47 protein-coding genes and 2 tRNA genes (1 of these 49 cut by a window edge) are annotated in these 57,349 nt (G+C 72.7%); 30 read left to right on the forward strand and 19 right to left on the reverse strand.

Translation table 11 applies throughout. The annotated features are described in order from the left end of the window. Positions 1-131 precede the first annotated feature (131 nt). The 6 genes from ACFYTT_RS19955 to ACFYTT_RS19980 all read right to left on the reverse strand — a co-directional run bounded on the left by ACFYTT_RS19955 (position 132) and on the right by ACFYTT_RS19980 (position 9,503). Positions 132-1,202, reverse strand: coding sequence for a succinate dehydrogenase/fumarate reductase iron-sulfur subunit (locus ACFYTT_RS19955; protein ID WP_387261031.1), 1,071 nt, complete (start codon positions 1,200-1,202; stop codon positions 132-134). A 3-nt stretch (positions 1,203-1,205) separates the two neighbouring features. Continuing rightward, positions 1,206-3,155, reverse strand: a complete 1,950-nt coding sequence (locus ACFYTT_RS19960) for a fumarate reductase/succinate dehydrogenase flavoprotein subunit (protein ID WP_131052710.1) — start codon at positions 3,153-3,155, stop codon at positions 1,206-1,208. 11 nt (positions 3,156-3,166) lie between these two features. Continuing rightward, positions 3,167-3,979 carry a hypothetical protein gene (locus tag ACFYTT_RS19965; protein WP_131052709.1) on the reverse strand — a complete coding sequence of 271 codons (813 nt, stop codon included), beginning with the start codon at positions 3,977-3,979 and terminating at the stop codon, positions 3,167-3,169. Between the two features lie 270 nt (positions 3,980-4,249). Continuing rightward, positions 4,250-5,644, reverse strand: coding sequence for a TldD/PmbA family protein (locus ACFYTT_RS19970; RefSeq protein ID WP_387261034.1), 1,395 nt, complete (start codon positions 5,642-5,644; stop codon positions 4,250-4,252). 129 nt (positions 5,645-5,773) lie between these two features. Beyond that, on the reverse strand, positions 5,774-7,210 hold the full coding sequence (locus ACFYTT_RS19975; protein WP_176095178.1) for a TldD/PmbA family protein: 1,437 nt from the start codon (positions 7,208-7,210) through the stop codon (positions 5,774-5,776). Between the two features lie 145 nt (positions 7,211-7,355). Then, positions 7,356-9,503 (reverse strand): prolyl oligopeptidase family serine peptidase, encoded by a 2,148-nt coding sequence (locus ACFYTT_RS19980; RefSeq protein ID WP_176095177.1) that lies wholly within the window; start codon positions 9,501-9,503, stop codon positions 7,356-7,358. An 86-nt stretch (positions 9,504-9,589) separates the two neighbouring features. Between ACFYTT_RS19980 and mshB the strand changes: the two genes are divergently transcribed. The 3 genes from mshB to ACFYTT_RS19995 all read left to right on the forward strand — a co-directional run bounded on the left by mshB (position 9,590) and on the right by ACFYTT_RS19995 (position 11,511). Next, entirely contained in the window at positions 9,590-10,516 is a 927-nt protein-coding gene (mshB, locus tag ACFYTT_RS19985) for an N-acetyl-1-D-myo-inositol-2-amino-2-deoxy-alpha-D-glucopyranoside deacetylase (protein WP_387261037.1), read from the forward strand. Between the two features lie 14 nt (positions 10,517-10,530). Beyond that, on the forward strand, positions 10,531-10,968 hold the full coding sequence (locus ACFYTT_RS19990) for a hypothetical protein (protein WP_131056371.1): 438 nt from the start codon (positions 10,531-10,533) through the stop codon (positions 10,966-10,968). 78 nt (positions 10,969-11,046) lie between these two features. Then, entirely contained in the window at positions 11,047-11,511 is a 465-nt protein-coding gene (locus ACFYTT_RS19995) for a hypothetical protein (protein WP_131056368.1), read from the forward strand. A gap of 28 nt (positions 11,512-11,539) precedes the next feature. On the opposite strand, the gene ACFYTT_RS20000 is transcribed toward ACFYTT_RS19995, so the two are convergent. Then, positions 11,540-12,514 (reverse strand): GNAT family N-acetyltransferase, encoded by a 975-nt coding sequence (locus ACFYTT_RS20000; protein WP_387261040.1) that lies wholly within the window; start codon positions 12,512-12,514, stop codon positions 11,540-11,542. 79 nt (positions 12,515-12,593) lie between these two features. Here ACFYTT_RS20000 and fdxA point away from each other — a divergent pair, with 79 nt between their 5' ends. Genes fdxA through ACFYTT_RS20025 form a run of 5 tightly spaced genes read left to right on the forward strand, consistent with a single transcriptional unit; the run spans position 12,594 to position 16,368 of the window. Beyond that, positions 12,594-12,920 (forward strand): ferredoxin, encoded by a 327-nt coding sequence (gene fdxA, locus ACFYTT_RS20005; protein WP_030490464.1) that lies wholly within the window; start codon positions 12,594-12,596, stop codon positions 12,918-12,920. Beyond that, positions 12,917-14,026 (forward strand): succinyldiaminopimelate transaminase, encoded by a 1,110-nt coding sequence (dapC, locus tag ACFYTT_RS20010; RefSeq protein WP_387261645.1) that lies wholly within the window; start codon positions 12,917-12,919, stop codon positions 14,024-14,026. The genes fdxA and dapC overlap by 4 nt, the downstream gene beginning before the upstream one ends. Next, a complete protein-coding gene (locus ACFYTT_RS20015) occupies positions 14,026-15,018 on the forward strand; it encodes a prephenate dehydrogenase (RefSeq protein WP_387261043.1) in 993 nt (330 codons plus the stop codon). Before dapC ends, ACFYTT_RS20015 begins: the two co-directional genes overlap by 1 nt. Positions 15,019-15,076: 58 nt before the next feature. Further along, positions 15,077-15,721 carry an SIMPL domain-containing protein gene (locus tag ACFYTT_RS20020; RefSeq protein ID WP_131057043.1) on the forward strand — a complete coding sequence of 215 codons (645 nt, stop codon included), beginning with the start codon at positions 15,077-15,079 and terminating at the stop codon, positions 15,719-15,721. Further along, positions 15,721-16,368 carry a nucleoside/nucleotide kinase family protein gene (locus ACFYTT_RS20025; protein WP_131057041.1) on the forward strand — a complete coding sequence of 216 codons (648 nt, stop codon included), beginning with the start codon at positions 15,721-15,723 and terminating at the stop codon, positions 16,366-16,368. Before ACFYTT_RS20020 ends, ACFYTT_RS20025 begins: the two co-directional genes overlap by 1 nt. Here the strand turns inward: ACFYTT_RS20025 and ACFYTT_RS20030 are convergent. Next, the gene (locus tag ACFYTT_RS20030) at positions 16,345-18,972 is read right to left on the reverse strand and encodes a hypothetical protein (protein ID WP_387261046.1); all 2,628 of its coding nucleotides are present in this window, start codon (positions 18,970-18,972) and stop codon (positions 16,345-16,347) included. The two genes, ACFYTT_RS20025 and ACFYTT_RS20030, sit on opposite strands and share 24 nt — an antisense overlap. A 142-nt stretch (positions 18,973-19,114) precedes the next feature. Next, entirely contained in the window at positions 19,115-19,675 is a 561-nt protein-coding gene (locus ACFYTT_RS20035; RefSeq protein WP_131054901.1) for a sugar O-acetyltransferase, read from the reverse strand. Positions 19,676-19,815: 140 nt separating this feature from the next. Here ACFYTT_RS20035 and ACFYTT_RS20040 point away from each other — a divergent pair, with 140 nt between their 5' ends. Beyond that, positions 19,816-23,142 (forward strand): S8 family serine peptidase, encoded by a 3,327-nt coding sequence (locus ACFYTT_RS20040; RefSeq protein ID WP_387261050.1) that lies wholly within the window; start codon positions 19,816-19,818, stop codon positions 23,140-23,142. A gap of 107 nt (positions 23,143-23,249) precedes the next feature. Here ACFYTT_RS20040 and dapD read toward each other — a convergent pair whose 3' ends face one another. Beyond that, positions 23,250-24,209 (reverse strand): 2,3,4,5-tetrahydropyridine-2,6-dicarboxylate N-succinyltransferase, encoded by a 960-nt coding sequence (gene dapD / locus ACFYTT_RS20045; protein ID WP_357210588.1) that lies wholly within the window; start codon positions 24,207-24,209, stop codon positions 23,250-23,252. Between the two features lie 137 nt (positions 24,210-24,346). Here dapD and dapE point away from each other — a divergent pair, with 137 nt between their 5' ends. Beyond that, positions 24,347-25,420, forward strand: coding sequence for a succinyl-diaminopimelate desuccinylase (gene dapE / locus ACFYTT_RS20050; protein ID WP_131054898.1), 1,074 nt, complete (start codon positions 24,347-24,349; stop codon positions 25,418-25,420). Between the two features lie 106 nt (positions 25,421-25,526). On the opposite strand, the gene ACFYTT_RS20055 is transcribed toward dapE, so the two are convergent. Next, positions 25,527-25,679 (reverse strand): hypothetical protein, encoded by a 153-nt coding sequence (locus tag ACFYTT_RS20055; protein ID WP_162854397.1) that lies wholly within the window; start codon positions 25,677-25,679, stop codon positions 25,527-25,529. A gap of 138 nt (positions 25,680-25,817) precedes the next feature. On the opposite strand from ACFYTT_RS20055, the gene ACFYTT_RS20060 reads away from it, so the two are divergent. The 9 genes from ACFYTT_RS20060 to nudC all read left to right on the forward strand — a co-directional run bounded on the left by ACFYTT_RS20060 (position 25,818) and on the right by nudC (position 39,188). Then, positions 25,818-26,672: a TIGR00730 family Rossman fold protein gene (locus ACFYTT_RS20060; protein WP_131057490.1), complete on the forward strand. Its 855-nt coding sequence runs from the start codon at positions 25,818-25,820 to the stop codon at positions 26,670-26,672. Between the two features lies 1 nt (position 26,673). Continuing rightward, the gene (locus ACFYTT_RS20065; RefSeq protein ID WP_176095170.1) at positions 26,674-27,219 is read left to right on the forward strand and encodes a TIGR00730 family Rossman fold protein; all 546 of its coding nucleotides are present in this window, start codon (positions 26,674-26,676) and stop codon (positions 27,217-27,219) included. A 400-nt stretch (positions 27,220-27,619) separates the two neighbouring features. Then, a complete protein-coding gene (locus tag ACFYTT_RS20070; RefSeq protein WP_387261055.1) occupies positions 27,620-31,213 on the forward strand; it encodes an ATP-dependent helicase in 3,594 nt (1,197 codons plus the stop codon). 25 nt (positions 31,214-31,238) lie between these two features. Beyond that, a complete protein-coding gene (locus tag ACFYTT_RS20075) occupies positions 31,239-34,598 on the forward strand; it encodes an ATP-dependent helicase (RefSeq protein ID WP_387261057.1) in 3,360 nt (1,119 codons plus the stop codon). Positions 34,599-34,818: 220 nt separating this feature from the next. Then, complete coding sequence (locus ACFYTT_RS20080; protein WP_013735772.1) at positions 34,819-35,022, forward strand: cold-shock protein; 204 nt, start codon at positions 34,819-34,821, stop codon at positions 35,020-35,022. 219 nt (positions 35,023-35,241) lie between these two features. Beyond that, entirely contained in the window at positions 35,242-35,430 is a 189-nt protein-coding gene (locus ACFYTT_RS20085) for a hypothetical protein (protein ID WP_131053852.1), read from the forward strand. Between the two features lie 109 nt (positions 35,431-35,539). Next, positions 35,540-36,853, forward strand: a complete 1,314-nt coding sequence (locus tag ACFYTT_RS20090) for a pitrilysin family protein (protein ID WP_131053853.1) — start codon at positions 35,540-35,542, stop codon at positions 36,851-36,853. After that, complete coding sequence (locus ACFYTT_RS20095; protein ID WP_387261061.1) at positions 36,850-38,187, forward strand: M16 family metallopeptidase; 1,338 nt, start codon at positions 36,850-36,852, stop codon at positions 38,185-38,187. The genes ACFYTT_RS20090 and ACFYTT_RS20095 overlap by 4 nt, the downstream gene beginning before the upstream one ends. Before the next feature lie 47 nt (positions 38,188-38,234). Beyond that, on the forward strand, positions 38,235-39,188 hold the full coding sequence (gene nudC, locus ACFYTT_RS20100) for an NAD(+) diphosphatase (protein WP_387261648.1): 954 nt from the start codon (positions 38,235-38,237) through the stop codon (positions 39,186-39,188). Between the two features lie 273 nt (positions 39,189-39,461). Here the strand turns inward: nudC and ACFYTT_RS20105 are convergent, their stop codons facing one another. From ACFYTT_RS20105 to ACFYTT_RS20115, 3 genes are all read right to left on the reverse strand, one after another. Next, positions 39,462-39,734 carry a hypothetical protein gene (locus ACFYTT_RS20105; RefSeq protein WP_131053855.1) on the reverse strand — a complete coding sequence of 91 codons (273 nt, stop codon included), beginning with the start codon at positions 39,732-39,734 and terminating at the stop codon, positions 39,462-39,464. A 211-nt stretch (positions 39,735-39,945) separates the two neighbouring features. Beyond that, complete coding sequence (locus ACFYTT_RS20110) at positions 39,946-40,182, reverse strand: DUF397 domain-containing protein (protein WP_131053856.1); 237 nt, start codon at positions 40,180-40,182, stop codon at positions 39,946-39,948. Between the two features lie 68 nt (positions 40,183-40,250). Further along, entirely contained in the window at positions 40,251-41,231 is a 981-nt protein-coding gene (locus ACFYTT_RS20115) for a helix-turn-helix domain-containing protein (RefSeq protein WP_387261064.1), read from the reverse strand. Positions 41,232-41,454: 223 nt separating this feature from the next. Between ACFYTT_RS20115 and ACFYTT_RS20120 the strand changes: the two genes are divergently transcribed. Beyond that, positions 41,455-42,771 (forward strand): MFS transporter, encoded by a 1,317-nt coding sequence (locus ACFYTT_RS20120; protein ID WP_387261067.1) that lies wholly within the window; start codon positions 41,455-41,457, stop codon positions 42,769-42,771. Positions 42,772-42,827: 56 nt separating this feature from the next. Here ACFYTT_RS20120 and ACFYTT_RS20125 read toward each other — a convergent pair whose 3' ends face one another. After that, positions 42,828-43,070, reverse strand: a complete 243-nt coding sequence (locus ACFYTT_RS20125; RefSeq protein ID WP_176096007.1) for a mycoredoxin — start codon at positions 43,068-43,070, stop codon at positions 42,828-42,830. Between the two features lie 93 nt (positions 43,071-43,163). Between ACFYTT_RS20125 and ACFYTT_RS20130 the strand changes: the two genes are divergently transcribed. The 3 genes from ACFYTT_RS20130 to ACFYTT_RS20140 all read left to right on the forward strand — a co-directional run bounded on the left by ACFYTT_RS20130 (position 43,164) and on the right by ACFYTT_RS20140 (position 46,238). Further along, positions 43,164-45,314, forward strand: a complete 2,151-nt coding sequence (locus ACFYTT_RS20130) for an ATP-dependent DNA helicase UvrD2 (protein WP_387261069.1) — start codon at positions 43,164-43,166, stop codon at positions 45,312-45,314. A gap of 140 nt (positions 45,315-45,454) precedes the next feature. Beyond that, positions 45,455-45,739: a hypothetical protein gene (locus tag ACFYTT_RS20135; RefSeq protein ID WP_131056524.1), complete on the forward strand. Its 285-nt coding sequence runs from the start codon at positions 45,455-45,457 to the stop codon at positions 45,737-45,739. 133 nt (positions 45,740-45,872) lie between these two features. Then, positions 45,873-46,238, forward strand: a complete 366-nt coding sequence (locus tag ACFYTT_RS20140; RefSeq protein WP_131056526.1) for a WhiB family transcriptional regulator — start codon at positions 45,873-45,875, stop codon at positions 46,236-46,238. Positions 46,239-46,547: 309 nt separating this feature from the next. On the opposite strand, the gene ACFYTT_RS20145 is transcribed toward ACFYTT_RS20140, so the two are convergent. From ACFYTT_RS20145 to ACFYTT_RS20155, 3 genes are all read right to left on the reverse strand, one after another. After that, positions 46,548-47,876 (reverse strand): ABC1 kinase family protein, encoded by a 1,329-nt coding sequence (locus ACFYTT_RS20145; protein WP_387261074.1) that lies wholly within the window; start codon positions 47,874-47,876, stop codon positions 46,548-46,550. Between the two features lie 10 nt (positions 47,877-47,886). Next, positions 47,887-48,990, reverse strand: a complete 1,104-nt coding sequence (locus ACFYTT_RS20150; protein WP_387261076.1) for a TOMM precursor leader peptide-binding protein — start codon at positions 48,988-48,990, stop codon at positions 47,887-47,889. A gap of 192 nt (positions 48,991-49,182) precedes the next feature. Continuing rightward, entirely contained in the window at positions 49,183-49,350 is a 168-nt protein-coding gene (locus tag ACFYTT_RS20155; protein WP_012014940.1) for a DUF5679 domain-containing protein, read from the reverse strand. Between the two features lie 533 nt (positions 49,351-49,883). Between ACFYTT_RS20155 and ACFYTT_RS20160 the strand changes: the two genes are divergently transcribed. After that, positions 49,884-50,405, forward strand: a complete 522-nt coding sequence (locus ACFYTT_RS20160; protein WP_387261078.1) for a M48 family metallopeptidase — start codon at positions 49,884-49,886, stop codon at positions 50,403-50,405. Between the two features lie 31 nt (positions 50,406-50,436). Next, a complete protein-coding gene (locus ACFYTT_RS20165; protein WP_176095161.1) occupies positions 50,437-51,057 on the forward strand; it encodes a hypothetical protein in 621 nt (206 codons plus the stop codon). Positions 51,058-51,118: 61 nt separating this feature from the next. Here ACFYTT_RS20165 and ACFYTT_RS20170 read toward each other — a convergent pair whose 3' ends face one another. Then, complete coding sequence (locus ACFYTT_RS20170) at positions 51,119-52,441, reverse strand: zinc-dependent metalloprotease (RefSeq protein ID WP_131055854.1); 1,323 nt, start codon at positions 52,439-52,441, stop codon at positions 51,119-51,121. A gap of 114 nt (positions 52,442-52,555) precedes the next feature. Here ACFYTT_RS20170 and ACFYTT_RS20175 point away from each other — a divergent pair, with 114 nt between their 5' ends. The 5 genes from ACFYTT_RS20175 to ACFYTT_RS20195 all read left to right on the forward strand — a co-directional run. Then, positions 52,556-53,569, forward strand: coding sequence for a PDZ domain-containing protein (locus ACFYTT_RS20175; protein ID WP_131055852.1), 1,014 nt, complete (start codon positions 52,556-52,558; stop codon positions 53,567-53,569). Between the two features lie 189 nt (positions 53,570-53,758). After that, complete coding sequence (locus tag ACFYTT_RS20180; RefSeq protein WP_357210618.1) at positions 53,759-56,758, forward strand: UPF0182 family protein; 3,000 nt, start codon at positions 53,759-53,761, stop codon at positions 56,756-56,758. Between the two features lie 143 nt (positions 56,759-56,901). Next, positions 56,902-56,975, forward strand: a tRNA-Met gene (locus ACFYTT_RS20185). Positions 56,976-57,127: 152 nt separating this feature from the next. After that, positions 57,128-57,201, forward strand: a tRNA-Met gene (locus ACFYTT_RS20190). Positions 57,202-57,346: 145 nt separating this feature from the next. Continuing rightward, positions 57,347-57,349 carry the 5' portion of a hypothetical protein gene (locus ACFYTT_RS20195; RefSeq protein WP_387261082.1) on the forward strand. Its footprint extends 240 nt past the window's final position, so the window shows 3 of its 243 coding nt (coding positions 1-3); the start codon lies at positions 57,347-57,349; its stop codon lies beyond the right edge, outside the window.

Here is a 57,349-nt window from a genome sequence, read left to right on the forward strand (position 1 = left end):
GGGGCGGCGGCGGCGCGGGGCGGCGTCGTGCCCCCCCCGCCTGGGTGGTTGTGGGGCGCGGTGGGGGGGGGGGGGGGGGGGGGGGGGGGGGGGGGGGGGGCCCCCCCCCCCCCCCCCGGTCGAAACGGGTGTCAGTGCTTCGTGTCGTCCTGCTCCGGATGCGCGAAGTTGAGGTGCTCCGGGGGCAGCGGGAAGGTCACGTCGTCGCCGAAGGGCGAGGGGGCCGCCGCCCGGTCGAAGGTGAGCTCCGTCAGCGGCAGCTTGCCGCTCGCGTCGACCGCCGGGGCGGTCGGCCGGGGCACCTCGCGGTGCCAGTTGACGCCCTGCTGGGCCTGCACCTCGGCGTCGGTGTCGTGGGAGCCGCCCGCGTGCGAGTGCACGCCGTGGCCGCTGGCGCTGGAGCGCACGGCGCCCGGGGTGTGTTCGCTGGTCACGCTGGTCTGAGGCACCTGACCCCTCCGGAAGATCTTGCTACCGAGCCATACGAGTGGATCATACCTGCGATCGACGACCCGTTCCTTCATGGGGATGATCCCGTTGTCGGTGATCTTGATGTGCTCGGGGCAGACCTCGGTGCAGCACTTGGTGATGTTGCAGAAGCCGAGACCCTGTTCCGTCTGCGCGTACTCCTTGCGGTCGGTCCTGGTGTCCAGCGGGTGCATGTCCAGCTCGGCGGCCCGGATGAAGTACCTCGGCCCGGAGAACGCCGGCTTGTTCTCGTCGTGGTCACGGATCACGTGGCAGACGTTCTGGCACAGGAAGCACTCGATGCACTTGCGGAACTCCTGCGAGCGCTCCACGTCGACCTGCTGCATCCGGTAGTCGCCGGGGGCCAGGTCGGCCGGGGGTGCGAAGGCCGGGGTCTCGCGCGCCTTCTCGTAGTTGAACGACACGTCGGTGACCAGGTCCCGGATCACCGGGAAGGTGCGCAGCGGCGTCACCGTGACCGTCTCGTTCTCCTCGAACGTCGACATCCGGGCCATGCAGCTGAGCTTCGGCATCCCGTTGATCTCCATCGAACAGGAGCCGCACTTGCCCGCCTTGCAGTTCCACCGGCACGCCAGGTCGGGCGCGTCGGTCGCCTGCAGGCGGTGGAGCACGTCGAGGACCACCTCGCCCTCGTTCACCTCGATGGCGTAGTCCTGCAGGTCACCCCCGTCGGCGTCACCCCGCCAGATCCGGAAGTTGCGCTTCGTACCCATTCCTCAGCTCTCCTTCCCGGCAGCGTCAGCGGCGGCGACGGCGTCGAACTCGGCCAGTTCCTCGTCGGTCAGGTACTTGGCCAGCTCCGCGCGGTCGAAGAGGCCGATCAGTTCGGTCCGCATCTTCGGCAGCGGCTTGCGCTCCAGCCGGACGGTGTCGCCCTCCAGCGAGCAGACCAGGTTGACCCGGCGCCACTGCGGATCCATCGTCGGGTGGTCCTCGCGGGTGTGGCCGCCGCGCGACTCGCGGCGTTCCAACGCCGCCTTGGCGGTGCACTCCGACACGACCAGCATGTTGCGCAGGTCCAGCGCGAGGTGCCAGCCGGGGTTGTAACGCCGGCCGCCGGAGGCGCTGACCTTCGCCACCCGCTCGCGCAGCTCGGCCAGCCGGACCAGCGCGTCCTCCAGTTCGGCCTCCCGCCGGATGATGCCGACCAGGTCGCCCATCACCGCCTGGAGGTCCTGCTGGAGGGTGTACGGGTTCTCGCCGGTGTCCCGGTGCAGCGGGGCCAGCGCGGTCTCCACCGCGTGCTCCACCGCCTCCACGGCCACCCGGGGGCGCCCGCCGAGCTGGTCGAGGTAGGTGGCCGCGTGGCCACCCGCGCGCTTGCCGAAGACCAGCAGGTCGGAGAGGGAGTTGCCGCCCAGCCGGTTCGAGCCGTGCATCCCGCCGGAGACCTCACCGGCGGCGAACAGGCCCCGCACCGATCCGTGCGCGGCACCGCTGTCCGGGTCGACCTCGATGCCGCCCATCACGTAGTGGCAGGTCGGGCCGACCTCCATCGGTTCCTTGGTGATGTCGACGTCGGCCAGTCCCTTGAACTGGTGGTGCATCGACGGCAGGCGGCGACGGATCTCCTCGGCCGGCAGTCGGGAGGCGATGTCCAGGTAGACGCCGCCGGCCGGGGTGCCCCGCCCCTCCTTGACCTCGGTGTTGATCGCCCGGGCCACCTCGTCGCGGGGCAGCAGCTCCGGCGGGCGCCGGTTGTTGTCCGGGTCGGTGTACCAGCGGTCCGCCTCCTCCTCGGTCTCCGCGTACTGCTTGCGGAAGACGTCGGGGACGTAGTCGAACATGAACCGCTTGCCCTCGGAGTTCTTGAGCACGCCGCCGTCACCGCGTACCGACTCGGTGACCAGGATGCCCTTGACCGAGACCGGCCAGACCATGCCGGTGGGGTGGAACTGGAGGAACTCCATGTTGATCAGGGTCGCCCCGGCACGCAGCGCCAGCGCGTGGCCGTCCCCGGTGTACTCCCACGAGTTCGAGGTGACCTTGTAGGAGCGACCGACGCCGCCGGTGGCGAGCACCACGGCGGGCGCCTCGAAGAGGACGAACTCCCCGGACTCCCGGTAGTAGCCGAACGCGCCGGCGACCCGGTCACCGTCGAGCAGCAGTTCGGTGATGGTGGTCTCGGCGAAGACCTTGATCCGGGCGTCGTACGAGCCGTGGTCGCGCTTGTCCTCCTGCTGCAGGGAGACGATCTTTTGCTGGAGGGTGCGGATCAGCTCCAGGCCGGTCCGGTCGCCGACGTGCGCCAACCGGGGGTACTCGTGGCCGCCGAAGTTGCGCTGCGAGATCTTGCCGTCCTTCGTACGGTCGAACAACGCCCCGTACGTCTCCAGCTCCCAGATCCGCTGCGGCGACTCCTTCGCGTGCAGCTCCGCCATCCGGAAGTTGTTCAGGAACTTGCCGCCGCGCATGGTGTCCCGGAAGTGCACCTGCCAGTTGTCCCGGCTGTTCACGTTCCCCATGGCCGCCGCGGCGCCGCCCTCGGCCATCACCGTGTGCGCCTTGCCGAACAGCGACTTGGAGATGATGGCGGTCTTCTTGCCGGCCAGCCGCGCCTCGATCGCCGCGCGCAGGCCGGCGCCGCCGGCCCCGATCACGACGACGTCGTAGTGGTGTCGCTCGATGCGGGTGGTGGTGCTCGGTCCGTGCTGAGGATTGGTCATGTCGGGGGCCCTTAGTTGATGAACCGCAGGTCGGAGATCCACCCGGCGGCGATCGACATGACGTAGAAGTCGGTCAGCGCCAACGTGCCGAGGGTGATCCAGGCGAGCTGCATGTGCCGGACGTTCAGCCAGGAGACGAAGCCCCAGGCCCGGTAGCGGACCGGATGCTTGGAGAAGTTCTTGAGCCGTCCGCCGATGATGTGCCGGCAGGAGTGGCAGGAGATGGTGTACGCCCAGAGCATCACCACGTTGCCGACCAGGATCAGGTTGCCCAGGCCGAAGCCGAAGCCCTCGGGACTGCGGAAGGCGGCGATCGCGTCCCAGGTATTGATCAACGAGATGATCGCGGCGAAGTAGAAGAAGTACCGGTGCGAGTTCTGCACGATCAGCGGGAACCGGGTCTCGCCGCCGTAGCTGGCGTGACCGTCGGGCACCGCGCAGGCCGGCGGCGAGAGCCAGAACGACCGGTAGTACGCCTTGCGGTAGTAGTAGCAGGTGAGCCGGAACAGCAGCAGGAACGGCAGGGTGAACGCGGCGTCCGGGATGATCCACCAGCCCGGCAGGTACTGCCCGAAGTGCGACGCCTCCGGAATGCACCGGTCGGTCACGCAGGGGGAGTAGAACGGGGTCAGGTAGTGGTACTCCTCGACCCAGTACCACCGGTGCATGAAGACCCGGACCGTCGCGTACGTGATCCATGCGCCGAGCCCGATGACGGTGATCAGTGGCGCGAGCCACCAACGGTCCGTACGCAACGTCTTCGCCGCGATGGCGGCACGTGCCCGCGCCCCCCGCGGTTTCGGTTTCGTTGCCGATGATGTCATTCGCGTCGTCTCCCTGACGGGGCCCTGTCACGGGCGGCGGAACACTTCCGGTCGGCAGGCGGACCGGTCATCCCGCGCCCACGTGCCACGTCATGCGCACACCAACGACCGCACCGGGTTTGTCGGCGCAGCTAAGTGACACACGTTACGCCGATCTAGGCGGGCCGTCCGCGCAAGGCAGTGTCCCGTGTGTCCCGAACTTTGGAAAGTCTCTCGCCATGATCAATATGTGAGCGTCCGAAAAAGATCGACAAACGGCCGATGAGCTGGTCAGCCGGACGCCCCGCCGGTGAAGTTCCACGCGGCCAACCGCAGCGACGGCGCCTCCCGCCAGACACCGTCGAAGCGGTCCGGCTGGCGTACCGCCCGGCGACCCACCTCCAGCACCCCGCCCGGCGCCAGCGCCCGGGGGTACGACTCGGTGAAGCGCAGGTCCCGGACCGCGCGGGTGACCCGACCCTCCTCGACCAGCCAGACCCCGTTACGGGTCAGCCCGGTCACCACGAGACTCTTCGGATCGAGCACCCGGGTGTACCAGAGGTCGCTGACCAGCAGGCCACGCCCCATCCGGGAGACCAGGGCCGCGGTGTCGGCGTCCGCCACCGCCCCGGTCGGCGGCACCGTCGCCCCGACCGTCTCCACCGCCTCGGCCCGACCGGACGGGACCAGCCGCAGGTTGCGCGGCATCGGACCGAACGTGGCGCTGCCGGGCGCGGCGTGACCGGTCGAGGTGGTGCCCGACTCGGCGGCGCTACGCCGGTCATGTGCCACCGCCGTGGTGGTGCCCGCGTCCACCAGGGTCACCGTGCCGGTCGGCGTGCCCTCCAGGTCGAACGGCAACCCGCTGGCGCCGAGCGGATCGTCGACGAGTGTCACCGCCGGGTCGAGCTGCGCCGTTCCGGGCTCGGCGAACGACTGCCGCTCGGCGTACCGCTTGCCGTTGAAGCCGTACCAGGCGAGGTTCTGCAACAGGTCCGCCACCGCGGCCGGCTCCAGCACCACCGGGTACCGCCCCGGCGCCAACTCGATCGGGTCCAGGGCCGCCCGCGCCTTCGCGGCGGCCCGTCGCCCGAGAGCGGCGCCGTCGAGGTCGGCCAGCCGGTCGACGCAGTGCCGGGCCATCCCGTCCGCGCCACCGGCCCGGGCGATCCCGTCCATCGCGGCCTCCGCCGTGCGACCCTGCGCCGAGTGTCCGGCCGAGTTGGCGAACGCCACCGACCGGTGGGCGGTGCGGCAGTAGCCGGCCGTCTCCAACCCGTCGGCCGCGTCGACGAAGGCCCGCACCAGATCGGCCCGCTCGTCCGGACCGGCGTCGGCGGTGGCGACGTCCCAGAGCGCCGGTGCCGGCATCGTCGTCGGCGGGGTCAGGCCGGGCCAGCCCCGGTCCGGCGGCGTGAAGCGGGTCGCCGCCACCACCCGCTCCACCAGCGCGCGCAACCCGTCGGTGCTGACCGCGCTGCCCACCCCGGTGGCGGTACGCCCCGCCAGGTGCAGCCGCAGCCGGACCTCCACGGCGGACTCGGCGACGTTCTGGTGGATCGCCGAGTTCGCGAACCGGGTCAACGCCAACTCGCCCCGGGACACCGTCACCTCGGCCTGGGCGTCCGTCCCGCCCAGCCGGGCGACCAACTCCACCACCCGCCCGGCCAGCTCCAGCTCGTTCATGACGCCACTCCGCTTCGCTGCGTGCCGTCATTTTGGCTGAGCTTGATGATTCGCTCGCTGCGCTCGTTCATGACGCCACTCCGCTTCGCTGCGTGCCGTCATGTCGGCTGAGTCTGACGATTCGCTCGCTCATGCGCGCACTCCTACCCGGACGCCGCGGAAGCGGGCCGGCGCCGCCGGATGGCCGGTGTGGCCGGTCTGTCCCGGCTGGCCCTTGCCGCAGTTCGGGGTGCCCCAGGGGACGATCTCGGAGGAGAGCATGTCCATCGAGCGCCAGAACTGCGGCCCGATGCCGGTGTACGTGGGATTGCGGACCATCCGCCCGCGCCGGCCGTTGCGGATCTCCCAGCCGATCTCGCAGCCGAACTGGAAGTTGAGCCGCTTGTCGTCGATCGACCAGGACCGGTTGACGTCCATCAGCACCCCCTCGTCGGTGGCGGCGACGATCTCCTCCAGGGTGTGCGGGCCGGGTTCCAGGCCCACGTTGGTCATCCGCACCATCGGCAGCCGGGCCCAGCCGTCGGCGCGTACGCTGCCGCCGTAGTCCAGGCCCGCGACGGCGGCCGAGTCCCGGCCGGCCAGCACGCCCACCCACCGCCCGTCCCGGACCGCGTCACGCCGGACCGCCGGTGAGCCCTCGTCGTCGTAGCCGAAGCTGCCCAGCGCGCCGGGGATGGTCGGGTCGATGGTGATGTTCATCAGGTCGGAGCCATAGCGCAGCGAGCCGAGCCGGTCGAGGTCCAGCCAGGACGTGCCGGCGAAGGCCGCCTCCCACCCGAGGATGCGGTCGAGTTCGATGGCGTGCCCGACCGACTCGTGGATCTGGAGCGCCAACTGCTCGCCGCCGAGGATCAGGTCGGTCTCGCCGGCCGGGCAGAGCGGCGCGGTCAGCAGCGCCCGGGACTCCTCCGCGATGCGGGCCGCGTGCGCGGTCAGGTCCAGTGAGTCGACCAGTTCCCAGCCGGTGGTGCCGTACTGCCCGCGATAGCTCGGCCAGGACCGGCGCTGCGTCTCGCCGTCGCCGACCGAGGTGGCCGAGATGCCCGCACCGCACTCGCGGATGTGCTGGTCGATGCGGTGGCCCTCGCTGGAGACGAACCACTTCGAGGTGTCCCAGACCTGGTAGAGGCCCTCGGTCAGGTCGGCGCCGTGCTCGGCCATCGTGCGGGTCGCCGCCACCAGCAGGTCACCCTTGGCGGCCAGCGAGACGCCGAGCGGATCCACCTCGCACGGCGAGGCCCAGGTCGCCGTGGTCGGCGTCGACGGCACCAGGTCCACCGGGGGGCCGGGCACCCGCGCGCTCGCGGCGGCGATCCGTGCCGCCCGCCGGCCGGCGTCACGGGCGGTCGCGTCGGAGACCTCGGGTACGGCGTGGAAGCCCCAGCTCGACCCGACCAGCGCGCGGACGCCCAGCCCGATGCTCTCGTCCTGGGTCAGTGCCTCCACCTCGCCGTTGCGGGCCGTCATCGACTCGTAGCGCCGGTGCATCACGCGGACGTCCGCGTACCTGGCGCCGGCGTCCAGCGCGGCCTGCACGGCGACCTCGGCCGCGTCGAACTCGGTCATCCCCGCACCCCGTCGTGCTCGCTCATGGGCCGACCCTAGGCCAGCCGACCGACGTACGCGCGACGGACGGCTCGTGCCGTGCCGGGCCCTGAGATGTAAGGAGGGGTCCCCTGCTATGCACGAGGCGTTAGTAAGGTGCCCTTCCTTACACGGACAGGTGGGTGCGGAGGAAGTCGAGTTCCAGGCGCAGGAGGCGCTCGGCGAGCCCACCGGCGGCCATGTGCGTCGCACCGGTCAGCGGCAGCACCGAGTGCGGTCGGCCGGCGGCCAGCAGCGCGGCCGAGAACCGCAGCGTGTGCGCGGCCACCACGTTGTCGTCCACCATGCCGTGCACCAGCAGCAGCGGCCGGGCCTGCGCCGGGTCGGTGGGCGGCTCGGCGGCCGCCTCCACCAGCGAGTGATGGGCGTACACGTCCGGGCCGTCGTCGGGCAGGCCGAGATAACGCTCGGTGTACGCGGTGTCGTAGAGGGCCCAGTCGGTCACCGGCGCGCCGGCGATCCCGCACTTGAACAGCTCGGGGTGGCGCAGCACCGCGAGCCCGGCCAGCCAGCCGCCGAACGACCAGCCGCGTACCCCGACCCGGGACAGGTCCAGGTCCGGGTGCTTGTCGGCGAGCGCGGTCAGCGCCTCCACCTGGTCGAGCAGGATCACGTCGGCGAGCCGCCGGTGGATGGCCTTCTCGAACGACGGCGCGATGCCGGGCGTACCCCGGTTGTCGACCACCACCACCGCGAAGCCGGCGTCGGCCCACCACTGCCGTTCCAGCCAGGCCGCGCGGGTGGCGACCACCTCCTGGTGCCCCGGCCCGCCGTACACGTCGAGCAGCACCGGCAGCCGACGGCCGGTGACGTGGTTGTCCGGGTAGAGCACGGCCGAGGGCAGGCGTCGGTCGGTGACCCGTTCCAGCAGCGGCAGCGGGGAGTAGCGGGGCGTGGCCGCCAGCGACCGGAGCACGGCCACCTCGCGGTCGCCCTGCCGGACCGTCCACCGCACACCCGGGTGGTCGAGCGAGGCGACGCCGACGACCAGCACGTCCCCGCCGACCGCACCGTGGTGCCATCCCGCGTCGCTGGTCAGGCGGCGGGCGTCGACGCCGCCGCCGATGCTGGTGCGGACCCGGAACAGGTGCTGCTCGCTCGGTTCGCCGTCGCTCGCCTCGACCAGCAGGTCCGCCGGCCCGGTGCCGGTGGCCAGCCGGCCCACCACCCGGCGGACGTAGAGCGAGGGCGGGGTGAGCAGGGTGCCGTCGGCGAAGAGGCACCGCGCGTCGTACCCGTCGTGGGCGAGTTCGCCGCCGACCAGCACCCGCCCGTCCGGCAGGTGTGCGGGCGTACCGGCGATCGGCTCCACCCAGCGCGGGTCGGCCAGTTCGGCGTGCACCTGGGTCTCGCCGGTGCGCGGGTCGACGGCGAGCACCAGCCCGTGCTGCTGCGCGCGGCGCAGCACGGTGACCAGCGGAGCACCCTCGGCCCAGTGCACCGCGGTCAGGTACGGGTAGGTCTCCCGGTCCCAGTGCACGTCCACCCAGCCGCCGTCGAGGTCCAACAGGTGCAGGCTGACCTCCGCGTTGGGTCCACCGGCCACCGGGTACGCGACGCTGACCGGCGGGCTCGCCGGCTGCGACGGGTCGTGCAGGTGCCAGCGGGGCAGCCGGGACTCGTCGACCCGGGCGGCCAGCACCGACCGGCCGTCCGGTGCCCACCAGTAGCCACGGTGTCGGTCGAACTCCTCCGCCGCGATGTGCTCGGCCAGCCCCCACAGCACCCCGGAGTCCTCGCCGGCCAGGATCGTGTCGGTGCCGTCGACGTCGACGATCCGCAGTTCGCCCCGGCGTACCCCCTCGGCGGCGTCGGTGACGTACGCGAGCCGTTGGCCGGTCGGGTCCGGCCGGGGATCGAGGACCGGGCCGGCGGCCGGCACCTCGATCACGTCGCCGTGCACCAGGTCGGCCCGGAACAGCCGACCGGCCAGTGCGAACACCGCCACCCGGCCGGCGGCGTCCAGGGCGTACGCGCCGATGCCGGCGGCGGAGAGCCGCAGCCGCTCCCGTCGGGCCCGTTCGCCGGGGCTGAGCGCGGCCGGGTCGGCGTCCTCGCCGAGCAGCGCGACCGGGTCGGCGACCAGGTGTTCCTCGCCGCTCGCCACGTCCAGCTGCCAGAGCGCGTCGGCCGGGTTCTCCGGCCCCGCGGAACGCAGGAAGACCACCCGGGCCCCGTCGTCGGCCACGGAGACGGCGCGCGGCGCCCCGTGGCTGAACCGGCGGGTGCGGGCGGCCAGCTCGGGAAAGTCCACAGGCCAGATCGTATGCGGCGGCCGAGCGCGATGTGCCGGACCCGAGCGGACGCGTCGGGGCTGATCGGCGAGAACCGCCGGTTAGAGTGACCCTCGTGACGACGCTGCCCGACCGCCGCCTGTTGCTGGTCCACGCGCACCCCGACGACGAGTCCATCGGCACCGGTTCGACCATGGCGCACTACGCCGCCACCGGGGCCCACGTCACCCTGGTCACCTGCACACTCGGCGAGGAGGGCGAGATCCACGTGCCGGAGCTGGTCGGGCTCGCCGCCGCCGAGGCCGACCAGCTCGGCGGGTTCCGGATCGCCGAGCTGGCCGCCGCCTGCGCCGAGCTCGGCGTGACCGACCACCGCTTCCTCGGTGGCGCCGGACGCTACCGCGACTCGGGGATGATGGGCCTGGCCACCAACGACCACCCGCGCGCCTTCTGGCAGGCCGACCTGGACGAGGCCGCCGGCCAGCTGCTGGAGGTGATCCGGGAGGTACGCCCGCAGGTGGTGATCACCTACGACGGGAACGGCTTCTACGGCCACCCCGACCACATCCAGGCGCACCGGGTGGCGATGCGGGCCGTCGAGCTGGCCGCCGCCTGCGGGATCGCCCCGGCGAAGGTCTACTGGACGGCCATGCCGCAGAGCGTCCTGGAGGCCGGGATGACGCACTTCGAGGAGTCCTCGGACAACCCCTTCGCCGGCATCGAGAACGCCACCGACCTGCCCTTCTGCACGCCGGACAAGGACATCGCGGCGCGGATCGACGCGACCGAGCAGCACGCCGCGAAGGAGGCGGCGATGCGGGCGCACGCCACCCAGATCCCGGCCACCTCCTGGCTCTACTCGATCGCCGGCAACTTCGGCGCCGAGTTCATGGGCGTGGAGTACTTCACCCTCGCGGTGGGCGCGAAGGGACCGGGCAGCGGCCCGTACGGCTGGGAGTCGGACCTGTTCGCCGGGCTGGAGACCGCCGACGACCCGGATCGCACACCGGTCGGTACGGCCGGTCTCCGGTGACCGTGCCCACCGCGATGTCGGTCGCCCCGCCCGGACACCAGCCGCCACCGCCCGCGCGGGCCTGGCGGCGACCCGTGGACCTCGGCCTGCGGGCGCTCGGCGGGGTGGTCGCCCTGGTCGCCGGGGCGGTGACGGCGGTGCTGGAGTTGCTGCTCGCCCCGCTGCGGGTCGGTGGGTACCTGATCGGGGCGGCGGTGCTGGTGGCCGTGCTCGCGAACATCGTGCTGAGCTGGTTCGCCATGGAGACGGTGGGGTCCCGGTGGGCGGTGGTGCTGCCGGCGCTGCCGTGGGTCGTGATCATGGTGGCGGCGGCCGACCGGACCACCGAGGGCGACGTGCTGCTGGTCGGCAACTGGGTGGGGCTCACGTTGGTGGTGGCCGGGTCGATGACCTTCGCGGTGATGGCGTTCCGGTCGATCCTCGCGCCGAACCCGCCGTCCAGGCGGTACTGACGCCACCCCGTCCCGGGTGATAGACATTCCTGCCAGGAGGCCCGCCACCGGGGCGGGCGGTACGGCGGGAGGCGTGCGATGGGGCAGCGGTGGCGCGCGATCGGAGTGCTCGCGATCGCGTTGTTCGCGGTCAACGTGGTCGCCCGACTGGTGATCCGGTTCGGCTTCGACGGTGACGAGGCCGCCGCCGACCGGGTGACCCTCGGGATGTTCGCGGTGATCGGGTTGATCCTGGCCGGGATGGCCTACTCGTGGGGCCAGTCGCGTCCGGTGGCCCAGTGGGGCCCCGAGCTGGCCGGCGCGATCGGCATCGCGCTCGCGCTGACCATGTTCGTCGGGCCGCTGCTGGTGGGCCGGAGCCCGTTCGCCGACGGCAGCGCCACCTTCTTCTGGCAGGTCGTGCTCTACCTCGTCGCGACCACCGTCGGCACGATCCTGGGTTACCTGCTGCTCACCACGCTGGGCCGCGACCACCGGTCGCAGAGCCTCCAGGAGTACGCCGAGAGCGGCTCGGGCAAGCCGCGTCGCAGCGTGCGTCGCTGACCGGGTACGCCCGGCACGGGCCGCGCCGTCAGCTCGGGGCGATCCGGCTCCGGTAGGTGTGGTGGGTGGTGAAGCCCAGCGTCCGGTAGAGCGTCACGGCGGGCACGTTGTGCTGTTCGACCTGGAGGAACACGTCGGTGGCGCCGGCCGTGCCGGCCCACTCGGCGAGCGCGCCGATGACGGCCACGGCCACCCCTCGGCGGCGGGCCTCGGGCAGCACCTCGATCAGGGACAGTCCGAGCCAGCGGCCCGCGCCGGTGACGGTGCCCCGGCCGACCCCGACCAGCGTGTCCCCGTCGTACGCGTGCGCGAAGCGGACCTGTCCGACGGCGGTGAGCACGTGCCGGGCGGCGGCCGGCAGCCCGCCCTTGCGGCCGGCGGCCACCGTGAGCCAGTCGTCCGTCGGCGCGGCGGCCAGTTCGACGGCGGGTCCGGCGGCGGTGGCCGCGCGGGTAACCCGGCCGTCGGGTGCGGTCAGGGCGGCCAGCGGCACGGTCTGCACCAGCACCAGCGGGCGGCTCTCCCAGCCGCGCAGGTCGAGTTCGGCGCCGACCGGTGCGGCCAGCGGCAACGGCGTGTTGACGATCGCCGGCCGGCCCCGTTCGGCGTACCAGCGCTCGACCGCGTCGAGTGCGGCCGGCAGCGGCCGGTCGGGGTCGCCGACCGGCAGCGCGGAGTTGGCGCGGCCGGTCCAGCCGTCGGCGGAGCGCAGCAGCCAGTCGCCGAGCCGACCCCGGACGGGCGCCGGCCACGCCTCGTCGGCGGCGAGTTCCAGCTCGACCACGGCGTCGGCGGTGGGCCGGCGGGTCGGCGGGACCCGTTTGGCGCGGTGCACCTCGGCGATCGGTACGCGCAGCCGACCCTGCCGGGTGGTCATCGTGAGGTGGGTCTCGGTCAGCTCGACCAGCTCGCCGAGGGCGTCGGTGAACACCGGCCGACCGGCGCGTGAGCCCACGATCCGCCGGACCACGATCCGGTGTCCCACATCCTGCTCTCGGAGCACGATCGACCTCCTCCCCGGCGAGATACTAGGCTCTTACCGTCGCGTGTGATCGCGACGAGTCTTGCGGAGGAGAAGACCGGTGACCTACATCATCGCCGAGCCGTGCGTGGATGTGCTCGACAAGGCATGCATCGAGGAATGCCCGGTCGACTGCATTTACGAGGGCAACCGGATGCTCTACATCCACCCCGACGAGTGCGTCGACTGTGGTGCCTGTGAGCCTGTGTGCCCGGTCGAGGCGATCTTCTACGAGGACGACGTCCCCGAGCAGTGGAAGGACTACACCGGCGCAAACTACGAGTTCTTCGAGGACCTGGGCTCGCCCGGGGGTGCCTCAAAGGTCGGCAAGGTGGAGAAGGACGCCACCTTCGTCGCCGCGCAGCCGCCGCGCGGCGAGGGGCACTGAACGCCCCCGCGCCGGTCTCGTCGCGGCTGCCCGAGTTCACCTGGGACACGCTGGACGCCGCGGCGACCCTGGCCGCGGCGCATCCGGACGGCCTGATCAACCTCTCCATGGGCACGCCGGTCGATCCGGTGCCCGAGGTGATCCGGCGTGCGCTGGCCGAGGCGTCGGACGCACCGGGGTACCCGCTCACCGCCGGTACCCCGGACCTGCGTGCGGCGATCACGGCCTGGGTGGCCCGGTCCTGCGGGGCGGGCGTCGACGGGCTCGGGGTGCTGCCGACGATCGGGTCGAAGGAGCTGGTCGCCTGGTTGCCGACCCTGCTGGGGCTGGGGCCGGGTGACGTCGTGGTGGTGCCGTCGGTGGCCTACCCCACCTACGAGGACGGGGCCCGGCTGGCCGGGGCCACCACGGTCCGCGCCGACTCGCTGACCGCGGTCGGTCCGACCTCCCGGGTACGCCTGGTCTGGGTCAACTCGCCGGGCAACCCGACCGGCCGGGTGCTGCCCGCCGCCCACCTGCGCAAGGTGGTGGACTGGGCACGGGAGCGTGGCGCCGTGGTCGCCAGCGACGAGTGTTACCTGCCGCTGGGCTGGGACGCCGAGCCGGTCTCGGTGCTCTCGCCGGAGGTCTGCGGCGGCTCGTACGACTCGGTGCTGGCCGTGCACTCGCTCTCCAAGCGGTCCAACCTCGCCGGGTACCGGGCGGGGTTCGTGGCCGGTGACCCCGCTCTGGTGGCCGAGCTGCTCAAGATCCGCAAGCACGCGGGGATGATCGTGCCCAAGCCGGTGCAGTCGGCGATGGTGGCCGCGCTGCACGACGAGGAGCACGCCACCGCGCAGCGGGAGCGTTACCGGGCGCGCCGGGAGGCCCTGCGGGCCGCGTTCACCGGGGCCGGGTTCACCGTCGAGCACTCCGAGGCGGGGCTCTACCTCTGGCTGACCCGGGGCGAGGACTGCTGGGACACGGTCGACTGGCTGGCCCGGCGCGGCATCCTGGTCGCCGCCGGTGTCTTCTACGGGCCCACCGCCGGGCAGTACGTCCGGGTGGCGCTGACCGAGTCCGACGAGCGGGTCGCCGCCGTCGCCGCCCGCCTCGCCGGCCCCTGATGCGCGCGGCGGTGGTCGGCACCGGCCTGATCGGCGGGTCGGTGCTGCTCCGGCTGCACGCCGCCGGGCTGGACGTGACGGGCTGGGACCCGGACGACGCGACCCGCCGCCAGGCCCGGCTGGCCGGCGTACCCACCTCCGAGCGGCTGACCGACGCGGTGGCCGGCCGGGACGTGGTGTTCCTCGGCGGGCCGCTGCCGACCCTGCCGGAGACCCTGGTCGAGGTGGCCGCGGCGACCGGGCCGGACTGCCTGCTCACCGACGTCGGCAGCACCAAGGCCGAGCTGGCCGCATTCGCCGCGACCCGGGGCCTGACCCACCGCTTCGTGCCCGGTCATCCGATGGCCGGCACCGACCGGGCCGGTCTCGGTGCGGCCCGGCCCGAGCTGTTCGTGGGCGCCGCCTGGGTGCTCTGTCCCGCGCCGGACGGGCTGGGCGCGTTCCGCCGGCTGGCCGCCCTGGTCACCGAGGTGATCGGGGCCCGGGTGGTGCCGATGGCGGCGGACCGGCACGACGCCGTGGTCGCGCTCTCCTCGCACGTGCCGCACCTGCTCGCCGGTGCCCTGGCCGGTGCCGCCCAGCGCTCGCCGCTGCGCGACGCCGTGCTGACGCTGGCCGCCGGCAGCTTCCGCGACGGCACCCGGGTCGCCGGCACCCCGGCCCCGCGCACCGCGAACATGCTGCGCGGCAACCGTGAGCAGGTGCTGGCCGCCCTGGCCGAGGTCACCGCCTACCTCGACGAGCTGACCGAGGCGCTGCGAGCCGTCGACGGTGACGCGCTCACCGCCCGGTACGCCGAGGCGGGTGCCGCCCGGGTCGCCCTCGCCGGACGGCCGTACCAACCGACGGTCCGCCCGTTCCCGGTCGACGGTGAGGCCACCGCCGAGGTCGCCTGGCTGACCGGGCTGGGCGCGGCGGGCGGTCACCTCAGCGGGTGCCGGGTCCTCGACGAGGTGGTCTCGTACACTGCGCAGCTCCCGCAGGCCGGCTGATCCGTCGGGCGGGACGCATCGGTGGGCGCGGTACGTGAGCCGCCGCTAGGGTGAGGGCATGGTGGACGGACCGGTGGTGACCGTACGCGGTGAGGCGTACCGGGAAGTCGCTCCGGAGGAGGCCCGGTTCGCGGTGACCGCGCTCGCGCGCGACCGGGAGCGCGAGCCCACGCTGACCCGGCTGGCCGAGCGGGCCGCCGCGATCCGGGTGCTGCTCGACTCGTACGGGCCGACGATCGACCGCCGCGAGACCGGCGACCTGCGGGTGCGGCCCGAGACACGACGGTCCGGCGAGCGGGTGGTGGCCTGGCACGGCTCGGTGGTGACCACGGTGACGGTCAGCGACTTCACCGCGCTCGGCGAACTGATGCTGCGGCTGGCCGACCAGGACCAGGTGGCGGTCGCCGGGCCCTGGTGGTCGCTGCGGCCGGACAGCCCGGCCTACCGGGAGGCCCGGCATGCCGCGATCGCCGATGCCCTGCTGCGCGCCCGCGAGTACGCCGAGGCGCTCGACGCGCGGGTCACCGACCTGATCGAGCTTGCCGACGAGGGCGGCGGGCAGCCGATGATGGCCCGGATGTCGTTCGACGCCGGTGGGGTCGAGTCGACCGCCGTGCCGGAGTTGGAGCTCGATCCGCAACCACAGTCGGTGCACGCGGCGGTGCGGGCCCGGTTCGCGATCACCCGGCCGGTCCTGTCCTGATGACCGAGGCCCGGGTGCTGCCCGTCGACGAGTTGGTGCGGCGGGCCCGCGCCCTGGCCGACGCGGGTCCCCGGCAACTGCTCGGCATCACCGGCGCACCCGGTGCGGGCAAGTCCACGCTGGCCGCCGAGGTGGTCGCGGCGATCGGTGCGTCCGCCCGGCTGGTGCCGATGGACGGATTCCACCTGGCCCAGGCCGAGTTGCACCGGCTGGGCCGCGCCGCCCGCAAGGGGGCGATCGACACCTTCGACGCCAACGGGTACGTCTCGCTGATGCGCCGCCTGCGGCGCAAGGAGCCGACGTCGGTCTGGGCGCCGGAGTTCCGCCGGGAGCTGGAGGAACCGATCGCGGGCGCGATCGAGGTGCCGCCGGAGGTCCGGCTGGTGGTGACCGAGGGCAACTACCTGCTCGTGCCGGACTGGCCGTGGGACGAGATGCGGGCGTTGCTGCACGAGGCGTGGTTCCTGGATCTCGACGGCGACCTGCGACGGCGTCGGCTCGTGGCCCGGCACGTCGGGTACGGCCGGTCGGCCGAGGAGGCGCGCGCCTGGGCGCTGGGCAGCGACGAGGTCAACGCCGCGCTGGTGGCCGAGACCGCCGTCCGGGCCGACCTGGTGGTCCGGCTAGCCGACCCCCCTCCGGGGTGACGGCACGGCCCGACGCAGCATCCACGCCACCCGGGACCGTTCCCGCTGGAACTCGGCCGCCTCCGGGTATCCGCTGTGGCTGCGGATCGGCGGGTCGGCCACCTCGCCGTCGCTGGGGTGCAGTGCCTCCGGGTCGGTGACCGCGATGTCGCGTTCCCCGGCGGTGACCGGCCAGCCGAGCGGGTCGGTGTCCCGCCAGAAGTTCGTCCACCGGGTTCCGGCCGAGGGGCGGGTCAGTGCCCGGGTCAGCACCGGCAGCCGGTCCGGGCCGAAGTACGCCGGGAAGATCCGGCCGTAGAGCCGCGTGAGCTGGCACCCGTAGGAGAAGAACCAGATCCGTTGCCGCCAGCGTTGCGGTATCTGGAGGATGACGGCGGTGCAGATGACGGTGCCCTGGCTGTGTCCGGAGAGGATGATGCCGTCCACCCGGCGGGGATCGTGTTCGGTCAGGGCGAGCAGCCCGGCGGTGCGGGTGAGTAGTTCCGGCACGGCCCGTTCGGCGTAGCTCGGTGGGGCGAGCGGGTGCGCGGCGCGCGGCCAGAACGTGCCGACGTCCCAGACCACGCCGACCGACCGCCGGACCGTGTCGTTGCGGTAGACCAGCAGACCGACCGCGGCGATCGCCAGTGGCAGCCAGCCGAGCAGTCGGTCACCGACGTCGGCGACGACCCCGATGACGGTGCCGGTGGTGCCCGAGGTGAGATCGTGCGGGCGGGCGGGGGAGAGCACGACCATGCAGCCGAGCGCGGCGAGTGTCCCCGCGGTGCCCGCGTACCAGCCGATCAGGCGCAGTGCGTGTTCGCCGACCAGGCGGTGCAGGGCCTTGTGGGTGCTGACGTCCCGGGCGCGGCGCAGGTCGTGCGCGGAGAGACCGCCTTCTGCCCGCAGCTCGTCGTACTCCTGTCGGCGCAGTCGGCGGAACAGCACGACGGCACGGATCGCGACCAGGGCGAGCAGCAGCAGTGCCATGCCGAAGACCAGACCGGACCAGGTCACCGGGACCGGCGGCACCACCGGGGGACGTCCGCTGTCGGTGGCGTCCCGGTTCAGCAGGTCGCTGACCCAGTAGAGCAGGCCGGTGCTGTACGCGAGGCAGAGCAGCCACCCGAATCCGGCGATGACGGCCGGGCCGCGACCACGCCAGGCCAGGTCCGTGTAGGGCCCGAGGGGCTGGGTCACGTCGCTGGGTCGGGTACGCGGCATCAGCAGGCCGGCTGCGGCGAGGAGCAGCAGTGCCGGGACGACCTGCCACACCGCGAGCGGTGCCGGCGGCAGGAACGGCAACCAGCCCTGGCACCAGGCGGCGCCGACGGTGATCAGCACCGTGGCGGCGGCCGGTGTGGCACCGCCGCGCCGCCCGGAGCGGGCGGTCGCGCCGATCGCGATGAGGAGCAGCAGTTGGCCGGTGCCGAGCCAGGCGAGGACCCGGTCGAAGCCGGGCAGGGACCGGTCCTCCTGGCAGCCCGGCAGTGACGACGCGTCGCCGCATCCGGCGGGTGGGCGGAGGGTGGCCAGCTGTGCCGCACCGCCCGCGCTGTCCGGCAGCATCAGCACCAGGACGGTGCCGACCAGCCCGAGGCCGGTGAGGACGATGACGGTGACGCTCCACGGGCCGAGCGGCGTCGCCCCGTCGCGCCGGGTCAGGAACGGCCGGCCGATCGCCACCACCGTGATCACGACGACCGCGACGAGCAACGCCACGGTGGGCCAGGCGATGACCGCCCGGGCTCCGTGCGGTGGGTGCAGGGCGAGGGTGGTACCGAGCGGGACGGCGACGGCGGCCACCGTACCGGTGCAGAGGTGCAGGACGGCGGCGCGGCGGAGCTGCCCCTCGCCCCACCAGAAGGTGGGATCTTCGAGTGGGTTGGCGAGCGGGCCCCGGGGTGGCTCGGGCGGCGACGGCGGCTCCTGTTCCGGCTGGCCGTCGGGCAGGTTGGCATCGGCCGGTCCGGGTGGCTGGCGGACCGGCGGATCGGTCGGGTCGGCGGGCATCACCGCCTCGTACTGGTAGGTCCGCCAGGCGACCAGGCCGAGCACCACGATCAGGGCGAGCGGCACGAGCAGTCCGACCGCGAGCGCGCGGCTGCCCCGCTGCCACCAGGGGTCGGCGAGGAACTGCCAGGGCCCCGGGATCCGGCCCAGGCAACTGTCGTCGACGCACTGCCAGCCGATGAGGTCGACGCCGACGCCGGTGAGCGCCAGCACGGGTGTGGCCGTCAGCGTCAGGCAGAACAGTCGGATCAGCCAGGCGGTGATCCCGGACCGGCTGGCGAACCGTTCGCTGGTCGGGTCGGCCGGGATGCCGGGCCGGGCGTGCAGCGCCACGTTGGCCAGGGTGAAGGGCAGCAGCAGCGTCCACAGGGCCCGCTCCACGTCGCGCGCGGTCCGCGCGCCCGAGGTCAACTGCCCCCAGCTGTACGCCTCGACCACGATCGGGTCGCCCGTCGAGGTGCCGGGGGAGCGGTAGAAGCCGGTCACTGGTCCTCCGGCGACCAGTCGCGGCGGAGCGGGCTCGGTGCCCGGTTCGGTGGGCACACCCAGGGTCTCGGCCGGCGGCGTGTTCGACACGCCGTGTACGCGCAGTTCGAGGATCCGACCGCTCATGGCACGCCTCCCGGTGACGACTCTGTAACCCAGAGTGCCTGAACTGTGGAGGGAGTGCCATCCACCGCGAGGATGTTTTCGCAGGTAGGAACGTTTTTCGCGGAGATTGGTCCGGTCCGGACGGTGACCGAGTGTGCGCGGGCTATTGGTCCAGTTGGCGGACCGGGCGGGCCGGGTTGCCGACGGCGACGACGTTGGCGGGCAGGTCCTTGGTCACCACGGCACCCGCGCCGACCACCGTGTTCTCCCCGACGGTGACACCGGCCAGGACGATCGCCCCGCCGCCCAGCCAGACGTTGTCGCCGATGGTGATCGGCTTGGCCGCCTCCCACTTCGCCCGGCGCTGCTCCGGGTCCACCGGGTGGGTCGGGGTGAGCAGTTGCACGTTCGGGCCGACCTGCACGTCCGCGCCGATCGTGATCGGTGCGACGTCGAGGAAGACCGCGTTGAAGTTCACGAAGCTGCGTGGCCCGATCCGGATGTGGTAGCCGTAGTCGCAGTAGAACGGCGGGCGGATCCAGGTGTCCTCGCCGAGTTCACCGAGCAGTTCCCGCAGGGCGGCGAGCCGGGCGTCGGGGTCGTCGGCGGGGCTGGTGTTGACGCGTTCCATCAGTCGGGCGGCGCGTTGGAGGTCGGCGAGGATCTCCGGCCCCTCGGCGAGGTACGGCTCTCCGGCCAGCATGCGTTCCTTCATGGATGCCACCCGCACGATCATGCCGTCATCCGCGACGCGCTGGTATCGACTTCGTCGAATTCTTGACTCCTTTGTGCATACTCGGTATGCAATCCTGGCAGGTGTCGATGTGACTCACATCGATAAGACACTCCAGAAGGAGGGTTCGGTTGCCTCGCAAAAGCAGACTGACCGCCATCGGGCTGGTGCTGGGCCTCGTGCTCGGCGCACCGGGCACGGCCACCGCCGGTCCGTCCCCCACCGCCGCACCGGGGTCCACCCCGTCGCCCGCCGCCCGTGCGGCGTCGGCCGGGAACACGACCGTCACCCTGATCACCGGTGACCGCGTCACGGTGAGCCCCTCCGGTGCGGCGAGCGTGCGCCCGGCCGAGGGCCGCTCGGGAATCCGCTTCCTCACCCAACGCCGGCAGGACCACCTCTGGGTGGTGCCGCAGGACGCCCTGCCACTGATCCAGGCGGGCCGCGTCGACCGGCGTCTCTTCGACGTGACCGGGTTGATCGCCGCCGGCTACGACGACCGCCACCGCAGCGACCTGCCGCTGCTGATGACGTACCCGGAGGGCGCCGCGCGGCGGACCGGGGTGCCCGACGGGGTGACCGTCACCCGTGACCTGGCCGCCATCGGTGGCGTCGCGGCCACCCTGGACAAGCAGGAGTCGAATCGGCTCTGGGCCGCCCTGGCCGGTGGCAGCGCGCGGATCGACGCGGCGGGGGGTGTCGAGCGGCTCTGGCTCGACGGCAGGCGACACCTGACTCTGGAGCACAGCGTGCCGCAGATCGGCGCGCCCGCCGCCCACCAGGCCGGCTTCACCGGTCGGGGCGTACGGGTGGCGGTGCTGGACACCGGCGTCGACGCCGCGCACCCCGACCTGGTCGGGCGGGTCGGCGCGGCGGAGAACTTCACCGAGGAGGAGAACCCCGGCGACATCGTCGGCCACGGGACCCACGTCGCGTCGATCATCGCCGGCAGTGGCGCCGCATCCGACGGCCGGAACCGAGGGGTCGCCCCGGACGCGACGCTGCTCGACGGCAAGGTCTGCGAGGAGTACGGCTGCCCCGACTCCGCCATCCTGGCCGGGATGCAGTGGGCCGCCGTCGACCAGCAGGCCGACGTGATCAACCTGAGCCTGGGCGGGACGGACAGCCCGCAGGTCGACCCGTTGGAGCTGGCGGTCGACACGCTGACCGCGCAGACCGGGGCGCTCTTCGTGATCTCGGCCGGCAACAGCGGCCGGGCCGGTTCGGTCGGTTCACCCGCCAGCGCGGACTCCGCACTCGCCGTCGGGGCCGTCGACCGGGACGACGACCTCGCCTTCTTCTCCAGCCAGGGTCCGCGAGTCGGCGACGACGCGCTGAAGCCGGACATCACCGCGCCGGGAGTGGACATCGTCGCCGCCCGGGGCGAGGGCACGCTGCTCGGCGATCCGGTCGGCGAACAGTACGTGTCGCTCTCCGGCACCTCGATGTCCGCGCCGCACGTCGCCGGTGCGGCGGCACTGCTCGCCCAGCAGCGCGGCGACGCCACGGCAGCCCAGCTCAAGGCCACCCTGATGTCCTCCGCCGCGCCGCATCCGGAGCTGACCGCCTATCAGCAGGGCGCCGGACGGGTCGACGTGGCGAGGGCGATCACCCAGCAGGTGACCAGTGACCCGGCGAGCGTCTCGTTCGGCCGCACGCTCTGGCCGCACGCCGACGACGAGCCGATCACCCGCGAGGTGAGCTGGCACAACACCGGGAGCACCGCGCTCACCCTGGACCTCGTCCTCGACGTCACCGGCCCGGACGGGACGCCCGCACCGGCCGGCATGTTCACGCTGAGCACGAGCAGCGTCGTGGTGCCCGCAGGCGGCACGGCGTCCGCCACCGTCACCACCGACACCAGCGTGGACGGCCCGGACGGTCACTACACCGGCCGGATCGTGGCCCGTGCCGGCGACACCGTGGCCCTCACCCCGTTGGCGGTCCACAAGGAGGTGGAGAGCTACACCGTGACGGTGCGGCACCTCGGGTCCGACGGTACGCCGACGGAGGACTACAGCACCTCACTGCTGGGCCTGGACGACTTCGTCGACTACTTCGCGTACGACCAGTCGGGCACCGCCGAGGTCCGCGTGCCCAAGGGCCGGTACGGGTTGAACAGCTACCTGTTCGACATGGAGACCGAGGAGTCCGCGTTCCTCGTCCAGCCGGAGCTGGCCGTCACGAGGGACACCACGGTCACCGTCGACGCCCGCCGGGCGAAGCCGGTGCGGATGACCGTGCCGCAACGGTCGGCGACTCCGGCCCTGGTGGACATCAGCGCGAACTTCCTCCTGGACGATGGCGGCGCCAGCTACGGCCTGCTCGCCTTCGACTTCACCGGCATCAGCACCGGGCAGCTCGGCCGACCCGTCTCGCCGAAGAGGTTCCTCGGCACGGTGGGCAGTCAGTGGGCCGACGTGGAGGCGGAGAGCAGCTCCTACCTCTATGCCCTGGCGGAGAGCGTCCCGGGTCGGATGCCGACCGGGCTGATCCGGAACTACCGCAAGCGTGACCTGGCCACCGTCACGCAGAAGTTCCGCAGCGGGTACCCGGACACCGTCGCCGAACGGGCCGTCTATCCGGTCCACGAGGTGAACGTCGGCGGCTGGGCGATCATCCTGCCCACCGAGGCCCCCGGCAGCCGGGTCGAGTACTACAACACCAAGGGCATCCGCTGGAACGGTGACCTGACCTTCGGCGTACCGTCCGACGACGGGTGGCCGGTCGGGGTGGCCCTCCTCTTCTCGGACCCGACGGCCTACCGGGCGGGGAAGAAGTACGAGGACACCTGGAACAGCGCTCCCTACGGGCCGTCGTTCGCGGTGCCGCAGTGGCCGGGGGAGGGGCTCACCCGGCGGGGTGACGTGATCAGCCTGGCGGTGCCGCTGCACGGGGACGCCGCGGGGCACCACGGGGCTTCGGTGGCGGACACCTCGCGTACCGCGCTCTACCGCAACGGCAAGCTGGTCGGCGAGAGCCCGGACAACGGCTGGGGTGACTTCGAGGTGCCGGCCGGGACGGCGACGTACCGGATGGAGACCTCGGTGAGGCGCAGCTTCACCGACCTGAGCACGGAGGTCGCCGCCGCCTGGACGTTCCGGTCCCGGCACGTCCGGGGCGACGATCCGGTGGCGTTGCCCGCCTCGGCGATCAGGTTCACGCCTCGGCTCGACGGGGCGCACACCGCCCCGGCCGGCCGGTCCTTCGTGATCCCGGTCCAGGTGCAGCGGCAGCCCGGTGCGCCGTCGGCGCGGACCACCTCGGTGACCGTCGAGGTCTCCTACGACGGTGGCCGGACCTGGCAGCGGGCCCGGGTGAAGAAGGCCGGCAGCGGCTGGAAGGCCACCGTGCAGCATCCGAAGGGCAACGGCCACGTGTCCCTGCGGGCCGCCGCCCGGGACAGCGACGGCAACACGGTGACCCAGCGGATCATCCAGGCGTACCGCCTGAAGTGATCACGCCGGTGGTGCCGGCACCGTCGGCACCGATGTAAGGAGGGGTCCCCTGCTATGCACCAGGCGTTAGCAGGGGACCCTTCCTTGCACGAGTCCGCGCGGAGGCGTCAGTCGTTCGCGTGCAGGGCGGCGTTCAGGGTGATGCCCTGACCGGTACGCGGCCGGGCCTCCAGCCCACCCGTGATCGAGTTGCGCCAGAACAGCAGCCCGTCGACTCCGGACAGCTCGCGGGCCTTGACCACCCGGCCGTCCGGCAGGGCGAGCTTCGAGGCGGCGGTGATGTAGCACCCCGCCTCGACCACACAGTCGTCGCCCAGCGAGATGCCGACACCCGCGTTCGCCCCGATCAGGCTGCGCTCGCCGATGCGGACCCTGTCGGTGCCGCCGCCGGAGAGCGTGCCCATGATGGAGGCGCCGCCGCCGATGTCGGAACCGTCGCCGACGACAACGCCCTGCACGATCCGGCCCTCGACCATGGAGGTGCCGAGCGTGCCGGCGTTGAAGTTGACGAAGCCCTCGTGCATCACGGTGGTGCCGGAGGCGAGGTGGGCGCCGAGGCGGACCCGGTCGGCGTCGGCGATCCGGACACCCGAGGGCACCACGTAGTCGGTCATCCGGGGGAACTTGTCCACCCCGTACACGGCCAGGTGACGGCCGGCGGCCCGCTCGATGACGCGCAGCTCGTCGACCCGCTCCGGCGGGCACGGGCCGGCGGAGGTCCAGGCCACGTTGGCCAGCTTGCCGAAGACGCCGTCGAGGTTGAGCTCGTTGGGCCGCACCAGGCGGTGGGAGAGCAGGTGCAGTCGCAGGTACGCGTCACTGGCGTCCTTGATCGGGTCGTCCAGCGAGCCGATCACGGTGATCACCTGGACGGTACGCAGACCCGGCAGGGCCCGGTCGCCGATCGCACCCGGCGGAAGGTCCAGCACGTCTGCCTGGTCCTCGCCGGGGACCAACGGCAGCTCGCCGAGGCCCAGCTTGCCGGTCGGATACCAGGTGTCGAGCACCTGGTCGTCGGCGGTCACGGTGGCCAGGCCGATGCCCCACGCGGATTCTGTGGACGTCACTTACTCACCTCTCGCTCGCATGCTGCGCTGGCTGCTGCTCGCGACTGCGGGGTGCGCGAGCTCACTCCTCGCGCGTCGTCGAAGGGCTCGCGGGCTCGCGTCTCGCGGTCGCCGGTTGTGACGGTACCGTGCGGACCATGGAGAACCCGCTTACCCCCGAGGTCCTCGCCGATCCGGTGGCGTTGACCCGCGCCCTGGTCGACATCGAGTCGGTCTCGCTCAACGAGAAGGCCATCGCCGACTGCGTCGAGGAGGTGCTGCGGAAGCTGCCCCACCTGGCCACCTACCGGCACGGGAACACGGTGATGGCGCGTACCGACCTGGGGCGGGCGTCCCGGGTGGTGTTGGCCGGTCACCTGGACACCGTGCCGTTGAACAACAACTTCCCGTCCACGCTGCGCGGCGACCTGATGTACGGCTGCGGCACCTCGGACATGAAGTCCGGGGTGGCCTTCGCGCTGCACCTCGCGGCCACCCTGCCCGACCCGCGCTACGACGTGACGTACTTCTTCTACGAGGCCGAGGAGATCGAGTCCCGGTACAACGGCCTGCGGCTGGTGGCCGAGGCGTACCCGGAGTGGTTGACGGCCGACTTCGCCCTGCTGCTCGAACCGACGCACGGGATCGTCGAGGCGGGCTGCCAGGGCACCATGCGGGCGAGGGCGGTCACCACCGGCGTACGGGCCCACTCGGCGCGCGCCTGGCACGGCGTCAACGCGATCCACGGTGCCGGTGAGATCCTGCGGCGGCTGTCGGAGTACCAGGCGCGGCGGGTGACCATCGACGGGTGTGACTACCGCGAGGGTATGAACGCGGTGCGGATCAACGGTGGGGTGGCCGGCAACGTGGTCCCGGACCGGTGCGAGATCGAGGTCAACTACCGTTTCGCGCCGGACCGTACGCCGGCCGAGGCGGAGGCGCACCTGCGCGAGGTGCTCGCCGGGTACGAGGTGACGGTGACCGACTGCGCGCCCGGTGCGCTGCCCGGCCTGGAGGCCCCACCCGCCCAGGAGTTCCTGGCGGCGGTGGGTGCCGCCCCGATCGGCAAGCTGGGGTGGACCGACGTGGCCCGCTTCGCGGCGATGGGGATCCCGGCGCTCAACTTCGGTCCGGGTGATCCCAATCTCGCCCACCACCCGGACGAGCACGTCGAGATCGGCAAGATCCGTGACGGTGCCGCCACGCTGCACCGCTGGCTCGCCTCCGCCTGACCCTGCGGACTCGCGCGTCCGGTCGTGCGGGCGGCGGTGCGGTGCCGCCGCGCCCGCCCGGGTGACCGGCGCGCGGGGCTCAGGCGCAGGGTGTCCAGGCCCCGCGCTACACGCGGGTGAGCGCCGTGTCGGAAGCGGGCTCCGCGGGCGGTTCGGGCGGGTCTTCGAGCAGCCGGGTACGGCGGCGCTCGGCCACCACGTCGCGGATGCGTCGCTGCATCTGACGCCTCATCCGGATCCGTTCGTTGCTACTGATCACGCTGTCTCCTCCCCCGAAGCCTGCGCGCCGGGCATACCCGGTATGTGAATAGTAAGACGTACGGGAAAGCGAATTGGTTGCACAAGATCACGAAGTGTTTGCCGGGCGCCCCGGCGGAACTCCACTACGGTTGCTCCCATGACTCAGAGCAACCGCCGCGAACCAGGACGGGAGCGGCACCGCGGCGCCGTCACACTGCGCCGCCAGGCGATCACCACCAGCACAGCGGACCAAGGGCTACTGGATTCGCGCACCCGTGCGGACTGGAAGACCAAGGACGCCTGGCGGGCGCTACGGATACTCTCCGAATTCGTCGAAGGCTTCGACACCCTCGCCGACCTGCCGCCCGCCGTCAGCGTCTTCGGTAGCGCCCGGAGCAAGCCGGACAGCCCGGAGTGCCAGCTCGCCGAGGCGCTCGGCGCGGCCCTGGCCCGTGCCGGCTACGCGGTGATCACCGGGGGTGGACCCGGCGTGATGGAGGCGGCCAACCGGGGCGCGAGCGAGGCCGGTGGGCACTCCGTCGGTCTCGGCATCGAACTCCCCTTCGAGCAGGGCATCAACGAGTGGGTCGACCTGGCCATCGACTTCCGCTACTTCTTCGCCCGCAAGACCATGTTCGTCAAGTACGCCCAGGCGTTCGTCGTGCTGCCCGGCGGCTTCGGCACGATGGACGAGCTGTTCGAGGCGCTCACCCTGGTGCAGACCGGCAAGGTGACCCGGTTCCCGGTGGTGCTGATGGGTGCCGAGTACTGGCAGGGGCTGCTCGACTGGCTGCGCGACACGATGGCCGCCGAGGGCAAGATCGGACCGGTCGACCTGGAGTTGATCTGCGTCACCGACGACGTCGCCGCGGCGGTCCGGCACATCGTGGAGGCCGAGGCCGCGCTCAACACCGAGCAGGAGGCGGTACGCGCCGACGCGGTGGCCCGTACCGCGGCGGACCAGCAGGCGGCAGCCGAGTCGGCCGAGCGGGCCGAGCAGGCGGAGCGCTGAGGTGGCGGCGATCTGCGTGTTCTGCGCCTCCTCCCGTACCCTCGACCAACGGTGGCTCGACCTCGCCGAGGCCACCGGCGCGGAACTCGCCCGACGAGGGCACACGCTGGTCAGCGGAGGTGGTCGCGTCGGCATGATGGGCGCGCTGGTCGAGGGGGCCCGCGCGGCCGGCGGCCGGACCGTCGGGATCATCCCGCAGGTGCTGGTCGACCTGGAGGTCGCCGACGTCGCCTCCGACGAACTGCTGATCACCGACTCGATGGCCAGCCGCAAGGTCCTCATGGTCGAGAAGTCGGACGCGTTCCTCACCCTGCCCGGTGGCTTGGGCACCCTCGACGAACTCTTCGAGGTCTGGACCACCGCCACCCTGGCCCTGCACCGCAAACCGATGGTGATGGTGGACACCGACGGGTTCTACACCCCGTTGATGGACTGGCTGCGCGCGGTCACCGACCAGAGCTTCCTCAAGCCCGCCGGCTTCGATCTCGTCCAGGTCGCCGACACCGTCCCCACCGCCCTCGACGTCATCGAGGCAGCCCTCACCTAGACGGCGCCACCCACACCGCGCCCGACCCTTGCCGCCTGCCGCACGCCGGTGTGGTGATTCGCGCCGTCTCGGGTCGCGCCGTCTCGGGTCGCGCCGTCTCGGGTCGCGCCGTCTCGGGTTGAGCCGACTCCCGGGGTATACCTGCTCGCCGCCTTTGCTCTGCTTCACCCCGCGCAACAGAAGTTCGTCCGAACCGTTGCGTGGGTTGAAGCAGAGCAAAGGGGCGACCAGCGGGGTACCGGTCGGGGTGGCGGCACGCGGACCACCGCACGTCACTGCCGGGGCCGGCGAGAGAGGCGACCGGGACCAGCGGACGGGACCGGTGAGGACGGGTGGGCGTCGGATCGTCGGCGGGTGTGGCGCGTCTGGCAGTGTCGCAGGGCCGTGATGGGATGGCGGGATGCAGGCGTACCGGTTGGTGCGTCGGTCCGGCGGGCCGACCCAGGAGAACGACCCGGCCACCGGGCATTCTCCGGACCTGGCCGGCCCGCCGTCCGCACCCGCGTCCGCACCCGCGTCCGCACCCGCGTCCGCACCCGCGTCCGCACCCGCGTCCGCACCTGCACCCGCACCCGCGTCCGGCGGGGAGCAGACCTCGGCGGATCCTCGGCAGGCCGAGGTCGTGGCACACACCGACGGGCCGATGCTCGTCCTCGGAGGACCGGGCACCGGGAAGACCCACACGCTCGTCGAGGCGGTGGCCGCCCGGGTCGAGGAGGGGGTCGATCCGGAGCGGGTGCTGGTGCTCACCTTCAGTCGCCGGGGCGCGGTCGACCTGCGGCACCGGATCGAGGCGCGGATCGCCGCGAACGGGCGGCGGGTGGTGCGGGAGCCGCTGGTGCGGACCTTCCCGGCGTACGCCTTCGGGTTGTTGCGGCGGGCCGCCGCCGAGCGGGGTGAGCCGTCGCCACGGCTGCTCACCGGTCCGGAGCAGGATCTGATCATCCGTGAGTTGCTGGACGTGGTGGGGGAGGAGCCCGGCGACGAACCGGGTGGCTGGCCGGAGGAGTTGCGACCGGCACTGCGTACCCGGGCGTTCGCCGCCCAGCTCCGCGACCTGCTGATGCGGGCGGCGGAGCGGGGCGTCGGTCCGGTCGAGCTGGCCCGGCTCGGCGAGCGGCTCGGCCGCGCCGACTGGCCGGCCGCCGCCCGCTTCCTGCGTGAGTACGTCGCGGTGCTGGCGCTGCGGGACGTCGCCAACCGGGGCTCGGTCGCGTACGACCCGGCGGAGCTGGTCCGGGCGGCGACCGGTCTGCTGCGCGACGACGCGGAGGTGCTGGCGTCCGAGCGGCGTCGTCTGGCGTACGTCTACGTCGACGAGCTGGCCGACACCGACCCCGCGCAGCTCGACCTGTTGGACACGGTCGCCGGGGGCGGCACGCCGCTGGTGGCCTTCGCCGATCCCGACTCCTCCACGTACGCCTTCCGGGGCACCGATCCGGCCGGTGTGACGACGTTCCCGCACCGGTTCCGCACCGCCTCCGGTGCGCCGGCCGCGCAGGTGCTGCTCACCACCAGTTACCGCGCGGGGGAGCGGCTGCTCGCTGCCGCGTCCCGGCTGGGTCGACGGTTGCGTGGTCCGGCGGCACACCGTCGGCTGCACCCGTTGCCCGACGCGCCACCGGGCACCGTCGAGGTCCGGACCTTCCGTTCGGCCACCAGCGAGGCGGCCTGGCTGGCACACGCGCTGCGCGAGGCGCACCTGCTCGGCGGCGTGCCCTGGGCCCGGATGGCGGTGCTGGTCCGTTCCACCGGGCGGCAACTGCCCGGGTTGCGGCGGGCGCTGCACGCCGCCGGCGTACCGACCGTGGTGCACGGCGAGGACCTGCCGTTGCACCTGCAACCGGCGGTCGCGCCGCTGCTGCTGCTGTTGCGCTGCGCGTTGGAGCCGGAGCGGCTGGACGAGGAGGCCGCCGTCGCGTTGCTGCACTCGCCGCTCGGCGGTGCCGATCCGCTGGCGGAGCGCCGGCTGCGGCAGGGCCTACGCGCGCTCGCCCTGGCCGGCGGCGACCGTCGGCCCTCCGGTGAGCTGATCGTCGAGGCGTTGCAGGACCCGGCCGAGCTGGCCGGGGTGGAGCGGCGCTGGGCCGAGTCGGCGCAGACGGTGGCCGGGCTGCTGGCGGTGGCCCGCGAGACGGCCGGTCGACCGGGCGCCACCGTCGAGGACGTCCTCTGGGCGGTCTGGCAGGCCAGCGGGCTGGCCGAGCTGTGGTCCGCCGCGCTGGCCCGGGGACCGGCCGTGGCCGGTGAGGGCGACCTGGCCCGGCGGCGCCGGGCCGAGGCGGCCGATCGGGACCTGGACGCGGTGCTGGTGCTCTTCGACGCCGCCGCCCGGTTCACCGACCGGTTACCGGGCGCGCGGACCGAGGTCTTCCTCGACCATGTGCTCGCCCAGGAACTCCCCGCCGACACGCTCGCCTCCTCCGCCGACCGGGGCGACGCGGTACGCCTGCTCACCGCGCACGCCGCGAAGGGCCTGGAGTGGGATCTGGTCGCCGTCGCCGGGGTGCAGGAGGGCGTCTGGCCGGACCTGCGGTTGCGCGGCAGCCTGCTCGGTTCGGAACGGCTGGTCGACGTGATGACCGGCCGGGCGGACGGTGCCGGGGAGGTCGCCACCCTGGTCGGGCAGACCTCCGCGTTGCTCGACGAGGAACGGCGGCTGTTCCACGTCGCGGTGACCCGGGCCCGGCGGCGACTGCTGGTCAGCGCCGTCGCGTCGGCGGCCGTCGGCGGCGACGACCACGAGGAGCAGCCCAGCCGCTTCCTCTACGAACTCGGGCCGACCGATCCACCCGGCGACGGACCCACCCCGACCTCCGATGGGACACCGCCGCCCGCTTCTCCGGAGCCGTCGACGCCCGGAGCGGGCAGCGGAGCGTCGCAGGTCGACGACAGGCACGACGCTCAGCACCAGGGGGACGCTCCGGACCGGGACGATGATCCGGACCGGGACGACGGGGTCGGGCCACGGACGCTGCCGTTGAGTCGGCCGCCCCGGGCGTTGACCCTGCCCGCGCTGGTGGCGGAGCTGCGTACCGCGGTGGCCGACCCGGCGGCGTCGACCGCCCGGCGGCGGGCGGCAGCGGCCGAGCTGGCACGACTCGCCGCCGCCGGGGTCGCCGGCGCGCACCCGGACGACTGGTGGGGGCTGCGACCGCTCTCCGACGACCGGCCGCTGGTGGACGAGGGGGAGCCGGTCCGGGTGACCCCGTCGGCGATGGAGAGCGCGCTGCGGTGCAGCCTGCGCTGGCTGCTGGAACGGCACGGCGGGAGCCCACCGGCCAGCGCCGCCCAGGGGGTCGGCAACCTGGTGCACGCGGCGGCGATGCTCGCCGAGGACGCCAGCGCGGACCGGGGCGCGCTGCTGGACTACGTGGCTGCCCGGTTCGACGCGATCGAGCTGGCCGCGCGGTGGATGGTCGGGCCGGAGCGGACCCGCGCCGAGGCGATGGTGGACAAGCTGCTGCGCTGGCTGGCCGCCAATCCGCGCCGGCTGCTCGCCATCGAGCACGAGTTCGCGGTACGCCTGGACGATCCGCACCGGCCGATCGAGCTGGTCGGGCGGGTGGACCGGCTGGAGGTCGACGCGGACGGCCGGCTGGTGGTGGTGGACCTCAAGACCGGCAAGTCCACCGCCGTGACCGAGCGGGACCTGGCCGAGCACCCGCAGCTCGGCGCATACCAGGCGGCGGTGGAGGCGGGGGCGTTCGCCGAGTACGGCGACGAGCCCGGCGGGGCGACGCTGGTGCAGCTCGGCACCGGCGCGCGGGACGCCCGGGAGCAGGCGCAGGCCGCGTCGACCGACGGACCCGAGGCCGGCTGGGCGACCGCGCTGGTCCGGCGGACCGCCGATACGATGGCCGCCGCCACCTTCGCCGCGGTCGCCAACTCGAAGTGCCGGGTCTGCCCGGTGCGGACCAGCTGCCCGGTCTCCGGGCAGGGACGGCAGGTGGTCGAGCCACCGACCGTCCGGCGACCGGAGCACCAGGAGTGAGCGTGCCAGCTCCGAAGAAGGCAGCATGACCCAGCCCGCCCTGTTCAATCCCGCGGCACCGGCGCCCCGGGCGGCCGCCGTCGGTCCCCGGTACACGCCGGTGGAGCTGGCCAAGCTGCTGAGGTTGCCGGCGCCGACCCGGGAGCAGGCGGCGATCATCGCCGCGCCGGTGGAGCCGCTGCTGGTGGTCGCGGGAGCCGGTTCGGGTAAGACCGAGACGATGGCCGCCCGGGTGGTCTGGCTGGTGGCCAACTCGTACGTCCGGCCCGAGCAGGTGCTCGGTCTCACCTTCACCCGCAAGGCCGCCGGTGAGCTGGCACACCGGGTGCGTACCCGGCTCGACCAGTTGGTGCGCCGGCTGGGGCGGCGCGGACGGGACCCGCTCGACGACCCGTTCGCGGGCGAACCGACGGTGGCCACCTACCACTCGTACGCGGGACGGATCGTCACCGAGCACGGCCTGCGGGCCGGCTACGAGCCCTCCACCCGGCTGCTCACCGAGGCGTCCCGCTGGCAGCTCGTGGACCTGATCGTGCGCAACTACGACGGGGACATGTCGGAGGTGGACCGGATGCCCAGCACGGTCACCGACGCGGTGCTGGCGCTCTCCGGTGAGCTGGACGAACACCTGGTCGACCCGGACTCCCTGGCCGCGTGGACCGGCCGGTTCTTCGCCGACGTGCAGTCCCGTCCCGGGCGGGTCTACGCCGACGTGCGCAAGGCCCTCGCGCTCCAGCAGACCCGGTTGAAGCTGCTGCCGCTGGTGCGCGCGTACGCCCGGCGCAAGGACGACTTCGAGGCGATGGACTTCGCCGACCAGCTCGCCCGGGCCGCCCGGGTGGCCCGGGACCATCCGGGCGTCGGCGAGATCGAGCGCGGGCGCTACCGGGTGGTGCTGCTCGACGAGTACCAGGACACCAGCCACGCCCAGGTGGTGCTGCTCGGCGCGTTGTTCGGCGGCGGTCACCCGGTGACCGCCGTCGGTGACCCCTGCCAGTCCATCTACGGCTGGCGGGGGGCCAGCGCCGGCACCCTGGACCGCTTCCCGACGGAGTTCGCCCGCACCGACGGGGAACCCGCCCAGGTGCTCGGACTGACCACCAGTTGGCGGAACCGGCCGGAGATCCTCGCCGTGGCGAACGCGCTCTCCACCCCGTTGCGGGCGGCCGGCGCCCAGGTGCCGGAGCTGCACGCCGCGCTCAGTGTCCGCGATCCGATCCCGCACCGCAGCGCGCGTGGCGCCGCCGCCGGCACCGTGCACTGCGCACTGCTGACGACGTACGCCGACGAGGCCGACTGGATTGCCGACAGCGTGCTGGCCGCCTGGCGTGGTGCGGCGCGGATGCCGGGTGTGCTGCCCGAGCAGATCCCGGTGACCCTGCGCCCGACCACGGCGGTGCTGGTCCGGCTGCGCAGCCAGATTCCGGCGATCGCGGGGGCGCTGCGGGAACGTGGCCTGCCGGTCGAGGTGGTGGGGCTGGGCGGGCTGTTGGACACCCCGGAGATCCGCGACGTGGTGTGCACGCTGCGGGTGCTCGCCGACCCGACCGACGGTGCCGCGCTGTTGCGCCTGCTGACCGGTGCCCGGTGGCGGATCGGGCCACGGGACCTGGTCGCGCTGCACCGTCGGGCCAAGGCCATCGCGGCGGCCCGTCGCCAGCTCGCCGACGACGGTACGGCCGAGATCACGCCGGACCGGCTGGACGAGGCGACGCTGGTCGAGGCACTGGCCGACCTCGGCCCCGCGCAGGCGTACTCGGCCGAGGGCTACCTGCGGCTGCGCGCGTACGCCCGGGAACTGGGTCTGCTGCGGTACCGGCTGGACCAGTCGCTGCCGGAGCTGATCGCGGACGTGGAGCGGACCACCGGCCTGGACGTGGAGGTGGCGGTACGCGCCGGCGGCGAGGGCGCCGGCGACGCCGGTCTGGCCCGCAGTCACCTGGACGCGTTGGGCGACGTGGCCGCGCGGTTCAGCGGGGAGACGCCGGGGGCCACGCTCGCCGGTTTCCTGGCCTACCTGGCCGCCGCCGAGGACGAGGAGCGCGGTCTGTCGCCGGGCGAGGTGGAGGTGGTCGAGGGGGCGGTGCAGATCCTGACCGCGCACGCGGCCAAGGGTCTGGAGTGGGACGTCGTCTCGGTGGCCGGGCTGAGCCGGGGGGTGTGGCCGGGACCGGTCCGCAACTCCGACCACTGGCTGGGCGGGCTGGGGGTGCTGCCGTTCCCGTTGCGCGGTGACGCCGACGGGCTGCCCGAGCTGGCCCTGGTGGACGTGGACGACCAGCGTGGCGTGGCCCGGGCGGTGGAGGACTTCACCGACGCCTGGCGGGCCCACGACGAGCGGGAGGAGCGCCGGCTGGCGTACGTGGCGGTGACCCGTCCGCGTCGCCTGCTGCTCTGTTCCGGCCACTGGTGGGGTGAGGGCACCAAGCGCCCGCGCGGCCCGTCCGGGTTGTTGCGCGAGGTGCACGACGCCTGCCTGGACGCCGGAGCCGGTCACCTGGTCGACGAGTGGGCGCCCGAACCGTCGCCGGACGCGGTGAACCCGACGACCGAGGTGGTGATCCGGGCCGAGTGGCCGGCCGACCCGCTGGGCGTACGCCGACCGACGTTGACCGAGGCGGCGGCGCTGGTGCGGCGTCACCTGACCGACGACGTGCCGGACCCTCCGGACGACGAGGCGCGGGATCCGGAGGTGGACCGGTGGCGGCGGGAGACCGATCTGCTGCTCGCCGAGCGGGCGGAGTTGAGCCGGCTAGCCGGTCCGGTCGAGGTGACGCTGCCCGGGCACCTGTCGGTCACCCAACTGGTCGCGTTGCGCCGGGACCCGGCGGCGCTGGCCCGGTCGCTGCGTCGGCCGCTGCCGTCCGCACCGAACCCGTACGCCCGCCGGGGCACCGCCTTCCACGCCTGGCTGGAGCAGCGTTTCGGCGCGGACCGGCTGCTCGACACCGACGAGTTGCCCGGTGCGGCGGACGCCGACGCGGCCCCGGACGAGGTGCTGGCGGAGCTGCAACGGCGGTTCCTGAGCAGCGAGTGGGCGGACCGTACGCCGATCGAGGTCGAGGTGCCGTTCGCGACGGTGCTCGGCGGTGTGGTGGTACGCGGCCGGATGGACGCCGTGTTCCGCCGGCCCGGCGACCGCTTCGACGTGGTCGACTGGAAGACCGGTGCCCAGCCCTCGGGACCGGCGGCCGAGGTGGCCTCGGTGCAGTTGGCGGTCTACCGGCTGGCCTGGGCCGAGCTGGCCGGGATCCCGGTCGAGCGGGTCGGCGCGGCGTTCCACTACGTGCGGGACGGGGCGACCGTCCGTCCGGCGGACCTGCTGGACGTCGACGGACTGTCCGCCCTGATCACGTCGCTGCCGGAATTCGGGCTGGACGGGTAGCGCGGGCCCGAATCCGTGGTACTGTGCCCGCGTTGCAGTTTTGGTTCCAGCTCTGTTTGCGCCTGGCGGATTGTGGCCCCAGGCGCTCTTTGTTATGTCCGGACCTCTCCGGGCGGGGCGACCAGCAGCGACAGAAGTTCCGGGAACCGCCCGGAGCTCTCACTCTTTCGGCCCCGCAACAGGTGCGGGTCCGACGTTCCGTCAAGGAGACGAAACAAGCATGGCTATTGGCACCGTCAAGTGGTTCAACGCTGACAAGGGCTTCGGCTTCATCACCCCGGACGGCGGCGGCGCCGACGTCTTCGCCCACTTCTCGGCCATCCAGAGCTCCGGCTACCGCAGCCTGGACGAGAACCAGCGTGTGGAGTTCGAGGTCGTCCAGGGCCAGAAGGGCCCGCAGGCGGAGAACATCCGCCCGCTCTGATCTGCCGGGTTCGCCCGCGACGGCCGGGCCGCCTCCGCCACCCACTGGGACCGGAGGCGGCCCGGCCGTCCGCATGTCGGGCGCCGATTCGGCGGAACCCTGAGTCGGTAATCAGCCGTCCAATCGTCGGGTGGACGACTGTCACCACCTCCCGGCCAGGGAACGCTGGGTGCCGGGGGATGAGCCGGGGGGATCGGCTCAGCTCGGGGAGGAACGACCATGGTGGGTTCGGCGGCGGTGCGGGAACTGCTCCTGGTGGTCGCGGTGGCGGCCGTCGGACTGCTGCTGGCCACGGCCGTGGCGTTCGCTCCCTGGCCCGTCACGCCGGGCGGGGCGGCCCCGTCCGGCCTGGTGGACCTGCACGGCCCTGCCCCCGCGACCGCGCGGCCGGGCAGCACCGCCGGATGAAAGGAAGGGCCCCTTCCTAACGCCTCGGGTATAGCAGGGGTCCCCGGCTAACACCCGCCGCCGCCCTTACCCGCCTCCCCGGCTCGGCGGAGGCGTTAGGGTCGGAGCCGTGCCGACGCGCAGAGCGAGAATCCCAGCCGCGAAGTACCCCGTCGAGCGGTTCACCCTCGACAACGGCCTGCGGGTGGTCCTGACCCCCGACCGCAGTGCTCCGGTGATCGGCGTGGCGGTGGTCTACGACGTGGGCATACGGTCCGAGCCCGAGGGACGGACCGGCTTCGCGCACCTCTTCGAGCACCTGATGTTCCAGGGCTCGGAGAACCTGGAGAAGCTCGCCCACTTCCGGCACGTCCAGGGTGCCGGCGGCACCTTCAACGGCTCCACCCACCTGGACTACACCGACTACTACGAGACCCTGCCGAGCAACGCCCTGGAACGGGCGCTGTTCCTGGAGGCCGACCGGATGCGCGGCCCTCGGCTGACCGAGGAGAACCTGCGCAACCAGGTGGACGTGGTCAAGGAGGAGATCCGGGTCAACGTGCTCAACCGGCCGTACGGCGGGTTCCCCTGGCTGACCCTGCCGCCGGTCATGTTCGACACCTTCCCGAACGCGCACGACGGGTACGGCTCCTTCGACGACCTGGAGTCCGCCACCGTCGCCGACGCGGCCGACTTCTTCCGGCGCTACTACGCCAGCGGCAACGCCGTGCTCGCGGTCAGTGGCGACATCGACACCGCCGAGGCCGTCGAGCTGATCGAACGACACTTCGGCGACGTGCCGGCCCGTCCGGCGCCGGCCCGCCCGGACTTCGCCGAGCCGGCGCCGACCGTCGAGCGGCGCACCGCGTACGACGACAGGCTGGCCCCGCTGCCGGCGGTGGCCTCCGGCTGGCGGGTGCCCGACCCGATCGGGAACTTCGCCGACTACCTGCCCTTCGTGGTGTTGGCCGAGGTGCTCACCGACGGCGACGCCTCCCGGCTGGTCGAACGGCTGGTGCACCGGGACCGCACGGTCACCAGCATCGGCGGCTACCTGGGCTTCATGGGCGACCCCTTCGACGTGCGCGACCCGACCGCCCTGCTGATCCAGTCGCACCTGCCGCCCGGCGGCGACGTCGACAAGGTGCTGCGGACCGTCGACGAGGAACTGGACCGGGTCGCCACCGACGGCCTCACCGAGGGTGAGCTGGCCCGGACCCAGGCCCGGATGGCCACCCACCTGCTGCGCGACACCGACGCGGTGCTGGCCCGCGCGCTGCGGATGGCGGTGCTGGAACAGCAGCGCGGTGAGCCCGGTCTGCTCGGCGAGCTGCCCCGGCTGGTCGGTGAGGTCACCGACGAGCAGGTCCGCGCCGCCGCGGCCACCCTGCGGCCGGAGCGCCGCGCGTCCGTCGAGGTGATCCCCGGAGGTGGCCGCTCATGAGCACGAGTACGCCCACACGAACGCTGCCGCCGCTCGGCCCGACCCGTCGGCTCACGCTGCCCCGGCAGGCCGAACGCACGCTCGCCAACGGGCTCACCGTGATCGTGGTACGCCGCCCGGCGGTGCCGCTTGTGGAACTGCGTCTCTGGATGCCGTTCGTCCGCGCCCACCTGGCCCGGGGGCACCTGCTGGCGCAGACCCTGCTCTCCGGCACCGAGACGATGAGCAGCGTGCAGATCGCCGCCGAACTCCAGCGGATCGGCGGCGGGCTCTCCGCCGGGCTCGACCCGGACCGGCTGATGCTCTCCGGCACCGCCCTGGCCACCGGGCTGGACCGGATGCTGGAGATCCTCGCCGACGTGGTGACCGGCGCCAGCTACCCGGCCGAGTGGGTCGGCGTCGAGCGGGACCGGCTGGTCGACGGAATCCAGGTGGCCCGCAGCCAGCCCGCCCATCTGGCCCGTACCGCGCTGCTGCGGCGGATCTTCGGCCGGCACCCGTACGCGGTCCAGACCCCGGAGCCCGAGCAGGTCCGGGCGGTCCGTCCGGCCGCCCTGCGGACGCTGCACGCCCAGCGGGTCCGACCCGCCGGCGCGGTGCTGGTGCTGGTCGGCGACGTACGCCCGGAGCGGGCGCTGGACGCCGCCGAGAAGGCTCTCGCCGGTTGGCAGGGCGGCGAGCACGTGGCCGAGGTGCCGCCGGTCCCGCCGCTGGAACCGGGCCCGCTGCTGCTGGTCGACCGGCCCGGTTCGGTGCAGTCGTCGATGCGGATGGCGTTGCCGGCGGTGCCGCGTACCCATCCGGACCACGCCGCGCTGCAACTGGCCAACCTGATCTTCGGCGGCTACTTCTCCTCGCGCTGGGTGGAGAACATCCGCGAGGACAAGGGCTACACGTACGGCCCGCACTCGATGGTCGAGCACTCGGTCGGTGGTTCGGTGCTGCTGGCCGCCGCCGAGGTGGCCACCGAGGTGACGGCACCGGCGCTGCTGGAGACCACGTACGAGCTGGGTCGACTGGCCACGGTGCCGCCCAGTCAGGAGGAGTTGGACCAGGCCCGCCAGTACGCCCTCGGCACGCTCCAGCTCGGCATCGCCACCCAGGCGGGACTGGCGTCGTTCGTCAGCGCGTACGCCGGCAGTGGGCTGCGACTGGACTTCCTCTCCGAGCACGCGGCCCGGCTGGCGAAGGCGACCGTCGACGACGTCACCGAGGCGGCGGCCCGCTACCTCGCCCCGTCCCGCGCGGTCACCGTCGTGCTCGGGGACGCCGCACGGATCGAGCCCTCGCTGTCCACGCTGACCCCGGTCCAGACCACACCGGCCACACCGTGAGCGGGCCCACCGGCACGGCGCTGCCGTCGGACGGCTGGGGACAGCCGATCGACTGGGTACGCGGGGAGGCGGCCCCGCCGCTGGCCCGCTCCACGCTGGACCGGGCGGCGCATCGGCGTACCGACCCGCAGTGGTTGGCGGGAGCCTGGTCCAGCGCGCGGGTGCTGGTGCTCGACGTGGAGGCCGGCGGCCGGGCGCTGGTGCGGACCGACACCCCGGTGCCGGAGCTGGTCCTGGTGGCGGCGGACGACCTGCCGTCGACTCTGGCCGCCGACGCGGTGTTCCTCGGGGTGGAACCGGACGGGGTGCCGATCTTCTGCGTGCACACCGCGTTGACGGTGCTGCCGGACACCCGGTCTGCTCACCTGCGGGGCGTCGGGCACCTGCTCGGTGACCGGGACGCCGGGCTGTTCACCACGGCGCTGGCGCTGACCAACTGGCATCTGCGGCACCTCTATCACCCGGTCACCGGCGCACCGACCCGCACCGACGAGGCGGGCTGGTCCCGGGTGGACGGCTCCGGTGAGCGGGTGTGGCCGCGTACCGACCCGGCCATGATCGTGCTGGTGCACGACGGTGTCGACGGCGTCGACGGGCGCTGCCTGCTGGGCAACAACGCGGCCTGGCCCAGCCCGAAGGGGCAGCGCCGGTTCTCCTGTCTGGCCGGGTACGTCGAGCCGGGCGAGTCGGCCGAGGCGACCGTGCTGCGGGAGGTACGCGAGGAGGTCGGCGTACCGGTCCGTGAGATCACGTACGCGGGCAGCCAGGCGTGGCCGTTCCCGGGCTCGCTGATGCTCGGCTTCCTGGCCACCGCCGACCCGGAGCACCCGGTCCGGCCCGATCCGGCCGAGATCGCGCAGGCCCGCTGGTTCACCCGGCACGAGATCGGTGCCGCGCTCGCCGGCCGGGACGTGGACGCCGGAGGCGACCGCCTGCTGTTGCCCCCGCCGTCGTCGATCGCGCTGTTCCTGATCCACCGCTGGTTCGACGGGCACTGCTGAGGTTGTAAGGAGGGGTCCCCTGCTAACGCCTGGTGCATAGCAGGGGACCCCTCCTTACACCCACGCCGAGCACGGCGGCGGGTGCGGCGGGTGCGGCGCGGGTGCGGCGCGGGTGCGGCGCGGGTGTGCGTGCCGGTGCGGGTGCGGGAGGTGCGGCCCCGACCCGTGGCCGTCGTTGCCGCGGCGGCCACGGGCCGGGGACACGGGCCGTCGTGGTCGGCTGGGTGAGGAACACGGCGGGGGAGCCGGCCGACCACGACGGACGTGGGGAGGTCAGGTGTCGGGCGGACCCGGGTGGGCCCGCCAGCGCTTCGGGTCGTCGAGCGGCAGCACCTTGACCCGCTGCTTACCGCAGCGCACAGCGCCGACGGTGGCGATGGCGCGGGCGAGGTGCAGGGCGGCGTCACGGTCCTCGGCGTGCACGACCTGGCGACGCGGCTCGGGCCGGGTGGTCTCGTCCCGCAGCCGGTGACCGCCGGCCCAGGCGGCCGTGATGTCGGTGTCGACGACGGCGCGGATGTCGGTGCGAACGATCAGGAACCGCATGTGGGTCTCCGATGTGCCGCGACGGGTGGAACCGTGGAAGTTCCACGTCAATACTCGGCCATCGTACGCCCGGCCCGCATCTCAGCAAGTGAAACACGGCGATTGATTTCAGCCCCGTCCGATCATCCGATGCCTGCTCACCGGGGTGGTCGGTGTGGACGACGACGGGGCCGCCGGTGGTGTGCCGACGGCCCCGCGAGACGTACCCGAGCTAGTTCAGGTCGAACTGCCCGTTCTTGGCGCCGGAGATGAAGCCCAGCCATCCGGCCCGGTTGAACAGCAGGACCGGGCCACCCTGGTCCTTGCTGTCGCGCAGCGCCACCGCGGCGGGACCGGTGCCCAGCGGTGCGACCTCCACGCAGTTGGAGGTCTGGCTGCGCGTGCTGGTACGCCAGGGGGCGTGCGCGAGCTGCGCGAGGACGGACGGCGTGGTGCGAATGTCGTTCATGGTTGAGCTCCTGACGTGGACCGATGGATCGAGCAGGGCCGCACGTGTCGGGCGCGGTCCCTTCTCGGTCACCGCTCCGTCAGGCTCCCGGAGGAACCACGGCGCTGGGCCGGCGCCGTTGCCGATCCATTGGCCACAATGGACGATGCTCCCGGACTGGTCAGCCGTTCCGACGACTTGACCAGCCAGGAGTGGGTATCCGTTGCGGAAAGTGCCGCCGTACGTAGCCACTCGAACACCACTTTATAGTGATTTAGGGCGATTACGTCGGTTGACATGACGTCGGTGAAGCCACCTTCGATGGCGAGCGTCTCCGGATCGAGTGGGTCGGCGAACCGATAGACCGAGAACGCGGTCGGTGGGAGGTACCACTGCCCGATCGGCGTGTCCCTGGGCAGGACGTGCAGCGTGACGTTGGGCAGCATGGCCAGCTCGCACAGCTGCGCCAACTGCTCCCGGAGCACCTCGGGCGGCCCGGCACGGTGCCCGAGCGCCGCCTCCTCCAGCACCGCCGTGTACCGGGGCGCGTCGTGCTCCCGGGTGAGCAGCAGTTGGCGGGCCTGCCGGGCCTTGACCTGGGTCTCGGTCTCCTCCTCGGCCTCCGGATCGCCGGCCTCCCGACCGACCTGGTACGCCGAGGAGAGTCGGACGCGGGCGTACCCGGGGGTCTGCAACAACCCCGGCACCAGCACCGGGTTGTACTCGGAGATCTCGACGCAACCGGCCTCCAGCTCGGCGAAGCCGCGTTGCTGCTGCGTCATCGCCGGGTAGTTCTTGAGCCAGCCACGCATGTCACCGGCCTCGTCGGTGATGCCGAGCAGTTCCGCCCGCCGTGCCGTGTCGGCGTCGTAGAGGTCGAGCAGGTCCCGGACGTCCTGCGGGTCGGGTCGACTGCGGCCGTTCTCCAGCCGGGACAGCTTCGACGCGGAGGCCCAACCGACACGCTCGATGACCTGGTCACCGGTGAGTCCGGCGGCCTCGCGCAGCTGGCGCAGTTCGCGGCCGAGCCGCTGCCGACGCAGGATCGGACTGGGTGCGGCAGGAGGCACGGTGTCCTCTTTTCCGTCGACCGCCGCAGACGCGACGGTAACTGTATGAAATTCGCCCCCCACGGCCAGTATGGACGTCGCGACCGGCGCCGGAGGTACCGGCGGGGGCGTGTCATGAGAAATACGGACACCCGACACACCGGAACGAGACCGCCTTCACCTGCGTCCCCGCCCCGGACGGGTTCCCGACCGCGCCCGAGTCGCGCCACCCCCGGAGGGATCAATGCGAACCGTCCTGAGTCGCCCGGACTTCCGCCTGCTGTTCGGCGGACTGTTGGCCAGCATGACCGCGGAGTCGATCCTGCTGCTGGCACTCGCCATCTGGGTGAAGGACCTCACCGGATCGGACGGCCTCGCCGGTGCCACCATCTTCGTCATCCTCGCGCCGAGGACCCTCGCGCCGCTGGTCGGCTGGTTCGTCGACCGGTACCCCCGGCAGCCCTTCTTCGTTGTCACCCACCTCGCCATGGCGGTGCTGCTGACCCCGCTGTTCGCGGTCCGGGACGCGGGCGACATGTGGATCATCTATGCGGTGGCCGCGCTCTACGGCCTGTCGAACCTCACGGTCGGTGCGGTGCTCAGCCGGCTGATCCAGGAACTGGTCCCGTCCGACCTGCTCGGAGAGGCCAACGGCGCGTTGCAGACCGCACGGCAGGGCCTGCGGCTGGTCGGTCCGCTGGCCGGTGCGGGCCTGTACGCGGTGCTCGGCGGCTGGGTGCTGGCCGCGGTCGGGATGGTCGGCTTCCTGGCCGCCGCCGCCGTGGTCGGCACGCTCCGAATGGTCGAGTCGCCCGCGCGAGCGGCCGATCCGGAGGACTGCCCGGCCGTCGCCGTCACCCGGGTCCGACGCCTCTCCTCCGAGCTGGTCGCCGGGCTGCGGCACCTCGCCGGTGAGCCGGCGTTGCGGCGGGCGTTGGTCGGCTACGGCCTCGGCTCGCTGGTGATGGGCTTCACCGAGTCGCTGATCTTCGCGTACGTGGACTCGGGGCTCAGGCGGGACGCCACGTTCGTCGGCGTACTGGTCACCGTGCAGGGCATCGGGGGACTGGTCGGCGGACTGTGCTCCCCAGCCGTCCTGCGTCGGCTCGGTGAGCTGGGCACGCTCGCCGCCGGAGTGGCGTTCTTCGGCCCGGCGGCACTGGCGCTGGCGTACCCGAACCTGTGGCTCGGCTTCACTGCGGTGCTGCTGGCCGGTCTCTCCCTGCCGCTGACCCTGGTCGGCCTGCACACGCTGATTCAGCGGCGGACCCCGCCCGAGCTGATCGGCCGGGTCGCGGCGGCGTCGGAGGCGGTGATCCGGGGTCCGCAGGCGATCTCGGTCGGCGTGGGCGCGCTGATCGTGGGAGTGCTCGACTACCGGCTGGTCTTCGTGTCGATCGGCCTGGCCACCCTGCTCGCGGGCGGCTACCTCTGGGGCGGGCGCCGGCTGAGCCCGCCGGCCGGACCGGCGGCGCGTACCCGGGTGCCGGCACCACGCCCGGCCACCGAGGACCGGAACCCGGCGCCGGTCGGGACGCTGACCGGCCGGGGCGGTCACTGACGACGACGCGGCGGCCGGCCCCGGGTGGGGACCGGCCGCCGCGGGTACGTCCTCGGTCAGACGGTGATGCTCGCCAGGTGCTGCTTGACCTGGTTGATCGACGGGTTCGTCAGCGCACTGTCGTCGGCGAAGCGCAGGGTGGGCACGGTCTGGTTGCCACCGTTGACCCCCATCACGAACTCCGCCGCCGCCGGATCCTGCTCGATGTCGACCACCTGGTAGGCGATCCCCTCCCGGTCGAGCTGCGACTTCAGCCGGTGGCAGTAGCCGCACCAGGGAGTGGAGTACATGGTCAGCATGGTGAGATCCTCCAACGTCATGCGCGCCTGCTCGCGCAGATCAGCACAGGCTAACCGCTGCAACGTCCGGGCGAGCTGCGACAATTCCCCGCTGTGGTGGTTAACTCCGCGTCCGAACGCGTGCTGACCGGGCTCGACCCGGAACAACGCTCGGCCGTGACCGCCGTGGCCGGGCCGGTCTGCGTACTCGCCGGGGCCGGCACCGGCAAGACCCGGGCGGTCACCTCGCGGATCGCGCACCGGGCGCTGAGCGGGGAGATCTCGGCGCGGCACGTGCTCGCCGTCACCTTCACCGCCCGCGCCGCCGCCGAGCTGCGGCACCGGCTCGGCGCGCTCGGGGTGGCCGGCGTCCAGGCCCGGACCTTCCACGCGGCGGCCCTGCGCCAGGTGCGCTACTTCGCGCCCCGGCTGCTGGCCGGGCGGGCCATGCCCGAGCTGCTGGACAGCAAGGTGCGCCTGGTCACCCTCGCCGCGGCCCGGGCCGGCCTGCGGACCGACCGGACCGCCGCCCGGGACCTCGCCGGTGAGATCGAGTGGGCCAAGTCCTCGCTGGTCGAGCCGGGGGAGTACGTGGTGGCGGCGGCGAAGGCGCTGCGCGAGACGCCGCACGAGCCGGCCAAGGTCGCCGAGGTCTTCGCCGCGTACGAGAGGCTCAAGCGCACCGGAGGTGTGATCGACTTCGAGGACGTGCTCCGCGCCGCGGTCTGGGGGATCGAGGAGCACCCGGACGTCGCCGAACAGGTACGCAACCAGTACCGGCATCTCGTCGTCGACGAGTACCAGGACGTCAACCCGTTGCAGCAGCGCCTGCTGGACGCCTGGCTCGGCGGCCGGGACGACGTGACCGTGGTCGGCGACGCCAGCCAGACGATCTACTCGTTCACCGGGGCGACGTCGTCGTATCTGGTCGACTTCCCGCGCCGCTACCGGGGCGCCACGGTGGTCCGGCTGGTCCGTGACTACCGGTCCACCCCGCAGGTGGTCGGGCTCGCCAACGCGGTCATCTCGCAGGCCCGTGGCACCGAGGCGCGGCTGCGCCTGGAACTGGTGGGCCAGCGTCCGCCCGGTCCGGAGCCGGAGCGGCGGATCTTCACCGACGAGCCGGCCGAGGCCGCCGCGGTCGCCGCGCGCTGCCGTGCCCTGGTCGACGCCGGCACCCCGGCACGGGAGATCGCCGTGCTGTTCCGCACCAACGCGCAGTCCGAGGCGTACGAGAAGGCGCTGGCCGAGGCGGGCGTGCCGTACCAGGTCCAGGGGGCCGAGCGGTTCTTCGAGCGGACCGAGGTGCGGCAGGCGATGGTGGCGCTGCGCGCGGCCACCCGGTCGATTCCCGGCGAGACCCCGCTGCCGGTGGCGGTGGTCGAGGCGCTCGCCGCCGTCGGGTGGGCACCCGACGCGCCCCCGCCCGGTGGGGCCGCCCGCGAGCGGTGGGAGGCGCTGGCCGCGCTGGTCCAGCTCGCCGAGGAGTACGCGGCCACCCCCGACCTGATGCCGCTGGGCGTGGCCGCCACGGTCGAGCGCCCGGTCACCCTCGCCGACTTCGCCGACGAACTGGCCCGACGGGCCGCCCAGCAGCACGTACCCACGGTGGAGGGGGTCACCCTGGCCTCGCTGCACTCCGCGAAGGGCCTGGAGTGGGACGCGGTGTTCCTGGTCGGGCTGGCCGAGGGCACCCTGCCCACCACGTACGCGCGCACCACCGAGCAGGTCGAGGAGGAGCGCCGGCTGCTGTACGTCGGCATCACCCGGGCCCGTCAGTGGCTCTGGCTGTCGTACGCCTCGGCACGCTCCCCGGGCGGGCGGGCCCGGCGGCCGTGCCGTTTCCTGCCCCAACTCGCCCCGGGCGGGACGGAACGGGCGAGCGCGGGCGCCCCGGCGCGCGGCGCACAGCGGCGGGCGGCCACCCGGATCGTCTCCTGCCGGATCTGCGGGACCACCCTGTTCGCCGGGCCGGACCGGAAGCTGGGCCGCTGCGCCACCTGTCCGTCCGACATCGACGACGAGTTGCACGAGCGGCTGTGCGAGTGGCGGTCCCGGGTGGCCGGAGCCCAGCGTGTCCCCGCCTACGTGGTCTTCACCGACGCGACGCTCGTCGCGCTCGCCGAGCGGCGGCCGGGCCGGTCCGAGGAACTGGTGGCGATCGCCGGCATCGGCCCCCGCAAACTCGGCCTGTACGGGGAGGCCGTGCTGGCGCTGGTGGGGGGCGCGGCGGTCGATGAGATCTGCCCTCAGAAAACTTTCTGAATCTGACCGTTAATTCGTTTGCCCTCGCCCCACCGACCGTCATAGCCTCAGGACACACCTCGGCGAGGGGCCCTGTTCGGGCTGCTCACGGGGGATCTGTTCCGAGTCGATCGTTGAGTGAAGGTCTGGAGGTGGCACCGATGGAGAGCTACATCAACCAGCGTCCGACGGCGCTGCCCGTTGCCGTCGCTCCGCTCTCGGCTGCCCTGATCTCCGTCGTTCCGGCGACGGATGTTCGGGCGACTGTCGTCGCCACGCGACCGTGGGCTCCGCAGGTGCACCGGGTCGAGGTTCAGGCCGAGCTGATCCTCGCACCGAAGCCGAACGGGATCCAGGGGACCAGTGGCTTCACGGGCAAGGGCGTCGATGGCGCCAGCAAGCGGATGGACGTCCGCGGTGTTCCACCTCGAGGTAGACCGGTCTGACCAACAGACCACCGGCTCACCTCGAGGCCGCGGAACCCGCATACCGGGATCCGCGGCCTCAGTTTTTTTTGCACCGCCGAGTACGTCGGAACAGCGATCCACGAGATCGAAGTGAGAGAGAGGTGACCGGGCGATGAGTCTGGCGTTGGCCCCACTTGACCTGAGCGTCGAGATGGAGGCGAACCTGCCCTGCCGGAAGTTCGACCCCGACCTGTGGTTCTCCGACTCGCCCACCGACCTGGAACTGGCCAAGTCGCTCTGCGGGGACTGCCCGCTGCGCGTCGAGTGCCTGGCCGGTGCGGTCGAGCGGGCCGAGCCCTGGGGCGTCTGGGGCGGCGAGATCTTCGAGCGTGGCGCGGTCGTCCCGCGCAAGCGGCCCCGTGGTCGCCCGCGCAAGGAGGACATCGCCCGTGACGCCGCCCTGCGGGTCGAGGCCGAGGCGCGACTGGCCGCCGACGGGCTCGCCCCGTCGCGCAACGCGGTCCGGCTGGCTGCCTGACATGTTCCCGAACCAGACCGACCCCGGCACTGCGCCGGCCGAGAGAGAGCTGACCACGATGCTGCACCTGCCGAACGGAACCACCGACATGTACCTACTCCACGAAGCGTTGGCGCGGGTACGAATGCTGCGGCCTCAGGCCGGCCGCACCACCACGAGCACTGAGGCAACCCGATCCGCCCGTACCGTCGCCATGACCGGCCGTACCCGGTCGGCCCGCGAGTTGGGCGTCCTGTAGGACCGACACCGCAGACGGCGGGCGGGGACCAAGGGGTCCCCGCCCGCCGTCGTCGTGTGGTGGGTCGGTGTTCAGCCGACCGGGGCGAAACCGGGCAGCCAGCGTTCCAGGATGCCCCGGTAGGGCGCCTTGGCCTCCAACTGGCACAGCACCCCGATCGAACCGAGCGTCACCCGGTGGACGAGCAGGTATGACGGCGGCAGGTTGAGGTGCCGGCTGAACTGGTAGGCGGGGGAGCGCGGGTTGGCCAGCCGGGTCGCCTCGGCGCGCAGCCAGGCCCGGGAGAACCGGAACTCCTCGACGGCGATCGGTTCCAGCATCGGCCGTAGGAACTCCAGCAGCGCGCGGGCGTCGATCGGGTCGTCGGTGCTGAGGAAGCCCTCCGAACGCAGCCCGGCCTCCACCCCGTCGGCGTCGCCCCGCAGGGCCAGGGCGGCGATGCGGCCGATCGGTTCCGGCGTACCCTCCGGCATCCGGGCCACGGCGCCGAAGTCGATCACCCCGAGTCGGCCGTCCGGCAGCAGCCGGAAGTTGCCCGGGTGCGGGTCGGCGTGCAGCAGCCCGGCCCGGGCCGGTGCGGAGAGGTGCAGCGTGGCCATCAGCAGGCCGGCCCGGTCCCGTTGCTCCTCGCTGCCTTCCCGGATGATGTCGGAGAGCGGCGTGCCCTCCACCCACTCGGTGACCAGGACCCGGGGCGAGGCGGAGAAGACCGCCGGGACGTAGATCTCGGGGTCGTCCTCGTACGCGGCGGCGAAGGCGCGTTGCGACTCCGCCTCCAACTCGTAGTCCAACTCCTCGGTGATGCGTTCCCGCAGCTCGGCGAGAAGCGGCTTGACGTCCAACCCGGGCTGGATGGCCCGGAACATGGCGCTCAGCCGGGAGAGCTGCTTGAGGTCGGCGAGCAGGGCGTCACCGGCGCCCGGATACTGGATCTTGACGGCCGCGTCCCGGCCGGTGCCGTCCGGCATCCGCCACACGGCCCGGTGCACCTGCCCGATGCTGGCCGCGGCGGCGGGGGAGTCGTCGAAGGTGACGAAGCGCTCACGCCAGGCCGGCCCCAACTGCTCGGCGAGGACCTTGTGCACGCTGGCGGCGGGCAGCGGCGGCGCGGCCTCCTGGAGCTTGGTCAGGGCCTGCCGGTACGGCGCGGCGACCTCCTCGGGCAGGGCCGCCTCGAAGACCGACAGCGCCTGGCCGAACTTCATCGCCCCGCCCTTGAGCTGGCCCAGGACGCTGAAGAGCTGCTCGGCGGTGCGTTGCTGGATCTCGGCGGAGATCACGTCGGAGGCGAGCCCGGTGACACGTTTTCCCATGCCGAGGACGGTCCGCCCGGCGAAGCCGAGCGGCAGTGCGGCGAGCTTGGCGGTGCGGGACACGGCCCGGCGCGGGATGTCGGTCACGAGGTCATTGTTACCGACTCGGCGGGCCCGCTGCTGCTCTGCGGCCGGGCTGGCGCTCATCTTCGGTGTACGCACCGCACCGGCAGCGGGGGTGCGGTGGCCAGTGCCGGCGTCGGGCGACGCCCGCCGGACCGACCTCCACCGCCCCGCCGAGCGTCTCCGGTGTGCCGCCGTCGAGCTGCGTCAGCGCCTCGGTGACCGCGTAGGCGGTGGCCGCGAGCAGCGTGCCGGTGGCGCAGGTCGGGGTGGCGGGCGCGCGGGCGATCTGGGCGGCGAGCGCCGGCCAGTGCGGGTCCCGGTCGGCGCGGTGCAGGTCGAGGCAGCGCAGGCAGGGGCCGGTCGGCGGCTGGACCAGTGGCCCGATGACCGGTACGCCCTCCCGGACGTCGATCAGCAGGTGCGGTTGCCGACGCTGGGCGTGACCGGCCGCCACCAGGGCGGCCGGCCGGTCGAGGCCGAGCTGGATCACCAGGTCGGGCCGGGTCCGTCGCAGTGGGCCGGTGGTGGTGCCGGGTGCGGCGCGCGTCACGGCCGCCTGGACGGCCGCGTCGAGTGGCCGGCCGAGATCGGCGGCGGCGATACCGCTGCCGACCAGGTCGACGGGGCGTACGGGGCCGCTGAGGTCGGGTCGGACGTGCCCGACGCCGGCCTGGGCCAGGGCCAGGGTGACGGCGGCGCCGAGCGGCCCGGGACCGGTGACCGTCACCCGGGCGGCCAGGCGACGCCGGAGCACCTGCGCGGGAGTGCCGGGCAGCCGGGCGGCGGCCAGGGCCAGCGCGCCGGCCTCCGCGGCGAGTCGGCTCCGGCGGGGCTCGGCGAGATCCCGGGGCACCAGCGTGTGCGCCGGCACCACCAGGCCGGCCTCACGCAGCGCGTCGAGCAGGGCGCGGGCGTGTTCCGGACGGCCGCCCGTACCGGTCAGCACCTGCCGTTCGCTGCGGGTGCCGTCGAGCAGGTCGAGGAGCCGGACCGCCCCGGGGTCGGCGAACTCGACCAGGACGGCACGCTCCGGTGCCAGCCCGAGCTGGAGGGTGTGCCGGTCGCGCCAGAGTCGGCTGAGGCCGGGCAGCAGGGTGGGTCGGGGCGACGGCGGGTGGTCCGTGATCGGCGGCATGGGTACGAACAGTGACCGATTCCCTGCTGTCCGTCGATCGTTGTCCACAGGTGGCCACCCGCAGATCCAGGGCTGTCCACAGGATTTGGCGAGTTTTCCACAACTCGTCGGTAACCCTGTCGGTGGCCCGACAGTGAGCGGAAACGCCGCGAGGGGGTGGCCGACGGCCACCCCCTCGCGCGGACGCTTACGTCAGACCTTCGCCTTGCCCAGGATGCGGTTCACTGTTGTGCCACACACCGGACACTTGCCCTTGGCCATGTTCATGCCGGTCTTCGAAACCTCGACGCGGCCTTCGAAATCCCGCTTCTCCTTGCACTTGACGCAGTAACCGTTGTAGGTCTGGGCCTGGTCGGCCACGGTGTGCCTCCTCGTCTCGTCCGCCGGGTCGATGCCGGTCCGGCGGTTCTCCCGGCGCGGTCGCCTACGACGTCCGACATCGGGTCTTCTCCGTGGTCATCCACATGACCACCGGTTGGCGGACCCTACCCAGGTGCGGGTGGTTCCATGTCAGTTGCGCGTTGCCACTGTGAGCAAGGCGACGTCGAGAGTGTGCACGCCGAATTGCGCCAGATCAGTCCTTTTGGCGGGGACACGCCGACTGGAGGCCGCTAAATCCGCTGGTCGGGCGGTGCGGCCGGAGATTGGGACCCCGCTGGCGGGGTCGAGTGATGATCACTTACCGTGGTGCGGGTCGGTGCTGTGACACCTCACCGGCCGTCACGAAGGGTGATCGTGACGCCGCGCGATGCTCCGGCAAGAATTTTTTCGGGACTCCTGGCGACCAATCCCCATTTTCCGGGCGCGTGTCGGGGGGTTGACCCTTGCGGACCCCTGGTCACAACGCATTAGCTTGCCAACGTGACAGCAAACCGAGGCTGCGCGGTCCACTGATGGCGGGGGCGCGGAAGCCTGTCGTCGAGGTACGGCGCAGCCAGCGTCGGCGACGTACGGTGTCCGCCTACCGAGACGGTGAGCGGGTCGTCGTCCTCATCCCCGACCAGTTCTCCCGGGCCGAGGAGAGCGAGTGGGTCGACCGGATGCTCGCCCGGCTCGCCGCCCGCGAGGGGCGCCTCACCCGTTCCGACGCCGAACTGGTGGAGCGGGCCGGCCGGCTGATCAAGCTGTACCTGACCGAGTACGGCGACCAGGCGGTGCCGGCCAGCGTCCGGTGGGTGAGCAACCAGAACGGCCGCTGGGGCTCCTGCACCCCGGCGGACCGCTCGATCCGGCTCTCCCACCGGCTCCAGGAGATGCCGGAGTGGGTGATCGACTACGTGTTGCTGCACGAACTCGTCCACCTCATCGTGCACAGCCACAACGCGCAGTTCTGGGCGCTGGTCGGCCGGTACCCGAAGACCGAACGCGCCCGGGGCTACCTGGAGGGTGTCGCGGCGGTGGGCGGCGCGCCCTGAGCGGTCCGCCGCCCGGCGGTAGGGTCGACGCATGGCCCGACGTGTGGTGGTGGCGCTGCTCGCCCCGGTCACCTGGACGCCACCCGGCATCGACCCGGTGGACTGGCGGCGCGCGCTCGCCGAGGACGTGGTGGACCTGCTCGCCATGCTCAACGAGGTCGACACGGCGGTGGCGGTCACCCCGGCGGACCGCCGGCTGGCCGACGAGGTGATCTGGCCCGGCACGACGGTGTACGAGGTGCCCGAGCCGACGCCCAACGCCGTCTTCGCCGCCCTCGATGCCTCCGGCGACGGCTACGAGCAGGCGGCGGTGGTCGCCGGGGACGCCCCCGACCTGCCCGGACTCACCGTCGGCAAGCTCCTGCGCCCGCTCACCAGTCGGCCGGTGGCACTCGCCCCGGTCGAGGGTGGTGTGCCGGGACTGCTCGGCGCGGCGGTCCGGCTGCCCGTACCCTCCTGGCTGCCGGCGCTGGATCTGGACAGCGCCGTGCCCGCGGCCGTGCGCGCGGCGGCGCCCGAGCCGGGCGACCTCGCGGTCACCCCGTCCTGGCACCGGCTACGCGGCCCGGCCGACCTGGCCCGGCTCGACCTCGCGCTGGACGGCTGGGAACACACCCGGGCCCTGCTCACCGGCGCCGACCGGACCGGCTGACGCGCGACCCACACCGCCGGTCCGGCTGAGGCCGGACCGGCGATGCTCGCGTGCGGCGGGGTCAGGAGCGGCGGTCGTCGCCCTCGGTGTCGTCGGGGCGTTCCGGGCCGTCCGGGCCCTTGCCCTCGACCTCGCCCGGGATCTTCTCCTCCGGGCCGCCCGGAGCGGAGAAGTCGAACTTCTCCAGCTCGGTCATCAGGTCCATGTCGGCCATGGCGAAGGCCACCGGGTCGGCGAAGTCGGCGTCGGACGGCAGCAGGTCGGGGTGGCCCCAGAGGGCGTCCCGTCCGGCGATGCCCCGGTGCTCGGTGAGCGCCGCCCAGAGCGCGGCGGCCTCACGCAGCCGGCGAGGGCGCAGTTCCAGCCCGACCAGGGCGGCGAAGGTCTGCTCGGCCGGTCCACCCGCCGCCCGCCGCCGACGGAACGCCTCGCCGAGCGAGACCACGTTCGGCAGCCGGCCGTCCGCAGCACCGTCCACCACGTGGCAGACCCAGCCCTCGACCAGGGCGAGAGCGGTCTCCAGGCGGGCCAGTGACGCCTTCTGTGCCGGGGTGTCCTCCGGCGTGAAGATGCCCTCCAGGGCGATCGCCTGCATCGACTCCGGGTCGGTCGGGTCGACCCGACCCATCGCCTCCTCGATCGCCTCCCGGTTGACCCGGATCCCGGCCGCGTACGTCTCCACGGCGGTGAGGACGTGCCCGCGCAGCCACGGCACGTGCTCAAAGAGTCGCTGGTGGGCCGCCTCGCGCAGGGCGACGTAGAGGCGTACCTCGTCCTCGGGCAGCTCCAGGCCCTCGCCGTAACCCCGGATGTTGGCCGGGATCAACGCGGCGGTCCCGGCGGGGCCGAGCGGCAGGCCGATGTCACCGGCGGAGAGCACCTCCGCAGCCAGCGACCCGAGCGCCTGACCGAGCTGACCGCCGAAGAGGGCACCGCCGAGGGTGGCCACCATCGACTGCATCGGGCCGAGCTGGGCGCGCGCCTCCGGCGGCACTAGGTCGCCCATCGCGCCGACCATCCGGCTTGCCACCGGGTCGCACAGCTTGCGCCAGACGTCCAGCGTCTTGAAGATCCACTCGTTGCGGTTCCAGGCCACCGTGGTCTTGATGCCGGAGGGCAGGGCCGACGCCGGCTCCAACCAGAGGTCGGCGATGCGCAGCGCCTCATCGACCGCGTTGCGCTCATAGGGCGAGACCGCCGGGTCGCCCGCCGCCGCGAGCTGACTGGCCGCCACCTGACGGGCCAGATCCCAGTTGACCGGCCCGCTGCCCGGCGCGGAGAGCAGGTGCTGCAACTGCGACATGAACTGCTGCATCTGCGCGGGGTCGTTGGGGTCGGGCGGCTGCCCACCCGGGAGCGCGAAACCGAACGGAATATCAGGCACGAGCTCTACGGTACGCGCGCCGTGCCCCTGGTCGCCGTCACCGCAGTTGCGCTGAGGGCGAAGTCGTCGTCGTGCCGCCCGGAGGCCGAGAACCGGCTCGGTACGCTCTGGCGCATGAGACGACGTGGCGTGACCGTCCTCCTCGGTGCTCTGCTCACCGCTCTGCTCAGCATCGGGGTGCTCGGCGCGCCCGTCCCCTATGTCGTGCTCGGTCCCGGTCCGACGGTGGACACGCTCGGGCAGGAGGACGGCAAGGAGGTGATCCAGGTCACCGGCGGGGAGACCTCCGACTCGGCCGGGCAACTGCGGCTGACCACGGTGGGTGTGCAGCCGACCGTGAAGCTGCGCTCGGCCATCCAGGGCTGGCTCTCCGACGACCAGGCGGTGGTGCCGCGCGAGCTGGTATACCCGCCCGGCGAGACCCGCGAGGAGGTCGAGCAGCGCAACGCCGAGGACTTCCAGGTCTCGCAGACCAGCGCGGAGACCGCCGCGCTGCGGGAGCTGGGGTACGAGGTGCAGGTCGTGATCAAGACCGTCGCCGCCGACGGACCGGCCGCCGGAGTGCTGCGTCCCGGTGACGTGGTGACCTCGGTCGACGGGGAGCCCGTGCCGCTGGCCGGCCGGTTGACCGAGCTGGTCAGGGCGAAGCCGGCGGGCACCGCGCTCCGCGTCGGGTACACCCGAGACGGTGCCGCCCGCACCGACACCATCACCACCCAGGAGCAGGACGGCCGACCGCGGATCGGGGTCGAGATCGAGCAGCAGCAGCCGCACCCGTTCACGCTCTCCTTCGACCTCCAGGACATCGGCGGGCCCAGCGCCGGGCTGATGTTCGCCCTGGGGATCATCGACAAGCTGACGCCGGAGGACCTGACCGGCGGCCGGGTCATCGCGGGCACCGGCACCATCGACGACTCCGGCCAGGTCGGGCCGATCGGCGGCATCCCGCAGAAGCTGGTCGGCGCGAAGCGGGCCGGCGCCACGGTGTTCCTGGTGCCGGCGGCCAACTGCGCCGAGGCGGTGTCCAACCGCCAGCCGGACCTGCCGCTGGTCCGGGTGGGTTCGCTCGACGAGGCGCTCAGCGCGATGGAGACGCTGCGTGCCGGGGGCGAACCGACGCTCTGCTGACCGCCGGACCGACCCGGCGTCCCGCCGGGACCACGCTCTTGACCTGGGCCGACTTCGGGTCGGTGCGATCGCTCGCGGGCCGGGTGTCGGCTGCGCGGCGCGACCTGCCACAACGCATTCAGGAACACCCCGTACTCTGGGTGCCTGGTCGGAGCCGATCATAACGAGCGTGCGGAGCCAACAGTGGTCATGCGTAGCAGCAGCCCCCTGCCGAGGATGAGCCGACGCGGACGCGTCACGATCGGGGTGCTGATCGGAGTGTTCGTCCTGTTCACCCTGCTCGGCTGGGGGGTGCAGGCCTGGACCGACTGGCTCTGGTTCTCCGAGGTCGACTACACCTCCGTCTTCCGTGGGGTGATCGTCACCCGGTTGCTGCTGTTCCTGGCCGCCGCCGTCGCGATGGGTCTGATCGTCGGTGGCAACCTCTGGTTGGCGCAGCGGCTGCGCCCCCGGATGCGTCCGCACTCGCCGGAGCAGGCGACGCTGGAGCGCTACCGGATGCTGCTCGGCCCCCGGCTCGGGCTCTGGATCGCCGCCGCCGCCGTGGTGGTGGGTCTCTTCGCCGGCCTGTCCGCACAGAGCCGCTGGAACCAGTGGCTGCTCTTCCTGCACGGCGGTGACTTCGGCGTGCAGGACCCGGAGTTCGGTGTGGACGTCGGCTTCTACGTCTTCCAGCTGCCGTTCTGGCGCTTCCTGCTCGGGCTGGGCTTCACCGCGGTGGTGCTGGCGCTGATCGGTTCGCTGGCCGTGCACTACCTCTTCGGCGGAGTACGCCTGCAGGGCGTCGGCGACCGGATGAGCGGGGCGGCCCGCGCCCACCTGAGCTCGCTGGTCGCGGTCTTCGTGCTGCTCAAGGCCGTCGCGTACGTGCTGGACCGGCGGTCGATGCTGCTGGAGTACAACGACGGCGTCGGTGTCTACGGCGCCGGGTACGCCGACATCAACGCGCTGCTGCCGGCGAAGGAGATCCTCGCCTACATCTCCGTGGTGGTGGCGATCGCGATCATCGTCTTCTCCAACGCCTGGATGCGGAACCTGGTCTGGCCGGGCATCTCGCTGGCGCTGCTCGGCGTCTCGGCGGTGGCGATCGGCGGCATCTACCCCTGGGCGGTGCAGACCTTCGAGGTCAAGCCGAGCGCCCGGGACAAGGAGGCGCCGTACATCCAGCGCAGCATCGACGCCACCCGAGCCTCGTACGGGTTGGACATCGCCGAGAACTCGGCGTACTCGGCCAGCAACCTGACCCCGTCGGAGAACCTGGCCACCGACACCTCGGTGGTGCCCAACGCCCGGCTGCTCGACCCGCAGCTGGTCAGCGAGACCTACACCCAGCTCCAGCAGGTCCGTGGCTTCTACGACTTCGGCCCCAAGCTGGACATCGACCGGTACACGGTCGACGGCAAGACCCAGGACTACGTGGTCGGCGTCCGTGAGATCAACTACGGCGAGCTGACCGCCCAGCAGAGCAACTGGATCAACCGGCACACCGTCTACACCCACGGGTTCGGCGTGGTGGCCGCCCCCGCGAACCAGGTCGTCTGCGGTGGCCAGCCCTTCTTCGTCTCCGGCTTCCTCGGCGAGCGGTCGCAGGAGTCCTGCTCCTCGCCGACCGACCAGATCCCGGCCAGCCAGCCCCGGATCTACTACGGCGAGCGGATGCAGGACGGTGACTACGCCATCGTCGGCAAGCCGAGCGAGGACGCCAACCCGGCGGAGTTCGACCGGCCGGCCGGCGAGAGCGGCGAGGGCCGCGAGTCGTACTACACCTACACCGGTGAGGGCGGCGTGGACGTCGGGTCGTTCTCCCGGCGGCTGCTCTACGCCATCAAGGAGCAGGAGCCGAACTTCCTGCTCTCCGAGGCGGTCAACGACAACTCCAAGCTGCTCTACGTGCGGAACCCCCGGGACCGGGTGGAGAAGGTCGCGCCCTTCCTGACGCTCGACGGCGACCCGTACCCCGCCGTGGTGGACGGCCGGGTGCAGTGGATCGTGGACGGCTACACCACCTCGGCCACCTACCCGTACGCCGAGCGGGTCAACCTCCAGCAGGAGACCACCGACGAGCTGACCGGCCGGGGCACCATCCAGCTGGCCCGGGAGAACGTCAACTACATCCGCAACTCGGTCAAGGCGACCGTGGACGCGTACGACGGCACGGTCCGGCTCTACGAGTTCGACGAGAACGACCCGGTGCTCAAGGCGTGGAACAAGGCATTCGGCGGTGACCTGATCACGCCGCGCGAGGAGATCCCGCAGGCGCTCGCCGACCACTTCCGCTACCCGGCCGACCTGTTCAAGGTGCAGCGCAACCTGCTGACCCGGTTCCACGTCACGAACCCCGGCGACTTCTACTCCGGCCAGGACTTCTGGCAGGTGCCGAATGTGCCGGACGCGCCGGACAGCGGGGTCAAGCAGCCGCCGTACTACCTCTACACGCAGATGCCCGGGCAGGAGCAGCCGACCTTCCAGCTCACCAGCGCGGTCACCCCGAACGGCCGGCAGAACCTGGCCGCGCTGATCTCGGCGTCGTACCAGGACGGGCGGCCGAGGTTGCAGGTGCTGGAACTGCCCGACCAGACCCGGGTCTCCGGCCCGGTGCAGGTGCACCAGCAGATGACCAACAACGCCAACATCCGGCAGCAGCTGAACCTGCTCTCCTCGAACCAGGCCCAGGTGCAGTACGGCAACCTGCTCTCGCTGCCGTTCGGCAACGGCATGCTCTACGTCGAGCCGGTCTACGTGAAGAGCAACCAGACCGACGCGTACCCGCTGTTGCAGAAGGTGCTGCTCTCGTACGGCGACGGTGGTTCGTTCGTGGTGTTGGCCGACAACCCGGCCGACGGCATCCGGCAGCTCGTGGAGCAGGGCAAGCGGGCGGCGGCCGGCAACCCGCCGCCGGCCGCCGAGGAGCCGCCCGCAGGCGAGGAGCCGCCGCCGGGCGGCGAGGAGCCGGCGCCCACGCCCACGCCGACCGAGGCGCCGCCGCTCACCGGCGACCTGGGGGTCGCCGCCGACCGGGTGCGTGCGGCGATCACCGAGGTGCGCGACGCGCAGGCGTCCGGTGACTTCGAGCGGTACGGCCGGGCGCTCAAGACGCTGGACGAGGCACTGACCGCGTTCCAGCAGGCGCAGCAGGCGGCCGGGGCGAACGGTCCGGCACCGACCGGCAGCCCGTCACCGACCGGCTGACGAAGCACGTTCCGACAGGGCCCGTGGGCCGGCGATCCGTCGCCGCCGCGGGCCCTTCGGCGTCCGGGCCCACCGGTCGCCCACGGTGTTCTGTGAGTCGTTTTGCGGCGGGGCGGGGTGGTGCGCTACGGTGGATCTACCGACGCGGGGTGGAGCAGCTCGGTAGCTCGCTGGGCTCATAACCCAGAGGTCGCAGGTTCAAATCCTGTCCCCGCTACTGCACGAGAAAGGCCCCGGGATCTCCCGGGGCCTTTCTCGTTGTCCGGAGTGCGGCGGCCCGTCCCGACCGGTGCCGGAACACCTTCTTCGGGGGTGGGTGGGGTGGTCGGTGCGGCTCGTACCGCATGGGGTAGGGTTGTCACATACCGACGCGGGGTGGAGCAGCTCGGTAGCTCGCTGGGCTCATAACCCAGAGGTCGCAGGTTCAAATCCTGTCCCCGCTACTGCACGACGAAGGCCCCGGGATCTCCCGGGGCCTTCGTCGTTTCCGATCCCTGCCGTTCCGGCCTTCGTCCGTCGGCCGGTGGGCCCGCCTCGGCGGTGCGCTGTTCCCCGGCAGGGGTTGCGGACCTCCGCGAGGATGGGGCCATG

The organism is Micromonospora sp. NPDC003816, assembly GCF_042874705.1.
Taxonomy (GTDB): Bacteria; Actinomycetota; Actinomycetes; order Mycobacteriales; family Micromonosporaceae; genus Micromonospora.

Excerpts from the sequence above, each read along its gene's own strand:
- ACFYTT_RS19955 (WP_387261031.1), bottom strand. The coding sequence starts at position 1,202 with ATGGGTACGAAGCGCAACTTCCGGATCTGGCGGGGTGACGCCGACGGG.
- ACFYTT_RS19960 (WP_131052710.1), bottom strand. The coding sequence starts at position 3,155 with ATGACCAATCCTCAGCACGGACCGAGCACCACCACCCGCATCGAGCGA.
- ACFYTT_RS19965 (WP_131052709.1), bottom strand. The coding sequence starts at position 3,979 with ATGACATCATCGGCAACGAAACCGAAACCGCGGGGGGCGCGGGCACGT.
- ACFYTT_RS19970 (WP_387261034.1), bottom strand. The coding sequence starts at position 5,644 with ATGAACGAGCTGGAGCTGGCCGGGCGGGTGGTGGAGTTGGTCGCCCGG.
- ACFYTT_RS19975 (WP_176095178.1), bottom strand. The coding sequence starts at position 7,210 with ATGACCGAGTTCGACGCGGCCGAGGTCGCCGTGCAGGCCGCGCTGGAC.
- ACFYTT_RS19990 (WP_131056371.1), top strand. The coding sequence starts at position 10,531 with ATGTCGGTCGCCCCGCCCGGACACCAGCCGCCACCGCCCGCGCGGGCC.
- ACFYTT_RS19995 (WP_131056368.1), top strand. The coding sequence starts at position 11,047 with ATGGGGCAGCGGTGGCGCGCGATCGGAGTGCTCGCGATCGCGTTGTTC.
- ACFYTT_RS20015 (WP_387261043.1), top strand. The coding sequence starts at position 14,026 with ATGCGCGCGGCGGTGGTCGGCACCGGCCTGATCGGCGGGTCGGTGCTG.
- ACFYTT_RS20020 (WP_131057043.1), top strand. The coding sequence starts at position 15,077 with ATGGTGGACGGACCGGTGGTGACCGTACGCGGTGAGGCGTACCGGGAA.
- ACFYTT_RS20025 (WP_131057041.1), top strand. The coding sequence starts at position 15,721 with ATGACCGAGGCCCGGGTGCTGCCCGTCGACGAGTTGGTGCGGCGGGCC.
- ACFYTT_RS20030 (WP_387261046.1), bottom strand. The coding sequence starts at position 18,972 with ATGAGCGGTCGGATCCTCGAACTGCGCGTACACGGCGTGTCGAACACG.
- dapE (WP_131054898.1), top strand. The coding sequence starts at position 24,347 with ATGGAGAACCCGCTTACCCCCGAGGTCCTCGCCGATCCGGTGGCGTTG.
- ACFYTT_RS20060 (WP_131057490.1), top strand. The coding sequence starts at position 25,818 with ATGACTCAGAGCAACCGCCGCGAACCAGGACGGGAGCGGCACCGCGGC.
- ACFYTT_RS20070 (WP_387261055.1), top strand. The coding sequence starts at position 27,620 with ATGCAGGCGTACCGGTTGGTGCGTCGGTCCGGCGGGCCGACCCAGGAG.
- ACFYTT_RS20075 (WP_387261057.1), top strand. The coding sequence starts at position 31,239 with ATGACCCAGCCCGCCCTGTTCAATCCCGCGGCACCGGCGCCCCGGGCG.
- ACFYTT_RS20080 (WP_013735772.1), top strand. The coding sequence starts at position 34,819 with ATGGCTATTGGCACCGTCAAGTGGTTCAACGCTGACAAGGGCTTCGGC.
- ACFYTT_RS20085 (WP_131053852.1), top strand. The coding sequence starts at position 35,242 with ATGGTGGGTTCGGCGGCGGTGCGGGAACTGCTCCTGGTGGTCGCGGTG.
- ACFYTT_RS20095 (WP_387261061.1), top strand. The coding sequence starts at position 36,850 with ATGAGCACGAGTACGCCCACACGAACGCTGCCGCCGCTCGGCCCGACC.
- ACFYTT_RS20105 (WP_131053855.1), bottom strand. The coding sequence starts at position 39,734 with ATGCGGTTCCTGATCGTTCGCACCGACATCCGCGCCGTCGTCGACACC.
- ACFYTT_RS20110 (WP_131053856.1), bottom strand. The coding sequence starts at position 40,182 with ATGAACGACATTCGCACCACGCCGTCCGTCCTCGCGCAGCTCGCGCAC.
- ACFYTT_RS20120 (WP_387261067.1), top strand. The coding sequence starts at position 41,455 with ATGCGAACCGTCCTGAGTCGCCCGGACTTCCGCCTGCTGTTCGGCGGA.
- ACFYTT_RS20125 (WP_176096007.1), bottom strand. The coding sequence starts at position 43,070 with ATGCTGACCATGTACTCCACTCCCTGGTGCGGCTACTGCCACCGGCTG.
- ACFYTT_RS20135 (WP_131056524.1), top strand. The coding sequence starts at position 45,455 with ATGGAGAGCTACATCAACCAGCGTCCGACGGCGCTGCCCGTTGCCGTC.
- ACFYTT_RS20140 (WP_131056526.1), top strand. The coding sequence starts at position 45,873 with ATGAGTCTGGCGTTGGCCCCACTTGACCTGAGCGTCGAGATGGAGGCG.
- ACFYTT_RS20150 (WP_387261076.1), bottom strand. The coding sequence starts at position 48,990 with ATGCCGCCGATCACGGACCACCCGCCGTCGCCCCGACCCACCCTGCTG.
- ACFYTT_RS20160 (WP_387261078.1), top strand. The coding sequence starts at position 49,884 with ATGGCGGGGGCGCGGAAGCCTGTCGTCGAGGTACGGCGCAGCCAGCGT.
- ACFYTT_RS20165 (WP_176095161.1), top strand. The coding sequence starts at position 50,437 with ATGGCCCGACGTGTGGTGGTGGCGCTGCTCGCCCCGGTCACCTGGACG.
- ACFYTT_RS20175 (WP_131055852.1), top strand. The coding sequence starts at position 52,556 with ATGAGACGACGTGGCGTGACCGTCCTCCTCGGTGCTCTGCTCACCGCT.
- ACFYTT_RS20180 (WP_357210618.1), top strand. The coding sequence starts at position 53,759 with ATGCGTAGCAGCAGCCCCCTGCCGAGGATGAGCCGACGCGGACGCGTC.